The sequence below is a fragment of the Salinicoccus sp. Marseille-QA3875 genome (genome assembly GCF_054950095.1).
Genome location: NZ_CM143103.1, coordinates 1,438,425 through 1,496,095 on the forward strand (window position 1 = coordinate 1,438,425; position 57,671 = coordinate 1,496,095).

59 protein-coding genes and 2 riboswitches (2 of these 61 cut by a window edge) are annotated in these 57,671 nt (G+C 40.2%); of the genes, 33 read left to right on the forward strand and 26 right to left on the reverse strand.

Features of this window, described 5'->3' with window-relative positions:
* The 3 genes from ACY8DT_RS07305 to nrdG form a co-directional block, all read left to right on the forward strand.
* Positions 1-1,008 carry the 3' portion of a pyridoxal phosphate-dependent decarboxylase family protein gene (locus tag ACY8DT_RS07305; protein WP_462422239.1) on the forward strand. The gene continues 408 nt to the left of window position 1, outside the view, so only the last 1,008 of its 1,416 coding nucleotides appear in the window; its start codon lies beyond the left edge, outside the window; it ends in the stop codon at positions 1,006-1,008.
* A 139-nt stretch (positions 1,009-1,147) separates the two neighbouring features.
* A complete protein-coding gene (nrdD, locus tag ACY8DT_RS07310; RefSeq protein ID WP_462419677.1) occupies positions 1,148-2,998 on the forward strand; it encodes an anaerobic ribonucleoside-triphosphate reductase in 1,851 nt (616 codons plus the stop codon).
* Positions 2,995-3,525 (forward strand): anaerobic ribonucleoside-triphosphate reductase activating protein, encoded by a 531-nt coding sequence (nrdG, locus tag ACY8DT_RS07315; protein WP_462419678.1) that lies wholly within the window; start codon positions 2,995-2,997, stop codon positions 3,523-3,525. Before nrdD ends, nrdG begins: the two co-directional genes overlap by 4 nt.
* A gap of 66 nt (positions 3,526-3,591) precedes the next feature.
* Here nrdG and ACY8DT_RS07320 read toward each other — a convergent pair whose 3' ends face one another.
* From ACY8DT_RS07320 to ric, 3 genes are all read right to left on the reverse strand, one after another.
* Positions 3,592-4,275, reverse strand: a complete 684-nt coding sequence (locus tag ACY8DT_RS07320) for a helical membrane plugin domain-containing protein (protein WP_462419679.1) — start codon at positions 4,273-4,275, stop codon at positions 3,592-3,594.
* Positions 4,275-7,238 (reverse strand): formate dehydrogenase subunit alpha, encoded by a 2,964-nt coding sequence (gene fdhF, locus ACY8DT_RS07325; protein ID WP_462419680.1) that lies wholly within the window; start codon positions 7,236-7,238, stop codon positions 4,275-4,277. Before fdhF ends, ACY8DT_RS07320 begins: the two co-directional genes overlap by 1 nt.
* Positions 7,239-7,391: 153 nt before the next feature.
* On the reverse strand, positions 7,392-8,105 hold the full coding sequence (gene ric, locus ACY8DT_RS07330; RefSeq protein ID WP_462419681.1) for an iron-sulfur cluster repair di-iron protein: 714 nt from the start codon (positions 8,103-8,105) through the stop codon (positions 7,392-7,394).
* 198 nt (positions 8,106-8,303) lie between these two features.
* Between ric and ACY8DT_RS07335 the strand changes: the two genes are divergently transcribed.
* The 5 genes from ACY8DT_RS07335 to ACY8DT_RS07355 all read left to right on the forward strand — a co-directional run bounded on the left by ACY8DT_RS07335 (position 8,304) and on the right by ACY8DT_RS07355 (position 12,826).
* On the forward strand, positions 8,304-9,260 hold the full coding sequence (locus ACY8DT_RS07335; RefSeq protein WP_462419682.1) for an ABC transporter ATP-binding protein: 957 nt from the start codon (positions 8,304-8,306) through the stop codon (positions 9,258-9,260).
* Positions 9,257-10,777, forward strand: a complete 1,521-nt coding sequence (locus tag ACY8DT_RS07340; RefSeq protein ID WP_462419683.1) for an ABC transporter permease/substrate-binding protein — start codon at positions 9,257-9,259, stop codon at positions 10,775-10,777. Before ACY8DT_RS07335 ends, ACY8DT_RS07340 begins: the two co-directional genes overlap by 4 nt.
* 128 nt (positions 10,778-10,905) lie before the next feature.
* On the forward strand, positions 10,906-11,295 hold the full coding sequence (locus ACY8DT_RS07345) for a GntR family transcriptional regulator (protein ID WP_462419684.1): 390 nt from the start codon (positions 10,906-10,908) through the stop codon (positions 11,293-11,295).
* Positions 11,276-12,139, forward strand: a complete 864-nt coding sequence (locus tag ACY8DT_RS07350) for an ATP-binding cassette domain-containing protein (protein WP_462419685.1) — start codon at positions 11,276-11,278, stop codon at positions 12,137-12,139. Before ACY8DT_RS07345 ends, ACY8DT_RS07350 begins: the two co-directional genes overlap by 20 nt.
* Positions 12,140-12,157: 18 nt before the next feature.
* Entirely contained in the window at positions 12,158-12,826 is a 669-nt protein-coding gene (locus tag ACY8DT_RS07355; protein ID WP_462419686.1) for a hypothetical protein, read from the forward strand.
* A 42-nt stretch (positions 12,827-12,868) separates the two neighbouring features.
* Here the strand turns inward: ACY8DT_RS07355 and ACY8DT_RS07360 are convergent, their stop codons facing one another.
* The 6 genes from ACY8DT_RS07360 to ACY8DT_RS07385 form a co-directional block, all read right to left on the reverse strand.
* Complete coding sequence (locus ACY8DT_RS07360) at positions 12,869-13,483, reverse strand: FMN-binding negative transcriptional regulator (protein ID WP_462419687.1); 615 nt, start codon at positions 13,481-13,483, stop codon at positions 12,869-12,871.
* A 29-nt stretch (positions 13,484-13,512) separates the two neighbouring features.
* Positions 13,513-14,001: a CHAP domain-containing protein gene (locus tag ACY8DT_RS07365; protein ID WP_462419688.1), complete on the reverse strand. Its 489-nt coding sequence runs from the start codon at positions 13,999-14,001 to the stop codon at positions 13,513-13,515.
* A gap of 83 nt (positions 14,002-14,084) precedes the next feature.
* Positions 14,085-14,639 carry a DUF4256 domain-containing protein gene (locus ACY8DT_RS07370; RefSeq protein ID WP_462419689.1) on the reverse strand — a complete coding sequence of 185 codons (555 nt, stop codon included), beginning with the start codon at positions 14,637-14,639 and terminating at the stop codon, positions 14,085-14,087.
* Positions 14,640-14,720: 81 nt separating this feature from the next.
* Complete coding sequence (locus ACY8DT_RS07375) at positions 14,721-16,349, reverse strand: BCCT family transporter (protein WP_462422240.1); 1,629 nt, start codon at positions 16,347-16,349, stop codon at positions 14,721-14,723.
* A 193-nt stretch (positions 16,350-16,542) separates the two neighbouring features.
* Positions 16,543-17,193 carry a Crp/Fnr family transcriptional regulator gene (locus tag ACY8DT_RS07380; RefSeq protein WP_462419690.1) on the reverse strand — a complete coding sequence of 217 codons (651 nt, stop codon included), beginning with the start codon at positions 17,191-17,193 and terminating at the stop codon, positions 16,543-16,545.
* Positions 17,194-17,319: 126 nt separating this feature from the next.
* Positions 17,320-18,591, reverse strand: coding sequence for an amidohydrolase (locus tag ACY8DT_RS07385; protein WP_462419691.1), 1,272 nt, complete (start codon positions 18,589-18,591; stop codon positions 17,320-17,322).
* A 117-nt stretch (positions 18,592-18,708) separates the two neighbouring features.
* On the opposite strand from ACY8DT_RS07385, the gene ACY8DT_RS07390 reads away from it, so the two are divergent.
* Positions 18,709-19,266: a sugar O-acetyltransferase gene (locus ACY8DT_RS07390; RefSeq protein WP_462419692.1), complete on the forward strand. Its 558-nt coding sequence runs from the start codon at positions 18,709-18,711 to the stop codon at positions 19,264-19,266.
* 203 nt (positions 19,267-19,469) lie between these two features.
* On the opposite strand, the gene dhaM is transcribed toward ACY8DT_RS07390, so the two are convergent.
* The 3 genes from dhaM to dhaK are packed head-to-tail and all read right to left on the reverse strand — an operon-like array spanning position 19,470 to position 21,387.
* Positions 19,470-19,832, reverse strand: coding sequence for a dihydroxyacetone kinase phosphoryl donor subunit DhaM (gene dhaM, locus ACY8DT_RS07395; RefSeq protein WP_462419693.1), 363 nt, complete (start codon positions 19,830-19,832; stop codon positions 19,470-19,472).
* 3 nt (positions 19,833-19,835) lie between these two features.
* Positions 19,836-20,414, reverse strand: coding sequence for a dihydroxyacetone kinase subunit DhaL (dhaL, locus tag ACY8DT_RS07400; RefSeq protein WP_462419694.1), 579 nt, complete (start codon positions 20,412-20,414; stop codon positions 19,836-19,838).
* A gap of 10 nt (positions 20,415-20,424) precedes the next feature.
* Entirely contained in the window at positions 20,425-21,387 is a 963-nt protein-coding gene (gene dhaK / locus ACY8DT_RS07405; protein ID WP_462419695.1) for a dihydroxyacetone kinase subunit DhaK, read from the reverse strand.
* Between the two features lie 169 nt (positions 21,388-21,556).
* Here dhaK and ACY8DT_RS07410 point away from each other — a divergent pair, with 169 nt between their 5' ends.
* The 9 genes from ACY8DT_RS07410 to ACY8DT_RS07450 all read left to right on the forward strand — a co-directional run bounded on the left by ACY8DT_RS07410 (position 21,557) and on the right by ACY8DT_RS07450 (position 28,797).
* Entirely contained in the window at positions 21,557-22,372 is an 816-nt protein-coding gene (locus ACY8DT_RS07410; RefSeq protein ID WP_462419696.1) for a putative phosphoesterase, read from the forward strand.
* 23 nt (positions 22,373-22,395) lie between these two features.
* Positions 22,396-22,764: an iron chaperone gene (locus ACY8DT_RS07415; RefSeq protein WP_462419697.1), complete on the forward strand. Its 369-nt coding sequence runs from the start codon at positions 22,396-22,398 to the stop codon at positions 22,762-22,764.
* 50 nt (positions 22,765-22,814) lie between these two features.
* Complete coding sequence (locus tag ACY8DT_RS07420; RefSeq protein ID WP_462419698.1) at positions 22,815-23,387, forward strand: thymidine kinase; 573 nt, start codon at positions 22,815-22,817, stop codon at positions 23,385-23,387.
* 176 nt (positions 23,388-23,563) lie between these two features.
* Positions 23,564-24,241 carry a response regulator transcription factor gene (locus tag ACY8DT_RS07425; RefSeq protein WP_462419699.1) on the forward strand — a complete coding sequence of 226 codons (678 nt, stop codon included), beginning with the start codon at positions 23,564-23,566 and terminating at the stop codon, positions 24,239-24,241.
* A gap of 6 nt (positions 24,242-24,247) precedes the next feature.
* Entirely contained in the window at positions 24,248-25,624 is a 1,377-nt protein-coding gene (locus tag ACY8DT_RS07430; protein ID WP_462419700.1) for a sensor histidine kinase, read from the forward strand.
* On the forward strand, positions 25,611-26,366 hold the full coding sequence (locus ACY8DT_RS07435; protein ID WP_462419701.1) for a hypothetical protein: 756 nt from the start codon (positions 25,611-25,613) through the stop codon (positions 26,364-26,366). Before ACY8DT_RS07430 ends, ACY8DT_RS07435 begins: the two co-directional genes overlap by 14 nt.
* A gap of 128 nt (positions 26,367-26,494) precedes the next feature.
* Entirely contained in the window at positions 26,495-27,232 is a 738-nt protein-coding gene (locus ACY8DT_RS07440; protein WP_462419702.1) for a methionine ABC transporter ATP-binding protein, read from the forward strand.
* Positions 27,225-27,911 (forward strand): methionine ABC transporter permease, encoded by a 687-nt coding sequence (locus ACY8DT_RS07445; protein WP_462419703.1) that lies wholly within the window; start codon positions 27,225-27,227, stop codon positions 27,909-27,911. Before ACY8DT_RS07440 ends, ACY8DT_RS07445 begins: the two co-directional genes overlap by 8 nt.
* A gap of 82 nt (positions 27,912-27,993) precedes the next feature.
* Positions 27,994-28,797, forward strand: a complete 804-nt coding sequence (locus tag ACY8DT_RS07450) for a MetQ/NlpA family ABC transporter substrate-binding protein (RefSeq protein ID WP_510177641.1) — start codon at positions 27,994-27,996, stop codon at positions 28,795-28,797.
* Between the two features lie 40 nt (positions 28,798-28,837).
* On the opposite strand, the gene ACY8DT_RS07455 is transcribed toward ACY8DT_RS07450, so the two are convergent.
* The 3 genes from ACY8DT_RS07455 to ACY8DT_RS07465 all read right to left on the reverse strand — a co-directional run bounded on the left by ACY8DT_RS07455 (position 28,838) and on the right by ACY8DT_RS07465 (position 31,300).
* Complete coding sequence (locus ACY8DT_RS07455; protein WP_462419705.1) at positions 28,838-29,308, reverse strand: hypothetical protein; 471 nt, start codon at positions 29,306-29,308, stop codon at positions 28,838-28,840.
* 76 nt (positions 29,309-29,384) lie between these two features.
* Positions 29,385-30,812, reverse strand: a complete 1,428-nt coding sequence (locus ACY8DT_RS07460) for an aldehyde dehydrogenase family protein (RefSeq protein WP_462419706.1) — start codon at positions 30,810-30,812, stop codon at positions 29,385-29,387.
* Positions 30,813-30,952: 140 nt separating this feature from the next.
* Positions 30,953-31,300: a hypothetical protein gene (locus ACY8DT_RS07465; protein ID WP_462419707.1), complete on the reverse strand. Its 348-nt coding sequence runs from the start codon at positions 31,298-31,300 to the stop codon at positions 30,953-30,955.
* A 518-nt stretch (positions 31,301-31,818) separates the two neighbouring features.
* On the opposite strand from ACY8DT_RS07465, the gene ACY8DT_RS07470 reads away from it, so the two are divergent.
* Positions 31,819-32,871 carry a PTS sugar transporter subunit IIC gene (locus ACY8DT_RS07470; RefSeq protein WP_462422241.1) on the forward strand — a complete coding sequence of 351 codons (1,053 nt, stop codon included), beginning with the start codon at positions 31,819-31,821 and terminating at the stop codon, positions 32,869-32,871.
* Between the two features lie 144 nt (positions 32,872-33,015).
* The gene (locus tag ACY8DT_RS07475; protein WP_462419708.1) at positions 33,016-33,510 is read left to right on the forward strand and encodes a glutathione peroxidase; all 495 of its coding nucleotides are present in this window, start codon (positions 33,016-33,018) and stop codon (positions 33,508-33,510) included.
* A 115-nt stretch (positions 33,511-33,625) separates the two neighbouring features.
* Here the strand turns inward: ACY8DT_RS07475 and ACY8DT_RS07480 are convergent, their stop codons facing one another.
* On the reverse strand, positions 33,626-34,066 hold the full coding sequence (locus tag ACY8DT_RS07480) for a YtoQ family protein (RefSeq protein WP_462419709.1): 441 nt from the start codon (positions 34,064-34,066) through the stop codon (positions 33,626-33,628).
* A 99-nt stretch (positions 34,067-34,165) separates the two neighbouring features.
* On the opposite strand from ACY8DT_RS07480, the gene ACY8DT_RS07485 reads away from it, so the two are divergent.
* The 3 genes from ACY8DT_RS07485 (at position 34,166) to ACY8DT_RS07495 (ending at position 36,884) form a co-directional block, all read left to right on the forward strand.
* Positions 34,166-34,834 carry an HAD family hydrolase gene (locus ACY8DT_RS07485; protein ID WP_462419710.1) on the forward strand — a complete coding sequence of 223 codons (669 nt, stop codon included), beginning with the start codon at positions 34,166-34,168 and terminating at the stop codon, positions 34,832-34,834.
* 13 nt (positions 34,835-34,847) lie between these two features.
* On the forward strand, positions 34,848-35,183 hold the full coding sequence (locus tag ACY8DT_RS07490; RefSeq protein WP_462419711.1) for a PH domain-containing protein: 336 nt from the start codon (positions 34,848-34,850) through the stop codon (positions 35,181-35,183).
* A 192-nt stretch (positions 35,184-35,375) separates the two neighbouring features.
* Positions 35,376-36,884, forward strand: coding sequence for a malate:quinone oxidoreductase (locus ACY8DT_RS07495; RefSeq protein ID WP_462419712.1), 1,509 nt, complete (start codon positions 35,376-35,378; stop codon positions 36,882-36,884).
* Positions 36,885-36,923: 39 nt separating this feature from the next.
* Here ACY8DT_RS07495 and ACY8DT_RS07500 read toward each other — a convergent pair whose 3' ends face one another.
* Positions 36,924-38,015, reverse strand: a complete 1,092-nt coding sequence (locus ACY8DT_RS07500) for a PLP-dependent transferase (protein WP_462419713.1) — start codon at positions 38,013-38,015, stop codon at positions 36,924-36,926.
* Between the two features lie 350 nt (positions 38,016-38,365).
* On the opposite strand from ACY8DT_RS07500, the gene ACY8DT_RS07505 reads away from it, so the two are divergent.
* The gene (locus ACY8DT_RS07505; RefSeq protein WP_462419714.1) at positions 38,366-39,211 is read left to right on the forward strand and encodes a hypothetical protein; all 846 of its coding nucleotides are present in this window, start codon (positions 38,366-38,368) and stop codon (positions 39,209-39,211) included.
* Positions 39,212-39,321: 110 nt separating this feature from the next.
* On the opposite strand, the gene argF is transcribed toward ACY8DT_RS07505, so the two are convergent.
* Positions 39,322-40,326, reverse strand: a complete 1,005-nt coding sequence (gene argF / locus ACY8DT_RS07510) for an ornithine carbamoyltransferase (RefSeq protein WP_462422242.1) — start codon at positions 40,324-40,326, stop codon at positions 39,322-39,324.
* 184 nt (positions 40,327-40,510) lie between these two features.
* Positions 40,511-41,371, reverse strand: coding sequence for a prephenate dehydrogenase (locus ACY8DT_RS07515; protein ID WP_462419715.1), 861 nt, complete (start codon positions 41,369-41,371; stop codon positions 40,511-40,513).
* 416 nt (positions 41,372-41,787) lie between these two features.
* Here ACY8DT_RS07515 and aroF point away from each other — a divergent pair, with 416 nt between their 5' ends.
* Complete coding sequence (gene aroF, locus ACY8DT_RS07520; protein WP_462419716.1) at positions 41,788-42,825, forward strand: 3-deoxy-7-phosphoheptulonate synthase; 1,038 nt, start codon at positions 41,788-41,790, stop codon at positions 42,823-42,825.
* Between the two features lie 18 nt (positions 42,826-42,843).
* Positions 42,844-43,137 (forward strand): chorismate mutase, encoded by a 294-nt coding sequence (locus ACY8DT_RS07525; RefSeq protein ID WP_462419717.1) that lies wholly within the window; start codon positions 42,844-42,846, stop codon positions 43,135-43,137.
* 31 nt (positions 43,138-43,168) lie between these two features.
* On the opposite strand, the gene ACY8DT_RS07530 is transcribed toward ACY8DT_RS07525, so the two are convergent.
* From ACY8DT_RS07530 to ACY8DT_RS07540, 3 genes are all read right to left on the reverse strand, one after another.
* Positions 43,169-44,086 carry a homoserine O-succinyltransferase gene (locus ACY8DT_RS07530; RefSeq protein WP_462419718.1) on the reverse strand — a complete coding sequence of 306 codons (918 nt, stop codon included), beginning with the start codon at positions 44,084-44,086 and terminating at the stop codon, positions 43,169-43,171.
* Positions 44,086-45,363, reverse strand: a complete 1,278-nt coding sequence (locus ACY8DT_RS07535) for an O-acetylhomoserine aminocarboxypropyltransferase/cysteine synthase family protein (RefSeq protein ID WP_462419719.1) — start codon at positions 45,361-45,363, stop codon at positions 44,086-44,088. The genes ACY8DT_RS07530 and ACY8DT_RS07535 overlap by 1 nt, the downstream gene beginning before the upstream one ends.
* A gap of 55 nt (positions 45,364-45,418) precedes the next feature.
* Positions 45,419-45,515, reverse strand: a riboswitch (SAM riboswitch).
* A gap of 124 nt (positions 45,516-45,639) precedes the next feature.
* Positions 45,640-46,998 (reverse strand): aldehyde dehydrogenase, encoded by a 1,359-nt coding sequence (locus tag ACY8DT_RS07540; RefSeq protein ID WP_462419720.1) that lies wholly within the window; start codon positions 46,996-46,998, stop codon positions 45,640-45,642.
* 119 nt (positions 46,999-47,117) lie between these two features.
* Here ACY8DT_RS07540 and ACY8DT_RS07545 point away from each other — a divergent pair, with 119 nt between their 5' ends.
* From ACY8DT_RS07545 to ACY8DT_RS07560, 4 genes are all read left to right on the forward strand, one after another.
* Positions 47,118-47,306, forward strand: a complete 189-nt coding sequence (locus ACY8DT_RS07545) for a hypothetical protein (protein WP_462419721.1) — start codon at positions 47,118-47,120, stop codon at positions 47,304-47,306.
* 92 nt (positions 47,307-47,398) lie between these two features.
* Positions 47,399-47,581 (forward strand): hypothetical protein, encoded by a 183-nt coding sequence (locus tag ACY8DT_RS07550; RefSeq protein ID WP_462419722.1) that lies wholly within the window; start codon positions 47,399-47,401, stop codon positions 47,579-47,581.
* A 103-nt stretch (positions 47,582-47,684) separates the two neighbouring features.
* Positions 47,685-48,227 (forward strand): NADPH-dependent FMN reductase, encoded by a 543-nt coding sequence (locus ACY8DT_RS07555; RefSeq protein ID WP_462419723.1) that lies wholly within the window; start codon positions 47,685-47,687, stop codon positions 48,225-48,227.
* Positions 48,228-48,288: 61 nt separating this feature from the next.
* Positions 48,289-49,071, forward strand: a complete 783-nt coding sequence (locus ACY8DT_RS07560) for an N-acetylglucosaminidase (RefSeq protein ID WP_462419724.1) — start codon at positions 48,289-48,291, stop codon at positions 49,069-49,071.
* A gap of 39 nt (positions 49,072-49,110) precedes the next feature.
* On the opposite strand, the gene thiE is transcribed toward ACY8DT_RS07560, so the two are convergent.
* The 4 genes from thiE to fdhD form a co-directional block, all read right to left on the reverse strand.
* On the reverse strand, positions 49,111-49,734 hold the full coding sequence (thiE, locus tag ACY8DT_RS07565) for a thiamine phosphate synthase (RefSeq protein WP_462419725.1): 624 nt from the start codon (positions 49,732-49,734) through the stop codon (positions 49,111-49,113).
* Positions 49,727-50,509, reverse strand: a complete 783-nt coding sequence (thiM, locus tag ACY8DT_RS07570; protein ID WP_462419726.1) for a hydroxyethylthiazole kinase — start codon at positions 50,507-50,509, stop codon at positions 49,727-49,729. Before thiM ends, thiE begins: the two co-directional genes overlap by 8 nt.
* Before the next feature lie 4 nt (positions 50,510-50,513).
* Positions 50,514-51,314: a bifunctional hydroxymethylpyrimidine kinase/phosphomethylpyrimidine kinase gene (thiD, locus tag ACY8DT_RS07575; protein WP_462419727.1), complete on the reverse strand. Its 801-nt coding sequence runs from the start codon at positions 51,312-51,314 to the stop codon at positions 50,514-50,516.
* 147 nt (positions 51,315-51,461) lie between these two features.
* Positions 51,462-51,582: riboswitch (TPP riboswitch) on the reverse strand.
* A gap of 69 nt (positions 51,583-51,651) precedes the next feature.
* Complete coding sequence (fdhD, locus tag ACY8DT_RS07580; protein ID WP_462419728.1) at positions 51,652-52,440, reverse strand: formate dehydrogenase accessory sulfurtransferase FdhD; 789 nt, start codon at positions 52,438-52,440, stop codon at positions 51,652-51,654.
* A 160-nt stretch (positions 52,441-52,600) separates the two neighbouring features.
* Between fdhD and ACY8DT_RS07585 the strand changes: the two genes are divergently transcribed.
* The 3 genes from ACY8DT_RS07585 to ACY8DT_RS07595 form a co-directional block, all read left to right on the forward strand.
* Positions 52,601-53,890 (forward strand): L-lactate MFS transporter, encoded by a 1,290-nt coding sequence (locus tag ACY8DT_RS07585; RefSeq protein ID WP_462419729.1) that lies wholly within the window; start codon positions 52,601-52,603, stop codon positions 53,888-53,890.
* Between the two features lie 66 nt (positions 53,891-53,956).
* Positions 53,957-56,314: an FdhF/YdeP family oxidoreductase gene (locus tag ACY8DT_RS07590; protein WP_462419730.1), complete on the forward strand. Its 2,358-nt coding sequence runs from the start codon at positions 53,957-53,959 to the stop codon at positions 56,312-56,314.
* Positions 56,315-56,448: 134 nt separating this feature from the next.
* Positions 56,449-57,671, forward strand: the 5' portion of a protein-coding gene (locus ACY8DT_RS07595) for a sodium-dependent transporter (protein ID WP_462419731.1). 124 nt of this gene lie beyond the right edge of the window; only the first 1,223 of its 1,347 coding nucleotides appear in the window; its start codon is at positions 56,449-56,451; the stop codon falls past the right edge of the window.

The following is a 57,671-nucleotide window of genomic DNA, read 5'->3' on the forward strand; positions in this document are numbered from 1 at the left end:
GGTGTGTTCGTCTCCGGGGGCTCTATGGCAAATCTGACTGCGGTTGTCACTGCACGTGATGAAAAAATCGCGACTAAAGAACTGTACAAAGCGACAGTCTACATATCGGACCAGGTCCACCATTCATTGAGCAAGGCTTTTCATACAGCTGGAATCCCAAAGGAGAATGTGAGAAGGATTTCTGTCGATGATGATTTTAAAATGAATGTAGATGAATTATCAACAGTGGTAAATAAAGATATTGAAGAAGGCATGAAACCGATTCTCGTTGTGGGGACTGCCGGAACAACGAATACAGGTGCTGTGGATGATATAGGAGGGATGGCTGATATTTGTGCGGCACATGATCTATGGCTGCACATCGATGGTGCTTATGGTCTCTCCCATCTGCTTTCTACTAAAGGCAGGAAGCTGTTCCCCGGAATTGAACGTGCAGACAGTGTCAGCTGGGATGCGCATAAGCTTTTGTTCCAGACATACAGCTGTGCAATGGTCATCGTAAAAGACAAGCAGCATCTGCTGAACAGTTTCAGCGAGCAGGCGGAATATCTGGACGATATTCAAAGCGACGATGATGTCATTGATCCTGAAATGATCGGTATGGAACTCACCCGCCCTGCCCGCGCAGTAAAATTGTGGATCACATTGCAGGTATTGGGTGAAGAGCAGTTCAAGGCACGCATCGATTACGGGCAGCAGCTTGCGGAGTATACAGCAGAACGTGTCGAGGAGATGGAAAACTGGCAGATCATATCACGGCCGAGTCTGTCGATATTGAGTTTCAAATATGTCCACCCGAATCTGAATGAAGCCGAAAACAATAAAATACTTTCCAATGCAGCGCAGCGAATGGCCTCTTCCGGTTATGCGGTGACTTATACGACAGAATTGAATGATCAGAAAGTCATCCGCATGTGTACCATCAATCCCGAAACGACAAAAGAAGATATTATGGGCACGCTCACGCGTCTGGATGAGTTTGTAAAAGATGAAGTGGATGGAATATGAGCACTGATTGATGTCACAATTGACATATTTGAACGTTAGAAATGACCATTTTATGAAAAAAGGATATGCGCCTCTTTAAACACAATATATTGTGTTAGATTTATCAATAAGTCTACATATTGTGTTTAGGAGGATGTATATGCAAACATTGGAAAAGAATTTGGACAGTCTGATAACGTATAAGCCTGAAATAGTGAACGAGAACGCGAACAAAGACAGTAAAACTTTTAATACATTCAGGGATCTGACCGCCGGGGTGGTGGCAAAATCATATGCGCTTAAAAAAATGCTTCCAAAAAATGTTTCAGAAGCGCATCAAAGCGGTGATATTCATTTTCACGATTTGGACTATCATCCGTTCCAGGCGATGACGAACTGCTGTCTCATTGATATAGAAGGTATGCTCACAGAAGGTTTTCAGATGGGGAATGCGAAAGTCACGTCGCCAAAATCAGTTCAGACTGCTGCTGCACAGATTATTCAGATTATAGCGAATGTCTCCAGCAGCCAGTACGGCGGGGTGACCGTCGACCGCTTTGATAAGACTCTGGGTAAATATGCCAGACTGAATGAAGAGAAACATCGCAATATCGGTGAGGAGTTCGTGCTGCCGGAAAAATTGGAGCAGTATGTCAAAGAACGTGTGGAAAAGGATATTAAAGATGCTGTACAAAGTTTTGAGTATGAGATCAATACGCTCTATACTTCAAACGGTCAGACGCCATTTGTCACAATCGGATTCGGTCTGGGTACGGATAAATACAGCAGAATGGTGCAAAAAGCAGTACTGCAGACGAGAATGGACGGTCTGGGTGCTGAGAAATTTACAGCAATATTCCCGAAACTTGTATTTGCTTTGAAAAAAGGGGTTAACCTTGATAAAGAAGATGTGAACTACGATATTAAACAGCTTGCATTGGAGTGTTCGTCAAAACGTATGTACCCGGATGTATTGAACTATGACAAAATTGTCGAGCTTCTTGGCGATTTTAAAACTCCGATGGGCTGCCGTTCCTTCCTGCCAGAGTGGACGGATCCCGCAACTGGAGAGAGTATTAATGAAGGACGTGCCAATCTTGGGGTGGTGACACTTAATTTACCAAGAATATCAATAGAGGCAAAAGGCAGCAAAGAGAAATTCTGGAAGAATTTCCATCAGAAAATGAATCTGATGCATGATGCCCTTGTCTTCAGATTAAAACGTCTTGAGGACGTCACCAGTGACAACGGACCCATCCTCTATAAAAGTGGTGCATTCGGCAGACGTCTGGAAGCGGGTAAAAGCGTCATGGAGTTGTTCAAGGAGAAGCGCTGTACATTATCAATGGGGTATATCGGATTGTATGAAACTGCGACCTCATTTTACGGTCCTGACTGGGAAACGAATTCTGAAGCAAAGGAATTCACCTTGGATATACTAAGGGAAATGAAGAAATACCAGCTGGAGTGGACAGAGGAATACGATGTGTTCTTCAGCATATACGCAACGCCGAGTGAGTCCCTCACCGATCGTTTCTGCAGGCTGGATTATGAAAAATTTGGTGAACTGAAAGATATAACAGACAAAGGATATTACCAGAACTCGTTTCATTACGATGTCAGAAAAGATATTACACCGTTTGAAAAGATTGATTTTGAAAAGGATTATCCTCATCTCGCCGGGGGCGGTTTCATCCACTATTGCGAATATCCTAAAATGACACATAACTTGAAAGCGCTGGAAGCAGTATGGGATTATGCATATGATAAAGTGGGCTACCTCGGAACGAATACGCCGATCGACCAGTGTTTCGAATGCGGTTTCGAAGGTGATTTCGAAACAACTGATACAGGATTCAAATGTCCCAACTGTGGTAATCAGAACCCCGAAACAGTCGATGTGGTCAAGAGAACATGCGGTTATTTGGGAAACCCGGTCGTACGTCCGACAATAAAAGGCCGTCATAAGGAAATCAGTGCAAGAGTCAAACACATGGATGAATCAAAATGAACGCATTGAATATATATGAAGGGCGTTACCATATCGCCAAAGTCGAACCGAGAACCTTTGTGGATGGTGAAGGTGTCAGATGCAGTGTTTATTTATCCGGCTGTCCCTTTGACTGCCCCGGATGCTATAATCTTGCCGCTCAGAACTTCGTTTACGGAGAAGAATGCAGCGATGAATTGATAGAAGAGATCATGTCTCACTGCGAAGCCGATTATATAAGCGGTTTGAGCATTCTTGGCGGCGAGCCGTTTTGTAATTTAAAACTGGCGGAGCGGATTGTCAGCCGATTCAGAACGCGTTTCGGCAATCGGAAAACAATATGGGTCTGGAGCGGTTTTGTTTTCGAATATCTTAAAAATGATGATAAAAGAAATGATCTATTAAACGATATTGATGTTTTGGTAGATGGTCCGTTTATGCAGCAGCTATTCCAGCCCAACCTGCCATTCAGAGGCTCATTAAATCAGAGAATAATTGATGTACAGAGGTCACTTTCGAATGATAGGACGATCTATTTGAATGATTGAAAAGTTCCGAAGAAATATAAAGAAGACGATGAATTTTAAATTCATCGTCTTCTTTATTTGGTTACATTAATAACCTTTCCTTTTTCTGAATATAAACGGGAGTGCTACTGCAGCAGCACCTGCAACACTTGTTCCGGCAGCAAGGACAGCTGCTTTTGTAAGTGAGCCTGATTTTTTATTATCCACTTTTGAATCATCTTTGGATAACTGATAACCTTCAGATTCATCACTCATCGTTGAAATGGAATCTTCAACTTTATATTTCTTTTTAAGGTCATCGGCATTTGCACCGAACCCTTTAACGAATTGCGTTAAAACATTTGAACCTTCAATAAAATGCGGGTCCATTAAAACTTTGATCAATCCAAACCAGCCGCTTCCTCTGTTTTTATATTCATATTCAGAAGCAGTTTCTATACTGTTGTTCACCTTCAAAATGACAGGCTCGAGCTGTTCCATATTAACTTTGCCAAGTAACTGGCTCATTAATAATACATTTTTAATGGATTTGCTTGCACTTGAAGATTCTAATGCGGTTAAAAGGCGGTAAAGTATACTGTCGCTTTCTGCGAGGCCGCCTTTAACCATGTTCAACACTTCGTGATCTTCAAGTTTATTCAGGATGTCAAAAAGTTTCTCAAGCAGTTCCTGATTATCAACAAGCAGCTTCTCAAGTTCTTTCAAATCATGTTCGTGCTGGACTTCAGGATCGATTTTCATTTTATGGATGACTTTGGTTTCTTTTGCCATTATTTTTTCGACCTTCTTTCCTTAACGATATCACCAGGGAAGATGTAATCTTTACGTGCCCATTTCTGTTCAACGTTTACACCGATCTGCGGCTGCGGATTGCCGTATCTGTGATTGATTTTCGGTAAAGGACTCTCTCCTTTTTTCTCGAGCACTTCGAGTTTCGCAGAAACTTCTTTATATGCAGGAGTGTCTGTATCTTTATCTGCATACGAGCTGCTCAAGTAGTTTATGGCACCTTCACCGGCATCGTTCATCGGCAGATAGACCTGTTTACCGTAAACACGGTCTGTTACTACAGCTTTCAGTTTTACGCTTCCGTATGGTGATGTCAGTCTTACCATCGAACCGTCTTCTAGTCCGCGGTCTTCCGCTAATTCGTGAGATATTTCCAAGAATACTTCAGGTGTTTTTCTGGTGATTGCTTCAGATTTGTAAGTCATGTTACCTTCGTGGAAATGCTCCAGCAGACGTCCATTATTCACATGAATATCATATTCTTCTCCGAATTCAAGAGGCTTCGTCCAGTCGACAGGATAGAAACGTGCTCTGCCATCCGGGAAAGGGAACTCTTCGGTGAACAGCAGTGGAGAATCTGTACCATCTGCATCCACCGGCCATTGAAGACTGTCATAGCCTTCCAGGCGGTCATAGCTGACGCCTGCAAATAATGGTGTCAGTGATGCTGCTTCATCCATGATTTCGCTTGGGTGTTCATAATCCCAGCCTGCGTCCAGACGGTTGGCAATTTCCATGATGATCTGCCAGTCCGGCTTAGTACCTTCCAACGGGTCGAAAACTTTGTACAGACGCTGGAACCTGCGTTCAGTGTTGACGAATGTACCGTCTTTTTCGAAGCTTGGGCTTGCAGGCAATACTATATCTGCGAACTCGCATGTTTTAGAGAAGAAAATATCCTGTACAACAAAGAATTCAAGCTTCTCAAACGCTGCCTGTACGTAGTTTATGTTTGAGTCGACAATACCCATATCTTCGCCTTTCAGATAAAGCATGTCCAGTTTGCCTTCATGGATGTAATCAACCATTTCATGGTTATTCAGGCCTGGAACTTTTGAAAGTTCAGTGCCCCATCCTTCTTCGAAGCGGCCTCTGACTTCATCATCGGTGACGAACTGGTAGCCTGGGAAACGGTCCGGCATACTGCCAAAATCGCTTGCGCCCTGAACGTTGTTATGGCCGCGTAATGGATAAGCGCCGGCACCCGGCTTCATGTAGTTTCCGGTAGCAAGCAGCAGGTTGGAAATTGCAGTACTTGTATCACTGCCGCCCTGCTTCTGAGTGACGCCCATCGCCCATAAAATACAAGTGGTTTCCGCTTCATGGATCGATTCAGCGATTTCAATCAGTTCTTCCTTCGAAATGCCCGTCATTTCTGAAGTGTAGTCCATTGTATATTTTTCCAGTGTTTTATAGTACTCGTCAAAATCATTGACGTGATCAGTGATGAATCTTTCATCATGCCATCCCTGGTCAATGATATATTTAGTGACACCGGACAGCCAGATCAGGTCCGTTGTCGGGTTCGGCTGAACGAAAAGATCTGCTCTGTCTGCGAGTTCGTTTTTACGCAGGTCACTGACAATCACTTTTTGACCGTTCAATTTTTGAGCACGTTTAACACGTGTCGCAAGCACCGGGTGTGATTCTGCAGTGTTGGAACCAATCGAGATGACCAATTCAGACATGCCGATATCTGTGATGCTTCCCGAGTCGCCACCGTGTCCGACTGTTCTCCACAGCCCCATCGTTGCCGGTGACTGGCAGTATCTTGAACAGTTATCCACGTTGTTTGTGCCCACTACGCCGCGCGCGAGTTTCTGCATCAGATAAGATTCTTCATTTGTACATTTGGATGAAGAAATGAATGCCAGTTTATCCGGCCCTTTTTCTTTAATCTTATCTTTGAACTTGGATTCGATTATGTCGAGTGCTTCTTCCCATGTTGATTCTACAAAGCTGTCGCCCTTACGGATCAGAGGTTTAGTCAGTCTTTCTTCACTGTTGACGAAATCCCATCCGAATTTACCTTTTACGCAAGTTGAAACGCCATTGGCAGGTGCCTCCTCCTGAGGCTCAATCTTCAATATTTCCCGGCCTTTTGTCCATACATCGAAGGAACAGCCGACACCGCAGTAGGTACACACTGTTTTTGTCTTCTCTATGCGGTCTTCTCTCATTTCAGCCTCAACATCGGAAACGACCATCAATGAATTATATCCAGTTTCCACTTCTTTGGTTACGTTGACTGCCGGTCTGAATGAATCTTTGAGCATGCCAGTCAAGTAACCCGCTTCACCTTCCATGCCGACTTCCATCATCGCATTACATGGGCAGACTGTTGCGCAGTGTCCACAGTTTACACATGATGAATCATCAATCGTCGTATCGTTATCCCATATTACTTTTGGACGGTCCAATGTCCAGTCAATCAATAATGTTTCATTTACCTGGAGATCCTGACAGGCTTCTACGCACCTTCCGCATAGAATACACTGGTCCGGATCATAACGGTAAAAATCATTTCTCTGAATTTCATGACCTTTGGCTGTATGTGGTGATTCCTGATGATCGATCCGCATTTCTTTAACTGTATTATGTATTTCACAGTTGCCATTGTTAAAGTCACACACTGTACAATACAGTTCATGGTTCCCCATTACTCTATCCATTGCAATCAATTGTGCTTCGTGAACCTCACTGCCGACAGTTTCAACAACATCTCCATTATTCAGTTCAGTGGAACATGAACGGACAAACTCGCCGTTTACTTTAACAATACAAGTGTCGCATGTTTCCAACGCGCCGAGGCTTGGATGATAACATAAACTCGGGATGTCTATATTTTTGGACTCAAGGTATTTCAGCAGACTGCCATGTCTGGGCGCAGTAAAATTCATGCCGTTCAGTGTAATGTCCACTGTTTCGGTTCTGACTTCCGCCATATATAAGCTCCTTCCATACAGTTTGATATTCTCATTCCCATGTAGAATGATATCAAAACATTTTTTGACTATTTAGACAATTATAATGAATAAGAAAAAACTGTGTGTAAGCTAAAATTGCTTCTACACAGTTTTTGATTGTTTATATTGAGATTATGCGTGTTGTCCCATCAATTCATCTATTCTTTCAAAAAGAATATGATTTTCCATGTGCACATGCTCGAAAGTTTGCTTTTCCAGTGCTTCCAGACGCGAGTAAACCAATGTGTATGTCCCGCATGCATTTTCCGGCAACTTGTAACCGTTTGTAATTTTGCGCATGCGCTTCAGAATATCTCCAGTCGTATCATGATCGTCCACAAGTTTCCGGACGGCTTCTTTTACTTCAGGAACAGGAACATTTTCACTGTCATCAACATAGTTGGCAATCAGAGGAAAGACATTCGCATCTTCATCTGCAGTATGTGCAATCATTTCCTCTCTGAAGGTACCGAAAAGGTCATGCAGCTCGATAAGATGAGGCTGGGTCCCTCCGTGTCTTCCCGCTACTCTCTCGACAAACGGTGTCAGGTTGGCAAGTTCTTCCTTCAGATCCTTATGAAATCTGTTCTGGATATACTCAATGATGCTCGGGATTGATAAGTACTTCATATCAATATGACCGGCTTCTTCACTTGACTGATTGACCTTATCCTCTACTGCCAGAAAAATATCATCTTTGTCAAAATCACATCTCTCTACCGCTTCACTCAGTGAGATTTTACCCCCGCAGCAATAATCTATGCCTACTTTGCGGAACACATCTGCAGTTCTCGGGTATTTTCTAACGATATCAGCTACGTGTTTTTCCTGTAACTCTGTATTCAATATAATCCTCTCCCATAGTCATATTCAGTATAGGAAGTTTACGGTGCTGAAGATATTGGTGAACTCCCTACTCTTTCCTCTGATTGTACAGGGTATAAAACGGTCTTCTATGATATGAATCACACTTTAAGTATAATACTGTTTAAAAATTAAGATTTAAGAGAATAGAAAAGAGAATCATACAAAGGGGGATTCATTGTGATTGAATTTAAAAATGTCTCAAAGAAGTACGGCGATAATTCAGCAGTTGAAGATGTTAATTTCAAAGTCGAAGAAGGGGAATTCTTTGTCATCATCGGACCGTCCGGGTGCGGCAAGACCACTACATTGAAAATGATCAACCGACTGATACCACTGACTACCGGCTACATATACTTTAAAGAGAAACCGGTCAGTGATTTTCCGCTATATGAAATGCGCTGGGATATTGGCTATGTCCTGCAGCAGATTGCTCTGTTCCCGCATATGACGATCAAAGAAAATATCGCGCAGGTACCTGAGATGAAAAAATGGTCCAATAAAAACATAGATGACCGGGTGGATGAACTCTTGGAGATGGTCGGCCTGGAGCCTGAAGTGTACCGCAGCCGTATACCGGGCGAGCTGTCAGGCGGTGAGAAGCAGCGTGTCGGGGTCATACGTGCTCTTGCTGCAGACCCTCCGGTCATATTGATGGATGAGCCATTCAGTGCACTCGACCCGATCAGCAGGGAAAAATTGCAGGATGATCTGCTTGAGCTCCAGAAAAAAATAAAAAAAACGATAGTTTTTGTCACACACGATATTCGGGAAGCGCTGAAAATGGGAGACCGGATCTGTCTGCTTAACGCAGGAAGTGTCGAGCAGATCGGAACACCGGAAGAATTTTTGTCAGAACCTAAAAATGATTTTGTCAGAGACTTTATCGGCGATATTGACAGCCATCTGCTGAAGCAGGCCACAGCGGGTGATATTGTGAGTGGTGAACCTGAAATAGGTACAGAAAAAGAAGGTGATCTGCCGGAAGTCAGCCATGATGTGGACATGCACAAGTTGTTCAAATATTTCAGTGAGTACGATACATTGATCATTGTGGATGAAAATAAGCGTAAATACTTGAACCGTCAAGATTTGTTCAAGTATTTATCCAAAGATGAAGGCGGTGGTCATCAATGAGCAGCCTGCTGAGCACACTGGAGTCAAGAAGCGGTGATCTATTTACAGCACTGATAGAACATATCCAGCTTTCATTCATCGCTTTGTTAATCGCAGTAATCATAGGGATGCCGCTGGGTATCCTGCTGACAAAAACGAAGAAAATTTCTGAGGTAGTGATAAATATTGCTGCCGTAATGCAGACCATCCCGTCACTCGCACTGCTCGGTCTGATAATTCCGCTTTTTGGAATCGGGACGGTGCCGGCAATCATTGCATTGGTCATCTACGCACTGCTTCCTATTCTAAGGAATACTTATACCGGCATTGATGAAGTGGACGAATCACTCGTGGAAGCGGCTGAAGGCATAGGTATGAAGCCGGCGCGCCGTTTATTCAAAGTGGAACTGCCGCTTGCAATGCCTGTCATCATGGCCGGAATCAGAACAGCGATGGTATTGATTATCGGTACAGCGACTCTTGCCGCTTTGATCGGTGCGGGCGGCCTTGGTGATTTGATCTTACTCGGTATCGATAGAAATAACATGTCGCTCATCATTATCGGTGCGATACCGGCCGCATTACTTGCGATATTTTTTGATATCGTCCTACGTATACTTCAGCGTCTGTCGTACAAAAAGATGCTGATTACACTGGCATCGATACTACTTGTATTATTATTGATTGCTGTTGCCCCGCTGCTTTCAGGGCGCGGGGAGAGCATCACGATTGCTGGTAAGCTGGGGGCGGAACCTTCGATAATAACGAATATGTATAAAATATTGATTGAAGAAGAGACGGATTATATGGTTGACGTGGAGGACGGTCTCGGTAAAACGACTTTTCTTTTCAATGCACTGCAGTCCGATGATATCGACGGTTACCTGGAATTTACAGGGACTGTTCTTGGTGAGCTTACTCAGGAAGAGCTCGAGTCGAAGGAGGAAGAAGCGGTCTATGAACAGGCCAAATCCAGTCTGGAAGAAGAGTTTGAGATGACATTGCTTGAACCGATGGCGTTCAATAATACCTATACATTGGCTGTTAAAGAAGATTTTGCTGAAGAACATGGATTGGAACAGGTAAGCGATCTTGAAAATATGGACGATGATATCAGTGCCGGGTTCACTTTAGAGTTCAATGACCGTGAAGAAGATGGCTATCCTGCCATTCAGCGTGCATATGATTTGGAGTTCGGGAACGTCAGTACAATGGAACCTGCGCTTAGATATCAGGCGATTGAAGCGGGAGACATTAATCTTCTGGATGCCTACTCAACGGATGCAGAGCTTGAGCAGTTTGATATGGTTGCGTTGGAAGACGATCAGAATGTATTCCCGCCGTATAATGGTGCACCGATGTTCAAAATCGAGTTTTTGGAAGAATATCCTGAAATCGTCGATCCTTTAAATAAACTGTCCGGTCAAATTACTGATGAAGAAATGCAGCAGATGAATTATGAGGTCAGTGCAGAAGATGCAGATCCATACGAAGTCGCAGAAGAATACCTGATGGAATCAGGATTGATAGAAGAATAGCGTTTACGAAAAAAACCTTCATGAGTGAAGGTTTTTTTATTTTGTTTTAAAACTATATTTACAAAGTACCCGTAATGATATATAGTTGTATGCATAGGTATATAACTATAGTTCGAGGAGGGAATAAATTGAATGGAAAATTAAATGAGAGGAAACCGATTTTTGAGCAGATCAAAGATTGGATTAGCGACCAGATCATAGATCAAACACTGGCTGATCACGATAAAATCCCTTCCACCAATGAAATTGTCGAGTTTTTCAAAGTGAATCACCTGACGGTTGCAAAAGGGGTCAACCAGCTTGTGGATCAGGACGTCATTTATAAGAAGAGAGGTGTCGGTATGTTTGTGGCTGAGAATGCCAGAAATACATTGTTGGTTGAGCGTAAAGATAAATTCAAGGATGAGTACGTCAAACCGATGATAGAAGAAATGTCTAAACTGGGATTGACGGAAAAAGATTTAAATCAGCTGATTGAACTTGTAAAGGAGGATGACCATGGTAAACGTAGAATTTAAAAATGTCGATTTAAAAATAAAGAAGAATGATATTTTAAGCGCTGTCAATTTAAAGTTCGAACCGGGAAAAATATATGGATTGCTTGGCAGAAACGGCGCAGGTAAGACGACCTTGCTTTCATTGATTGCAACATACAGAAAAGTGACAAGAGGGACTTTGACGGTGGACGGGCAGGATCCGTATGAAAACGCGGAAATCATGCCGCTTGTAGATTTTCTGCATCAGGAAGACTACAGTGAGGAATCAGAATCGGTGGATGATTATTTAAAAATGGCCAAGACTTACAAGCCGTCATTTGATATGGACTATGCCCTTGAACTTCTTGAGGAGTACAGCATCAATTTAAAGAAAAAAATGATGGAATTATCACAGGGCCAGCAGGCTGCAGTAGATGCAGCCATGGGACTTGCAACAATGTCACCGGTCGTTTTGTTTGATGAAGTGACGAATGGCATGGATGCACCGTCCAGAGAGAAGTTTTACCGCCAGGTACTCAACACAAAAAACAGAGAGAACAGGGTCATCGTCCTTTCAACGCATATCGTATCTGAGATGGATTATCTGTTTGATGAAGTAGTTGTCATTCATCACGGTAAAGTACTGATTGATGAACCGGTGGATGAATTTTTAGGAAGGGGCTACCAGGTTACAGGCAGCGCAACAGATGTTGACGAATTCACTAAGGATAAAAAAGTGATGCAGACAAGGACCCTCGGACCGACAAAAGCTGTCACAGTATCAGGCAGTCTATCCAGCGGAGATGAAGAATTTTTTGACAGTGGAAAGCTCTCATATTCAGCTATGAGAATGCAGGACTTATTTATAAGTATGACGGAAGATTGATCGAGAAAGGAGAAAACTATGAACAATAATAGAGTGAGGCACGGCACAAGAGATCTATCAATTATCAGTATATTTGGCGCGATGTGGTACATCCCGATTTTCACAGTAATATATCTTGCCCTGTTTTTAATATTTGGTTCAGGTGAACTGGACAACATGTCCTACTTTTCAATGGGTATGAACTCCAACAGGATCTTTATGCTTGTGATGGGCATCATCATCGGCAGTAGCTTTATCAAGTGGGCAATCGGACTCGGGATGACAAGGAGGCAGTTTTATAAGGCCAATCTATATTCAGGGGCGGTTATGGCAGTTGTATTAATGGTAGCGATGATTATCATCAGTCTGTTTGTCGGCTTGCTGCCATTCGCAGGTACTGAAAATATAAACCCTGCGCTTGATATGCATCCACTCATGAATCTCATTACTCTGACGCTGATGGTATACCTTGCATACTTGGGGGGAACACTGATAGGGACAGGATTCTACAGGAATGGATGGTTTGGTGCTCTTGGCATCATCATTACGATACTTGGCAGTTTCATTCCAGAAACATTTGATTCTGTAATAGTGAATTCATTTGGACTGACAGAAGGTGAGGGTGCACTGATTACAGTAATCATCCTGATTATTGCATTGATTGCGGTGAACTACTACTTTATAAAAGACATCGTAATAAAAATATGATGAACAATAAAAGCAGGAGAATATTCAATGATTCCCCTGCTTTTATTGTTCTTTTATTCTTTTCATTTCCCGGGAAATCTTTTGATCATCACCCCTATTCCTCGTATCAAGTGCCTCTGTGATATTACTATGATCCGTTTCATTTCTGTTCTGGCTCATTTTATATGCGGCCTGCACTTCCTGTACTTTCACTTTAAATCCGGCAATGCCTTTAATTTGAGCCTGTGAATCTTCTGACAGGTTCTCCCATGTTGCACCGTTCTTACTTTTGCCTTCATGTTTTTCGAGCAGATTGACGAGGTCTTTCTGCAGTTCTTCTTCATTTAATAGAGAACATTTACCGTACAGATGGACTGACTGGTAGTTCCATGTTGGTACATTTTCACCTTCGTACCATGTAGAGGATATATATGCATCAGGCCCTTTAAATATAACCAGTGTATCTTCATGACCGTCAAAAGTTTTCCATTGTTCGTTACCTTTGGAGATATGACCTGTAATCGTCCACTCCCCATCTTCTTCGTTCAAGATTACCGGTGTATGAGTCGCTGCCGGCCTGCCGTCTTTTACAGTGATAATCGTGGCAAAGTCATACTGATTGATGAATGATTTTACTTCTTCTATATCCTCAACTTTAAAATGTTTAGGAATGTACATATATCTGCTCCTTAATATGCGGTTCCCTGCTAACTCACCGTGTCTTTAGGTCTCGGATTCTCTTCAGGGTGGATGTAGTTGTAATTCTCAATATTTTCGGCATCGATCGTTCTCTCTGTAACTTCATACGGTTCATAGAAATTCATTTCTGTAATTTCAATAGAGCGGTCATCATTGACGTTTGCTACATAAGCCACATGGCCGATATCCCCTCTCGATGTCTGCAGCACAGAACCTGCTTCAGGTGTCTGATTCACTGTATAACCATCAGTTTCGGCCCGTTCCGCCCAGTGTTCAGCATCTCCCCAACGGCTCTCAATCATGTTTAAATCATCCTTCACAAGATCAAAGACATAATAAGTGCATTCACCTTCGTCATATGTGTTGTTCGCCATAGGATCCGGCAGGATCATATATTTGATATCTTCAACCAGTCCGTCTTCCGACTGCCGGTCTGCATAAAAAAGACCCCCGGCAATCATCAGCATGACCACTGATGTTAAAACAAATTTTTTCATATTTCACCTATTTACTCAGTATTAGTATGTTTATATCACATTTTGTGAGTGAAATCTAATTATCAGACTGTTGTCAGGCTCAATCATATATTTAATTTCCCCCTGAATCCGCGTGATGCATAATATGATTCGGCACCGTTATGATAGGTGAATACTGTATCGTAACGGTAATCGCAAAACAACGCACCACCGAGTGATCTGATATTATCAGGTGTCTTAATCCATGAAGATGTCTTTTTATCGAATGAATCATGTGTCTGCAAATATCTGTAGTCTTCTTCAGTCAGCATTTCAATGCCCATCTTTTCAGCAATTGTTATGGCAGCACTTTCCGGCTTATGTTTTTTTCTTGACTCGAGTGCCGCATGGTCGTAACACAGGCTCCGTCTTCCTTTAGGACTTTCTTTTGAACAATCCATGAATATGAATGAATCATTTTCCTGACCGACGACATCCGGTTCACCTTCAGTCTGTTCCATTTCATTCAATGTCCATAACTTTTCAGGATTATCGACCAGCTTATCTTCAACTTCCTGCCATGCAATACCAATGTGTCTGTGTTCATTAGCTTCAAATCGATTTTTTAAAGTATCGAGTAAATCATCTGCATCCTGTTGAGCTAACTTTTTATCTGACATTTATACCACCCCTTATAATAATACTTTTATTTTATTACAAAAAAGCCGGTACACCAAATATGCACCGGCCTGTTGAATAAATCAGATTCCAGGGGAATCATCTTTCAATCTTTCTTTATACTCTTCCAGTTCTTCCTCATATTCCTCAGAGGAACCTCTAACATAATTTTCATAACGCTTTTTATTCGGACTGATCGTCAGTTCGAAATATTTACGCTCGGCATTGGCATCTTTATAAAATGCAACCGCCATCAGTATAACGACGATACTGAATGGAAGAGCCGATATAATTGCTGCGGACTGTAGTGCGTTCAGTCCGGTTTCCCCTCCGGCAAGAAGAAGGATGTAGGCAATTGATGCAAGTGCCAAACCCCAAACAATTTTAACTATTGCAGAAGGTGTAAGTGAACCGAATGATGTCTGCATACCGAGAACGAATGTTGCCGAGTCAGCAGATGTTATGAAGAATGATGCGACGAGCATCACTGTAAACAGTGACAGTATCATGCCCATCGGCAGTTCGTCAAAGACGGCAAAGAGCTGGATCTCAGGTGCCATCTCGAAGATTTCAGGAACGCTTTGTGCGACGGATACACCTGTCATACCGAAAGTACTGAACCAGATGATACCGATCAATGTCGGTACGAATAAAACCGCCATGACGAACTCACGAATAGTACGGCCGCGTGATACACGGGCGATAAATATACCGACAAAGGGGCTCCAGCTCATCCACCATCCCCAGTAGTAGACTGTCCAAGTATTCATCCATTCGCTTTTTTGCTCATTTAAAGGAGCTATGTCAAGACTCTGGGTGAGGAAAGTGCCTAAGTACTGTCCGGTGCCTGCAGTCATCATGTTAAGTATCAGCATAGTCGGACCGACTATTATGATGACGACAAAGAGCAGGCCCGCCAAAACCATATTCAGATTACTTAAGTATTGAATTCCTTTGCTCAAACCTGACCATGCACTCATCAAGAATAATACCGTTACGACAGCGATGATGATCCCCTGCACAAAGTTGTTTACAGGAACATCGAATAAGTAATTCAAACCGCCGTTGATCTGCATCGCGCCGATACCAAGTGATACAGCGACACCGATGACAGTAGCAAAAACTGCGAGTACGTCCACTACAACACCGAGCGGTCCGTCAACTTTATCTCCGAATAAAGGACGAAGGACTTTGGACAGTAATCCGACCTCACCTTTCCTAAACTGTGAATAAGCAAGTGCGAGTGCTACAACACCGTACATTGCCCATGCATGGAAGCCATAATGCAAAAATGTGGAACGCATTGATTCCATCATTGCTTCACGGGTTTCGGGTTCAGCTGTCGGCGGCGCGACATAGTGTGACATCGGCTCTGAAGCACCGTAGAATACCAGTCCGATACCCATACCGGCACTGAATAACATGGCTAACCAGGATACTGTGTTGAATTCCGGCTTTTCATCCGGTTTGCCCAATTTTAATTTTCCAATTGGACTAAGTAATAAAAAGACACAGAAAAATACAAGTAATGTTGTCAGTATCATATAATACCAACCGAAGTAGTCAGTGATCCAGGCTGATATAGCTCCGGAAATTTCTCCGAAGCTGTCCGGGAACAAAGCACCTAATATAACAACTACACCGATAATGATTACCCCATAGATAAACACATTTGATATTTTTCGATTCGGCTGTTTACTTTCCAATGAAATTTCCCCCTCTGTTATAATTTATATTGCATACAAATTATCTAAAATAACAATAACGTTATTGATGCTACCAATGTTTTCTTTCATTTTCAACAGCAGTAACTATTCAATTCCCTATGTAATCGTTTTATACTCGCATAACTTAAAAAAAAGATAAAATAAAAACACTCATCATTGAGTGTTTTATTATTGAAGACTATATATCTATGATTTCATAAGTTTTATTGTTAATCTTTTTGATTAATTCTTCATCTTCCAATTTTTTAAAGTTGCGGGTCAGAGTCTCCGGCTGCATGCTCAAGTACGATGCCAGATCTTTCTTGGTCATATTTAAATTTAAAATGCCATCTTCAGTGTGTGTTCTTATATATTCCTGAAGTCTCTCATTGCTGCTGAGTAATGAAATGTTTGTGGTCAGTAATTCTGATTGATTGAGACGTTCAGCGAAACTCTCTATGATTTTTATACTGATATTGGGGTATTTTTGCATAAGGTCATAAATATCCTGCTGGTTGATTGTACAGACCTGGGCATCTTCCATAACTTCTGCATAGGATTCATGTGTATTATCATCATTGAACAGTGAAGTTTCGCCAGTGAAGTCGGCATGCCCAAGCACTCTGACAAGCTGCTCTTTGCCTTCTGCATTCAGCCTGTAGATTCTCACTTTGCCAGCGTGCAATACTGATAAAGATTCGTTTTGATCACCTGCCATGTACAAATAATCACCTTTACTCAAGTGCTTATGATTAATTTTACTGAACACTTCCTGTAACTCATTATCGTTTAAGTGGCTGAAAATAGGCACTTTACTGACACAGAGCTGGTGGCCCTGTAACTTTGCCATTGATAATCCTCCTTCCAAATATCAATTAAAAATTATTGCTTTCAGCTGGTGCTCATCAAATCCCATTATAGTCATGCATAATAGAAAAGAACAAAAAGCATCTCAGACATTCCTTGAAAGAGTTTTTTACTCATAAGTCAATGCTTTTGCAGTCTCGAATAATACTTGAACCGAGGGCATCATACTGTCCTCATGGATATCAAATTCCTCATTATGATGACCCGCAGCAAGGACAGTGCCAAAGACGCAATATGTGGCATAACCGCCCTGTTTTTGGACAGCTTCCATAAAAAAGGTCGCATCTTCTGATCCAGCAGCTGAATTGTCCTCCAGTTCACTCGTTAAACCGACACTTCCTGCTGTTTTATGCAGGACTTCAGCAAGTTCAGGTGAACCTTCAGCACTGATGGCTTCACCGACAAGATTAATTTCATAATCCACCTGGTGCATCAAAGCGGCGCCTTTAATCACTTCTTCAGCATAATTTTTCACGTATTCATTTAGCTCAGTCGTGGCACCGCGTACTTCAACTTTTAATTCAGCACTGTCAGGTACGATATTCCTGCCGCTGCCCGCATGAAGTTCACCTACATTAATTCGGGTTGCTCCGTCTGCATGTCTCGGAATAGAGTGTAAATTCAAAATTGCAGAAGCTGCAGCAAGCATTGCATTCTTTCCTTCTTCAGGGTGCCCCCCTGCATGGGAAGCAACGCCTTTAAATTTCACATCAAATTTTGAAGATGCCAGAAAACCATTATTTGATGCGACAAAGTGATTGAAAGGGACATTCAAGCCGATATGTGAAGCGATAAAATAATCCACATCCTCCACAACACCTGCTTCGACCATCGATTTCGCACCTCTGCCGCCTTCTTCGGCAGGCTGAAAAATCAGCTTTATTTTACCTCTCAGTTTATCTTTGTTTTCACTGAGCAGTGCTGCAAGTCCCAGACCTATAGTCGTATGTGCATCGTGACCGCAGGCGTGCATATTGTTATTTGAGGAACGGAAATTCTCGTAGTTTGGTATGTGGGATTCAATATTGCTTTCGTAAATTGGCAATGCGTCCATATCCACTCTGAATGCAACCGTCGGCCCCGGAGCGTGAGTGTCCAATATTCCAACGACCCCTGTATAGCCTTCTTTGAAGTAATCTAAGTATTTTTCTACAACGCCATTTTCTTTTGCCCATTCAAGATGTGCTGCGGTCTCTTCTATTCCCGGTTTTCCCATGCAGGAATCAGGGTCCATGACTTCTTTACCTAAAAGAATATCAAAACCAAGCTGCTCTAACTTATCAGCGACAATGGATGCGGTTCTCATCTCTAAAAATCCGAGTTCGGGGAACTTATGAAAATCCCTGCGCCAGGCGACTAATTGATTTTGAAGCTGTTCCATCATCTCACCTCTTATATAATTTTTATTATAATCAAGTATATCATTTTAGTTTTATGTATGAGACTCTGTGTTTATAAGCTTTAGATGTAAATCATACAAAGTATGGAGGGGTTGGTTATGAGTGAAAAAGATAAAATGCTTTCCAACGAATGGTATGATGCAAATTTCGATGAAACTTTGCTAAATGAGCGGTTAAAAGCTCAGGATTTATGTCATGATTTAAATCAGACAAAACCGAGTGATGAGAAAAGACGACAGGAAATCATTGTTGAACTGCTTGGATATATACCTAAAAATGCAGATATCGCAAGTCCATTCATGGTGGATTACGGCTACAATGTCAAGCTGGGTAAAAACATCTCTATAAATATGAACAATTACTTTATGGATGGTGCGGAAATCACTTTAGGGGACCGTGTGTTCGTCGGGCCGTCCTGCGGTTTTTATACTGCCAGTCACCCCCTTGATGCGCAAGACCGCAATAAAGGAATAGAAAAAGCTTCCCCCATTTCAATCGGAAATAATGTCTGGTTAGGAGGAAATGTAAGTGTAATGCCCGGCGTTACAATTGGTGATGGGTGTGTTATTGGTGCAGGTAGTGTCGTTACAAAAGATATTCCTGATAACGTTTTGGCAGCGGGTGTACCTTGTAAGGTCATCAGAGATATAGATTAAAAATGCATTCAGGATTTTAAAATACCGGGCGCTCTGTGAAGCGACATTCTGTTACGAAATTTTGTATATTAGATGATATTTGAATTATCCATTAGTCCAGGTAATCATCGCTGAAATGTAAAATAACGCCATGCATTACACTATAATGATGCATGGCATTATTTTAAAATGTTCAAAAAATATAAATGCTTTGATATCAACGTTTATTTAACCATCTCACTTAATTTATCCATAATCTCATCGATATTGGTACCGATACTTATTTCTACAGCCGCTAAAAAACTGCCTTCCACAACAGGAGCATTGGCAATTTGGATATTGTGTTCACCCTCATACATTTCGACAGCCATTTCAAGATTCATCAGACTGGAACCTATATCAAAGAAACAGATTGTATCACCTTTCACTTCGGACAGCATATGATCAATCTGTCCGATATTGGTGCCGATTCCATCATTAACGCCGCCGGAGGCATGGACTGTAACACCATCAGCCATCTGTTCAATCAATTCTTTAGTGCCTGAAGCAATATCTTTGCTGTGGCTGATGATTAATATTTCTGTCATCGATTATTCCTCCTCTGTAGTAAATGCATTCAAAATATACACTGCACTCTGTGCCCCGGGATCGATCGCACCTCTCGACTTTTCTCCGAAGTATGCTGCACGTCCTTTGGTGGCAATCATATCTTTAGTTTCATCAGCGAGTTTTTGCAAATCTTCCAGTTTAAGGCCGCCGCTTTCTTGAAGAACATTTTTAGCATTTGAAATGACATCGTACATTGTCTTCTCTCCGCCTGTCACTTTCCCTTTTGAACTGACGGTCTGATCGAAGACATCGATTAATTGTTTCAAATTCTCTGCGTCAATTTCATCTTTGGCAACTTCACTCATTTTAACAAAGCTGAAACCATACAACGGGCCGCTTGCACCACCGATGGAACTCATCAGAGTCATTCCTGTCTGTTTAAGTATTTCCTGGGTGCTGCCTTCTGTGACCTGTTCTTTCACTGCATCAAATCCGCGTTTCATATTAACGCCGTGGTCACCGTCACCTATTTCACGGTCAAGTGCAGTAAGTTCGGATTCCTTTTCCACAAAGACTTCCTGTAATTTATGAAGCGCATCCAAAAGTTTTATATTATCCATAGTTACCTCCTTAAAAGTGTGCGGATTCAGTTGGAGCATTTAATGCACTGACTATTTGATCGTCATGATTTAAAACAGTGAGGGAAAAGCCTTGCATATCCAGAGCCGTCATATAATCACCGACAAATAATTTTGTTATTTTAATTCCTTTTTCTTCTAATGCTTCCAGAACATTTTTAGTAACGATATATAGTTCGCTGAGAGGCGTGGCACCCATGCCGTTAATCATTAAAATCAGTTCTTTATTATCGTTGTACTTGAAGAGTTCGGTTAAAAGTCTGTCAGTGATTTTATCAACAGTTTCAATTTTTTCGCGATAAATCCCTTTCTCACCATGTATGCCTATTCCGATTTCCATCTCTTCTTCATCCAGATCGAAACCATATTCTCCAGTTGTCGGTACCATGCAGGGCTGGACGGCCATGCCGATTGAAAATAATGAGGTCATCATTTCTTCAACTTCATCTTTGATTTGAGTCAAGCTGTGCTTGTTATCTGATAAATATCCGGCATACTTATGAACGAGCACCGTACCGGCAACACCGCGGCGCAGTTCAGGGTCTTCTATTGCAACATCATCGCTTACGACGACAGTTTCAACTTTATGACCTTCTGCTTCCGCCATCTCTTTAGCCATATCAAAGTTCATCACATCACCTGCATAGTTTTTAACAATGAGCAGTACGCCATCACCATTATCCACGTGTTTAATGGCTTCCAGTACCTTATCTGGAGTTGGTGATGTAAAAACTTCACCGCAGACTGCCGCATCCAGCATTCCTTCAGCAACATACCCTGCGTGAGCCGGCTCGTGTCCACTTCCGCCCCCGGATACCAAAGCGACGCCGGACTCTTTTTTATGCTTCCTCACAACGACATTATCAGCAATAAGATCTATCTTCAGGTCGGTATATTTTAATCCTGTCAGCATATCACTGACAAATTGTTCACGGTCATTAATAAGTTTTTTCATATTAAGCTCCCCCTTATACTATTATTATACTCATTACCTATTTTGATTAAAAATAAAATGTATAGTGAAAGTAAGATTAGAGTGCCAAAAGTAAACATTGGACAAATGATATAAATAGTTGGAAAATGATATTAAAGAATGGTGAGTCTAAGAAGATGGAGTTTTGACAATGAGGATAGGCATTATTTCAGATTTACATATTGATCGTTATAATAATAGTGTGGAAAATATCCCTTTATTTGAACGTGCTCTAGTAGATGAGATAAAAAACAGAAATATAGAAATGCTATTAATCGCAGGCGATATATCCAATAACTTTGAACTTACAATGGATTTTATACATACGGCTTCAAGGGAGGGTGGAATCGAAATTAAGTTTGTTCCCGGAAATCATGATCTGTGGCAGTCAGACTTGACAGAAAGTACTGAAAAAATATTGCAGCGTTATGCTGACCAGCCTGAATGTTTAATTAAACGGCCGTATATCATCAATGAAGAATGGGCGGTAGTCGGACATACAGGGTGGTATGATTACAGCTATGCATCGGACCGCTTTTCTTATGACAGGCTGTCCAGGCGTGCGTATTACGGCGGTACCTGGCAGGATAAAAACCATATTTCCTGGAGATACGATGATGACATGATGTCCGGACGGTTTGCAGATACTGTAAGAAATGACCTGGAAAGCCTGAAAGATAAGAAGATCATATTAGTAACGCACATCGTTACCAACAAACGGTACAGAGTGCCTATGCCGCACCGCCTGTTCGATTATTACAATGCATTTATCGGCACCAGTGATTTTGATGAAATATATGAGGATTATGACATAAGATACAGTGTTATGGGACATGTTCATTTCAGGCATTCACTCACAGAAGGAAATATCACTTATATTTGTCCCTGTCTAGGGTATAAACGTGAATGGAGAACAGATGATATTAACACAGAAATAGGTAATTCAATGTATGTCATTGAAGTATAAGTTGATTTCAAGGAGGGCTTAAATTGGAAACAATTCAAGATTATATTGAAACAATTGATGATATGACCCACCGCAGACAATTTGAAGAAGTCATTGAATGGATCGATAAAAATTACTCGGAACTGGACGAGGTCATCAAGTGGAATACGCCGATGTATACACTGGGCAATACATTTATTTTAGGAATTGACAGTGCAAAAAAGCATATGTCGATTTCACCTGAAGAGAAAACTATGGATATTTATAAAGATGATATTGAAAAAGCCGGTTACTCACAAACACGGGGTTTGTTCAGAATTAAATACTCTGAAAAAGTTGATTATGACCTGCTGAAAAAACTTATTGATTTTAATATTAAAGATAAAAAGGGTTATGATAAATTCTGGCGATGATATAACCCCGGAAACAACAACCTTTGGATTACCGATGAAAGGATTAAACTATGGCAAAGTTATATTATCGTTTTGGTACGATGCAGAGCAATAAAAGCAATCAGATCATAACAACGCATTATCAGTATACGACCCAGGGGAAAAAATGTCTGGCTTACTCCACTCCTATTGATACAAGAAGTGGATTTAAAAAGATTGAATCGCGTATCGGGCTTCACCTTGATGCCGAGTATGTAACGGATAAAATATTTGAACAAGTGGAAACACAGCATAAAAAAGAAAAAATTTATGCCGTGCTTGTGGACGAAGCTCAGTTTTTAAAGAAATCCGAAGTCCATCATTTAAGCGATATAGCTGATAAGTTGGATATACCGGTGATTGCATTCGGTTTAAAGACGGATTTCCGTAATCAGCTCTTTGAAGGCAGTAAAGCCCTTTTGGAATTGGCGGATGCAATCGATGAATTAAAAACAGTCTGTCAATACTGCAACAAAAAAGCAACGTTAAATATGAGGATGTTAGACGGCAAACCAGTTAATGTAGGAGAAACAATCCAAATTGGTGATGAGGAGTATGTGCCCGTTTGCCGTAAATGTTATAAAAAGCATCTGGATTTAGTCTAAATAGACGGTTCATGTGAGTTCTTACGAGTTCATATGAACTTTTTTTATTGTATAATTAAACTGATCAGGATTTTAATGAGATTTTAAGAAACCTCTAATAATATTCAAAAGGTCCGCATATATAATAAAGATAATTACTTAATACTGTCTAAAGCTATCTCTTAGGAGGAAAATTTATGCATAAGATTTTAGTTGTTGAAGATGATGAAAAAATAGCCCGTGTGATTCAGCTTGAATTGGAATTTGAATCCTATGAGGTCAGCAATGCGTATACTGGTAAGGAAGCATTGGATAAATATGAAGAAGAGGACTTTGATTTAATATTGCTGGATGTAATGATACCGGAGCTGAATGGCTTGGAAGTTTTAAGAAGGATAAGACAAAAAGATGAAGCCGTTCGAATCATTATGCTCACAGCACGGGATGCGGTAATGGATAAAGTCAGCGGCCTGGACTCGGGCGCCAATGATTATATGACCAAGCCGTTTGAAATAGAAGAGCTTTTAGCCAGAATACGTGCACAGCTTAAACAAAATGAGATTGGTCAAAATTCCAAGCAGGAAGAAATGATATTTAAAAATATAAAACTGCAGCCCTCTTCAAGAGAAGTCTTTATTGATGGTGAAGATGTGTACTTGACCCAAAAAGAATATGATCTATTTTATTATTTACTGTCAAATAAAAACCAGGTGCTATCAAGAGAACAAATCATTGAATCCGTCTGGGGTTACGATTATTTCGGGGATACCAACACCGTCGATGTCTATGTAAGGTATTTACGTAAAAAAATAGATCAGGAATCTCCATCGATTATTTCTAGTGTCAGAGGCATTGGTTATATGATAAAGGATTAGTTGTTTATGAAATTAGGGACTAAAATTCAGCTCTATATCACTGTAATGTCTGCCATTGTCGTTATTCTGATCAACACTTTTGTCTACTTCAGTTATAAGAACTTCTCACTGGATGCAGAAATGAGCCAGCTGGAAGGGCGCGGCATAAATATAATGCAGGAACTTCAAAATGCCATCGGAAGTGATGCGAATACCCGGGCAGTGCTGCAGTCACATCTGTTATCCGACGGTTTTATCACGCTTCTTAATGAGACAGGAGAACAGGAGCTCAGAATTACAACAAGTGCAAGCTACCCGGAAGATTTTGAGGAATATAATACAGGTCAGTACAGGGATGTCGTTACATATAATGATATCCATTTCGTTATGGTCTCACTTCCGATCATCTGGGAGAACGGAGAAGTTTATAATTTACAGATATATGAAAATATAGAGTTTTTATATGATACTTTCAACATACTTCAATGGATATTAATCATTTCTACGCTGATAATTCTTGTAGTAATCTACTTTTTAAACCGTATTATAACCAATATCATTATTAAACCTGTAAACAAATTGATCGATAAGATGAAAGAGACAGAAAACACCAGCGGGTATACAATGCTTGAAGTGAATAACAATGACACTAAGGAACTGAAAGACCTGTCCCAATCATTCAATGAAATGATGCTGGATCTTAAAGAGAATGACGAGCAGCAGCAGGCGTTCATAATGAATGCTTCCCACGAACTGAAAACACCAATTACAGTCATTGATTCATACAGTCAGATGTTGAAGCGTTTTGGCAAAACTCGTGAAGATATTCTAGATGAGAGTATTTATGCTATATCTGACGAAGCAAAACGCATGAAGTACTTAACAGAACAACTGCTAAGTTTCAGTAAGGCAGCTCAGGCAAGCGAAAACTACCATCCTGAAAAACTTAATATAGTGCGGATGATATCAGATATTAAAATCAGACTGGAGCCGGTATACAACAGAAATATTGATGTCCATTACGAATCGGATTTCATGTTTGTGACAGCTGATGCAGACAGTCTGGACCAGCTGCTGAAAATCTTTCTTGATAATGCATATAAGTACAGTTCTGATGATATCAGCATAGATATTACAAAGAATAACGGCGATATAAAGGTGGATATTATAGATAAGGGCATCGGTATACCGGAAGAAGATATCGATAAAATTTTCAACCGCTTTTATCGTGTAGATAAAGCACGTGCGAGAAAATCCGGCGGTTCTGGTCTTGGATTGTCCATTGCCGAAGAACTTGCAAAGTTAAATAATGTTTTACTCAGTGTTGAGAGCACATTTAATGAAGGGACAACATTTACGCTGAAATTTGAGCATGGAAAGGAGAGAGAAGATGAAAACCAGTAAAATATTAATCGCTGCAGGGGCGGTAATTCTGGGCGTTATAATCGGCGTTGTATATATGAATTTCATGGAAGCTGATTACATCAATGAAGATGAGGTCAGAGCCATAGTCACAGACCGTTACCAGGGCGATATAAGCAATATTTCCCTCTCTGATAATGATGACTATTTTCAAGTCACTGTCGATGATGAGCAATATTTATATGAAATAACAATAAACAGATCAGAGGGTACTGTTAAGGATATAAAATCTTCTGAAAATCCTGATTATGTCGAGGAAACGGAAGTGGAATCTGAAGGTGATAATACTGAAGAAGCAGATTCGGCGGAAGGGAGTTCTGAAGAAGGCAGTGCTGCTGAAGAAGAGCAAACTTCTAATGATACAGAATCGAACGGTTCAGAAGATATCATATCTGTAGAAGAAGCGCGTGAGATAGCGATGAATGAAGTAGGCGGATTATTCCTGCATTCGACTTTGAATGAAGAAGTCAGCCCGAGTGAATATTTAATAGCAAATTTAATTGATGGGGATGACGAAGGAGCAATTGTTTCAATCAATGCGCTTAACGGCACCATTAATAAGGTGATCTTCCTGGATATTGAATTTGATGAGATTGGCGACTTGGAGTCATTCATGCGGCAGGTGGCTTCATATAATGCCCAAAGCCAGCACTACTACATTGAATATGACGATGACTGGGATGACGACGATGATTGGGATGATGACGACTGGGACGATGATTAATATACAAAAGGCTGATTCGGTGATCAGTCTTTTTTTTAATGAAGAAAAAAAGAGAATTTCTTTATTTACAGAACGTCTTTTGGTATATTCAATGAGTGATGACAGAGAGGTACGGGGGAGCGTTTAAAGTGATAGATATCCGTAACGTAACAAAAACATATCAGGGGAAAGATGGTCCATTCAATGCTGTGGATAATGTCTCTTTGAATATTGATGAAAATGAAATATTTGGTCTTATAGGAGAAAGCGGAGCAGGTAAATCTACATTACTCCGTTTTATAAATGCGCTTGAAACGCCCACTGAAGGTCATGTAACGGTCGATGATACCGATGTCTTCAGCCTGTCCGGGAAGAAGTTGAGACAGCATCAAAAAGGGATAGGCATGATATTCCAGCAATTTAACCTTTTGAACAATAAGTCTGTCAGAGAAAATACCCATCTTCCTCTGGAGTTACATAAATACGAGAATCCTTTGACCATAGAAGAAGTCCTGCAATTTGTCGGCCTGTCTGATAAGGCTGATAATTATCCCAGCCAGTTATCGGGCGGTGAAAAACAACGGGTGGGTATTGCACGTGCACTGATTACACGTCCGAAAATCTTACTCTGTGATGAACCGACTTCTGCACTTGATGAAAGCACCACAGAAGAAATTGTGGATGTGTTAAAACGTGCACATGAAGCATTTGATATGACAATACTTGTCGTCACACATGAGTTGAATGTGATTAAAAGTATGTGTCAAAGATGTGCTGTGCTGGAAAAAGGTCAGTTGATCGATGTCATAGATATTGCTCCCGAAACTCTTAAAAAAGGTTATAAATCATATCATGAACGTGTTTTGAAGGTGCTTAAAAATGTCTGATGCAGTCAGAGAGTATATCTCACGTGTAATAGAGTTTTGGCCTGCATTATTTGAGAGTTTGTGGGAAACGGGCATTATGATGGGTTTTGCCATGGTGGCTGCGATTCTGCTTGGTCTGCCGCTGGGCACACTTTTATATTTAACGGCTAAAGGAAAACCGATGGAGAATATTTATATATATCAGCTGACAAATATATTCGTAAACATTGTCAGATCATTTCCGTTCCTGCTGCTTGTTGTGGCGATGCAGCCATTTATAAGAGCGGTTTATGGAAGGGCTACCGGAGACCCTGTAGCAGCATCATTTCCTATGATGCTTATAGCCATTGCACTTTATGCACGGTTTGTACAGCAGTCGTTGCTGGATGTACCGCGTGGCGTTACAGAAACTGCCCAATCGATGGGGGCATCCATTTCACAGCTTGTATGGAAGTTTCTTTTTGTAGAATCCAGGAGCTCATTAATCATCGGTTTCACAACGGCATTTGTGAGTTTCATATCCTATTCGACGATTATGGGCGTTGTGGGAGGCGGAGGCATCGGTGACTTTGCCATACGTTACGGTTATCAAAGATACGAAACAGATATCATGTATACAGCAATCATTGTTATTATCATCATTGTGCAGATAATGCAGTGGCTTGGGCTGAGGATTGCTAAAAAACTGGATAAAAGATGATCAAATATATAAATTATAAGGAGAGAAAGTAATGTTCAAACGTAATTTGATGTTAGTAGTGCTTAGCGTTATAGTGTTTATAATGGCAGCGTGCGGTAACGAAGGTGAAGAAAGCGGTGGAGAGACATCTGATAATGCAGAAACAGAAGAGAATACTGAATTGAAAGTGGCTTCACAGACAATTCCCATGACAGATGTAGTTGAATTGGCGGCTGAAGCTATCGAAGAGCCTTATACGGTCGAAATGGTGGAAGTGGCTGATAACATTCAGTATAACGAAGCGTTATTAAATGAAGAAGTGGATGCAAACTTTGCACAGCATGAACCATTTATGGAAATGTTCAATGATGAAAGAGATGGCAATCTAGTGGCGATACAACCGATTTATAATGCAATAGTAGGATTCTATTCCCCGGTATATGATTCAATCGAAGATATTGAAGATGGTGCTGAAGTGGCAATTCCAAGTGACGCGACAAACGAAGCAAGAGCATTGATGATTCTGGAGCAGCATGATCTGATTACTATATCTGATGATGTGACTTATGAGGCTACTGTTGATGATATTGAAGAGAACCCGCACGATTTCACATTTACTCATGTGGATCTGTTAAATTTAACATCTTCATATGAAGATGGTGTCGAATTGGTGTTCAACTACCCTACGTACATTGACAGCATCGGGTTAACGCCTGATGATGCAGTATTTCTGGAAGAAGATGAAGATAATACGTTCGCAATAACGCTGGTGGCGAGAGAAGATAATCAGGACTCTGAAGCGGTACAGGCTCTTCAAGAAGCTTTTACTTCAGATGAAGTCTATGAATTTTTATCCGGGCTTGAAGAAGAGGGCCACCTGGAGCCGGCTTTTGAACAGGATGAATAGTAAAAAAGATGCAATGCTCGTTTAGAGCATTGCATCTTTTTTATATCTTTAGTTCATATTCTTGAGCGAGCTGGGCTTTAAACAGCTTAGTATAGATATCTGTCACGACAGCTTCAAGACGCGCATTATGGATGTTATCCATATCATGCATACGGATTACAGTTAATTTGACATTAGAGGATTCCAACAGTTGTTTGAAGCCCTCATCTTTTTTGAAGTCGGTTTTCAGCTGTTTGAAGATATTATCTCTGCTGTTACCGACGATAAAGAGATCTCCGTCTTTGAAAAGTAGATAAATCCCTTTTAAATCGTGCATGAACTGTAAGTTATATTTGCTTTTAAAATCGCTTTTAAGCTTATTAAAATCAATTGAACGTTTTTTATTTTTGTTAATAATTGTGAGTTTGAAATTCTCCATATGACTGTTTTCCCAGATTTTACCCAGATCACAAGCATATTTCGTAATAATGGATTTCATCAATTTTTTATCTTCCAAATATTCTTTAACCATACTATCACCTCGTTCATAACACTGTACTTTAATTCAACAGAAAAGTCATCAAATAAAATTCAGGACGATGTGAGGTTTATGCGAAATAACCTTTAATGGTCTTAACTTCTAAAAACTCCTCAATGCCGAAGTCACCCCATTCACGGCCGAGACCGGACTGTTTATAACCGCCAAATGGCAAGTCAGACTGCCCTGGTACATCGTTTATGCCTACTGTACCGGCTTCAATAGAACGTGCAATTTTTTTCAAGGACTCCTTGTCGTTGCCCATGACGTAACCAGCAAGACCGTACTTGGTGTCATTGGCAATCTCAATCGCCTCGTCCAGATTTTTATAAGTGAGTACAGACATGACAGGACCGAAGATTTCTTCCTGTGCAATCTGCATTTTATTATCGACTTCAGTGAATATGGTCGGCTTTGCAAAATAACCTTTATCCAGGCCGTCAGGTTTTCCTGTGCCGCCATGATATAAATTTGCACCTTCTTTTGCACCAATTTCTATATAATTCTGTACCTGATCAAATTGCTTTTTACTGATGATCGGTCCCATTGTTGTACTTTCATCTTTGGGGTCGCCGACAACCACTTCATCCATATAATGTTTTGCTTTCTCTATAAACTCATCTTTGATGGACTCAGGTACAAGCGTTCTTGTTCCTGCAGTACAGACCTGTCCTGTATTGTTCACTACTTTCTGAACTGCCGATTTGGCTGCTTCGTCTATATCCACATCGTCCAAAATGATATATGGAGATTTGCCGCCTAACTCCAGCGCAACGCGTTTGAAGTCACGGCTCGCTTTCTCCATTATTTTTGATCCGGTCGATCCGGACCCCGTAAAGGACATCATACGGACTTTAGGGTGACTGGACAAAGGTGTTCCTACCCCTTCCCCGTCACCATTCACGAGGTTGAACACGCCTTTTGGCACATCTGCTGAATCAAAAATTTCAGCGAGAATTACTGCGGCAAACGGTGTTTCTTCGGATGGCTTCAATACAACTGGGGAGCCGGCTGCCATAGCAGCGGATAATTTTAATGAAGTCTGGTTTGTTGGGAAATTCCATGGCGTAATCAGGCCTGAAACTCCAATCGCTTCTTTTAATACAAGAGCATCTCCCCGCCTCTCTTCAAACTGGAAGTTATCCAAAGCGTCCCTCGCAGCTTTGAAATGGCTCAAGCCCATTTCGTAATGGACTTTATCCGACTTGCTCTTAGGAGAACCGAGTTCGGAAGTAATCGCCTCAATGATATCATCTTTTCTTTTTTCATACTCTGTCACAATTCTGTCCAGCATACTTTTTCTGTCTTCAACCGGCATATTTCTAAATTTAAGATAAACGGCATCTGCCGCTTCTACTGCTTTGTCCACATCTTCTGCGTTCCCTTTTGCAATCTTTCCATAAACTTCTTCTGTTGCCGGATTGATAACATCAATAACTTCACCGCTCATGCTGTCGATCCATTCTCCATTGATGTACTGTTTAATGTGATTTTTCATTACCAAATCTCCTCATAGTTATGTTATATGTATCTTATCCCATTAATAGCACAGATAAACTTTTGATGGCACCTTAAAGGTTTCAAATGTGTTAACTGAAAAATAAAAACCATTGTGACTGTTCACAATGGTTTAAACGATTATTTACGGAAGGTTTCAAAAAAGCTCAATGTATTCAATCCGAAGAATTTAATAGCACCCTTTGTTTCTTCAAAACCGTCACCCGATTTATAATGCTTGAATATCGCCGTGCCCAATACAAGGTTCATCATTATGATACCGATTCTTACGAGTGTCTTACTGAACAGAGTAAAGAAAAGAAGTGCGCCGCCGATTGCTTCAAAATAGCCTGCGAGTTTCATCTGTCTGCTGTCCACATCGAATTTTTCTTCAAAACCTTCACCGAGTTGCCCGTCGTTTTGAACTTTTTGAAGTCCCCCTTCAAACATATTTTTACCTACATAAAAGTTGACTAAATGACGTAACATATAACATCCTCCTAATTTATTGATATTAATTATATATACCCAAGATTTAAAGTGATAATTTATAATAGCATGATATAATCGAAATTACTTATTATCAACCTGAAAATAAGGTCAAAATTATGAGTGGCAACTCTCATCAATTGAAATTACAAAGCTTTGGATACATGCCTGGTCTGGATAGCTTAAGGGCTCCAGCGGTCATAGCGATTCTGAACGGGAGGCACAAGAGGAAGATAGGAACAAGTGTTTTTCAGCTTATGGAGTACATCTTTTACCAGAAGGTATAGACAGTATGACAAATCTCATCATTGACTCAATCAGACAAAATAAAGAAAGATAGATTTTACATGTTTAAAATAATATTATGTCAGAAGTGTTAAAACTCACTTAATAGTACAATGTTCCATCAAATTATGAGGAGAAATACCATATTCTGGTTTGTGATTTTTAGAACAAATCATTATAATGGGAATATTGAAAGCCTTTTTATAGGAATAAAAATATTGGAGGGACTTAAAATCGATCAGTTAATAGGTATAGGACTTTTATTATTAATCCTCGTATTTTTCAGTTTATTTACATACTATGCGCCATACGGAAGTGAAGTAATGAGCGCTCTCGCAGCAGCAGCCATCGCAACATTTTTAGTAGAGGCACTGCAGGGTTATGTAATTGGTGATATTTTTGCTCTGGATTTCTTTAAGGAAACCGGAACAGTCGCAGGTACACTTGCCGGCGTCATCGTAGCAATGCTAGTCGGTTTGAAAATGGGTGTAAACCCACAAAACTCGGCGATTCTTGCAGTTGCCTTTGGAGAAATCGGCTTAATTCCTGCAATGTTTGCAGCTTATATTGTGGCATTTTTGATTAAATTTTTCCAAAATAAAGTCGGCCTTGGATTGGACTTTATATTAGTTATTTTAATCGCTGTGCCGATAGCAAGATGGTTTGGTCTATTAATTACTCCATTAGTTGATGGATCGTTGCTCAGAATCGGTGCGATCATCGAAGTTGCTATGGATGCAAGCCCGTTGGTGATGGGGCTGATGCTTGGCGGTATCGTCACAGTAGTCGGTACTGCACCACTGAGTTCCATGGCCTTGACGGCGATGCTTGGATTAACCGGCGCACCTATGGCAGTTGCAGCGCTATCAGCATTCGGTTCGGCGTTTATGAACAGTACGCTGCTGCATAAGCTTAAAATCGGGAAGATCAAATCTGTAATATCCATTGCAATTGAACCATTATCCAAAGCGGATCTGGTGACTGCAAACCCGATTCCAATCTATACAACAAACTTTGTCGGGGGAGCATTAAGTGGTATTGTCATTGCATATTCAGGTATGATCAATGATGCACCAGGTACGGCAGCGCCTACACCCGGACTACTTGTAATGTTTGGATTCAACCCGGCGGGACAAGTATTATTATATGCAGCAATTTGTGCTGTCATCTGTTTCATTGTCGGTTGGGCAGGAAGCTATGTATTCAGGAACTTCCCTATTAAAAACAGCGAAGTATTGCCTGAGGACCAAACATTTGCAAGTGCTAAATCAACGAAAAAGTATTAGTCTTTAATGTAATGTGAAAAATAGAAGGGAAGCTTATGCCAAATTTTGGCATAGGCTTTCCTTTTTGTTGATAGACCATTTTTCAAACTGATTATTATCAGATTGAATGAAGAGTTGTTATACTATTTTTGAGGAGTGGTATGAATGTCAATTTATGATATTGAAGTTGCACAAACAGACGGGACTAAGTATCCGTTGAGGGAGTATGAAGGACGTCCAATGCTGATTGTCAATACAGCGAGCAAATGTGGTTTTGCGACTCAATTTGATGGTTTGGAAAATCTTTATCAAAATCACAAGGATGAAGGTCTGATCGTTTTAGGGTTTCCATGCAATCAGTTTGGAGGTCAGGAACCGGGAACATCTGAAGAGGCAGAAGAGAACTGTAAGCTCAATTATGGAGTGACTTTTCCTATGCATGAGAAAATTGATGTAAATGGAGAGGATCAGCACCCTTTATATGAATTTTTGAAGTCATCCAAAAAAGGTTTGTTCAATGATAAAATTAAGTGGAACTTTACCAAGTTTTTAGTGGATAAGAATGGTGAAGTGGTAGAGAGATATGCACCTAAGGATAAACCTGAAAATATTAACAGTGATATAGAAAAAACTTATAACGGCATGCATTATGGAATATAAATGCATGATATCAATGGTTCTGAAGTGAAAAAACATTTGAAATAATGCGTTTGTAATGTACTTGGAAGAAAAGATGACCAGGAATGTTTCACGGGAAACATTCCTGGTTATCTTTTTATTTATAAATGTATTTGATAATTTCCACTGCCTGATCAACAGTCTCAACAGTCACATTAGCTTTGTTGGATAATTCTTTAAGTGCGTGAATTGCACTCTCTGGTCTGATAATGATTAAAGGTTTGCCAAGGTTGACTGCTGTAGTCGCATCCATCGTTGTATTCCATTGTTTATACTTCTCGCCGTACAATGCAATCACAAAATCAGCTTTGTTCATAAGTACTGAAGTTCTGAAATTATTGATGCTGGAAGCAGCATCATCTCTGAAGTAATCATTTGGCTGTTTTCCTAAAACATTCTCACCGATATCATCTGATAAGTCATGATCTGTCTGTGGACCTACAAAATTCAGCTTCAGACCACTTTCTTCTGCTTTTTTCTCAACCTCTCCACGCCAATCATCATGAATCTGGCCGGCTAGATATACTGTAAACTCCATTTACTAATATCCTCCTTGTAAAACATAAGTTATATATACTCTACTATAATTATGATAATATAGAAATTGAAATGATTAACACTGTAAGGATGTGGCTAGATGAAGGTTGCGTTATTCGATTTTGACGGCACTTTGTATCCTCATGAAACATTTGAGATATTAATAGAAAAAATAAAAAAACATCCTGATTATAAAAAAGTCTACAATAAATTCATCAGGAGTTTCGGACCAATCTATATCGGTTATAAGTTGAAACTGGTATCTAAGTTGAACATGCAGAATAAAGCACTTGAAAAGTATATTCATTCTTTCAAAGGAAGGAACAAAGAGGACATTGAAAGCTTCTTTCGTGAGATAGCTGACAAAATGGCTGATGATATGCGCCCTACTCTGGTTGAGCAGCTGCGTAAACTGAAAGAAGACAATTATTATATAGTATTAGTTTCCGGTGCTTTCATGCCGTTGCTTGAAGCAATATTTAAGACAGACACTGTGGATTATATCTTTGGTTCTGTCATTCACTATGATGAGGGAAAACTGGATCACAAAAAAAAGTTCAATAGACTGCATTCCGGGATGAAAGTTAAACTGTTGAAAGAACATTTTAACAACACGGGTGTATCAGTCGACTGGGAAAACAGTCTGGCTTTCAGTGACAGCTATTCGGATATTCAGATGCTGGAATTAGTAGGGAATCCCGTAGCTGTGCAACCTGATGAAAAACTGTTGAAAATAGCGACCGAAAAAAATTGGAAAATATATGAATAAGGAGTTAATGACATTGGATTTAACAGTAATAGATGAGTATGAACTTTACCCGACAGAAAAGATAGGCCCGGCTGTTCAGGGCACTTTGCTTTATAAAGTGGGAAATCAGACAGAATTTGAAGGCGCTTATATCACCACCACTGAAAGAATGATCATGAATGTAGACATGAACGGTGAATCATATAAACGTGTTTTCAGCTATCAGGATATTGTAAAAGCCTATGTGGAAAAAGAAGTACTTATTCTTGAGTTTCCTGAAGGTATGGGTAAGATAGCGATGGTCAATATAAATAAAGGAAGCAGTGAAGAATTCGTAGAGTTTGTAAGCTCAAAATTGCAGACTGATTAAAGGGTCCTTAACAGGACTCTTTTTTATTAGTATGACATAATTGAATTATTGTATAACACAATTAATTAAAAACCTTTAATCATTATATTAAAAGGAGTATAATGGATAGTAATAAAACATCTAAAAAACTAAACCTTCTTGTTTTCAATTTAAGAAGGTTCTAAATGTGTAAAAGGAGCGCTTTAAGAGACTATGAGTCATTTAAAAGATAAAAAAGACATTATTTTAATAGGCAGCGGCGTCATGAGCGCCACTTTGGGAACTATTATGACACAACTCAATCCTGAGTGGAATATCAAAGTTTTTGAGAAATTGGAGAGTTCCGGACAGGAGAGTTCTGACGCATGGAATAATGCCGGAACAGGGCACTCGGCGTTATGTGAATTGAATTATACACCTGAACAGGCTGACGGCTCGCTGGACATCAGCAAGGCAGTAAAGATCAATGAACAGTTTCAGATGAGTAAACAGTTCTGGGCTTATCTCGTTGAGCAGGGGATGCTCGAAACACCTGAGAAGTTTATTAGACAAGTCCCCCACTTAAGTTTTGTAGAAGGCCAAAAGAATGTGGAGTTCTTAAATAAACGTATCAACTCCCTCACGGAAAATCCATTATTTAAAGGTATGGAATTCGCAGATGATTATGAGACATTGAAAGAATGGATACCGTTGATGATGGAAGGGCGTGAACCCGGCGAAGACATCGCAGCCACTAAAATTGATACAGGCACAGATGTCAATTTCGGAGCTTTATCACGAAAACTGTTTTCTCTTCTTGAAGAACAGAATGTAGACATGAATTACAACCACAGCGTCGAAGATTTCAAGCAGTTGGACAACAAAAAATGGCAAGTTACTGTAAAGAATCATAATACAGGTAAAACAGAGTACCATATGAGTGATTTTGTATTTATAGGTGCCGGAGGTAACAGTCTTCCATTGTTACAGAAAACAGGGATTGAAGAATCTAAAAATGTCGGTGGTTTCCCGGTCAGCGGAATGTTCCTTGCATGCACAGATGAAGAGATCATAAACAAGCATAATGCCAAAGTATACGGAAAAGCTAAAGTGGGAGCGCCCCCTATGTCTGTGCCCCACCTTGATACACGCTATATCGATGGTAAAAGGAGTTTATTATTCGGTCCGTTTGCAGGCTTTTCTCCAAAGTTTTTAAAAACCGGTTCTTATATGGATCTTATAAATTCAGTAAAGCCTTATAACGTGCTTACAATGCTCTCAGCAGGTGCAAAAGAACTTGGTCTTACCAAGTATCTGATTCAGCAGGTACTTCTCTCGAACGAAGAGCGTATGAATGATTTAAGAGAGTTTATACCGAATGCCAAAAGTGAAGATTGGGAATTGGTTGTAGCAGGACAGCGTGTGCAGGTCATCAAAGATACTGATGATAAAGGTAAAGGAACGTTACAGTTCGGTACTGAAGTTATAACGTCATCAGATGGCAGTATAGCAGCACTTTTAGGTGCATCACCAGGCGCTTCCGTAGCGGTAGAAGTAATGCTTGACATATTACAGCGATGTTTCCCTGAGGAATATACTCAGTGGGAGGATAATATAAAAGAAATGGTGCCTTCATACGGTATCAAACTATCAGAGAATCCGGAAATATTTGAGGAAATTCATGAAAGTACATCTAAATCACTAAGGTTATCGACTGGTGAGGACAGTGTACTGTTAAGTTAATAAAAAAGACGCGATTCGAATCGCGTCTTTTTTATTGGTTCATTTTGTATAACTGTTGATTAAGGCCTGATCCAAATCATTTTTAATATCTTCATATGATTCTGTCCCTACTGACAGTCGTATCAGCTGCTTATCGATACCTCTTGCTTCCAGTTCTTCTTCAGGCATGTCCGCATGGGTCTGGGTATAAGGAAAAGTAATGAAAGTCTCTGTACCGCCCAAACTTTCCGCAAATGTGCACAGTTTAACACTTTCAAGCAGTTGAGCCACACTGTACCCTTCTTTCAATCTTAGACTTAACATACCGGTCTGTCCCGAATATAAGACATCGTTGATTGCGGTGTGATCAGTAAAGTACTCTGCGAGTTTACTGGCATTTTCCTGTGCTCTGTCTATTCTGAGATGTAATGTCTTTAAACCTCTTATTAATAAGTAGCTGTCAATGGGAGACAGTGTTGCACCTATCATATTATGATATTCGGCAAGCTTATTACCCAGTTCTTCATCATTTACCGTTACAACGCCACCCAATACATCATTATGTCCACCGATATACTTAGTAGCAGAATGAATGACTATATCAGCTCCCTGTTTAAGTGGTTGAGATAAATATGGTGTCAGGAAAGTATTATCTATAATGGTAGTAATATCGTTATACTTAGCGATATTTATTAATGAGTCCAAAGGGGCTTTTGTCATTGAAGGATTTGTGATTGGTTCTATGAAAAAGGCTTTTGTGCTGCTCGTCATCTGTTTTTTTACAGCTTCGACATCAGTAAAATCAACATATTTAAAATTGATGTTGTACTGCCTTGTATAGAAATCGAATAATCTGAATGTACCGCCATAAAGATCGAAGCTTACCAGAATTTCATCCTGGGGTTTGAATAGATTGCATACAAGCTGTATAGCTGCCATACCACTTGAAGTACCGAGAGAGGACGTGCCGCCTTCCAGCTCTGCGAATGCTTGTTCAAATTGAGATCTCGTCGGATTTTTGGTTCTCGTATAATCAAATCCTGTCGATTCGCCTAATTTGGGATGTTGGTAGGCAGTAGCTAAATAGATAGGATTTGATGTGGCTCCTGTGTGGTCGTTCACTAATGATAATTGGGAAAGTTGTGTGTCCATTTAATACCTCCAAGTGTGATAGGATTCGATAATAGGATTAATATACAAATGATTCTTATCAAAGTCAATATGGATAAATGATAATCAATTTAATTATCCGAAGAATTATAGTATAATTAACGGTATGGATATAAATAGATAAATGTTTTAGTCATTATTGCAACGATATCCATATTTTTGATTAAATAACGATAGTAAACCTACAGTATAGAGCTTGAAATAATATAATAACGACGGTCGCACTGTCGTTATTATAACGCTACCGCTATATTTTAAAAGCTTTTTACACTGGTTATTTAATTGTAATGCCGTTATAATACATATTAATGATCAAGCCGGAGGTATTAATGATGAAAGAACTTAATCAGGCAGTTTACTACACAACAGCACAAGTAACAGAATTGGTCGATTTATCTGATCAAAACGTCAGGAAGTATGTAAGGTTACTTGAAGATAGAAAGTATGAAGTGGCTAAGGATGAACATAATAGAAGGTTATTCTCAGCTAATGATGTACTTATACTGAGGGAGTTAATTAAAAAAGCAAAGAAACCAGGCTATACATTGGAGTCTGCCGCAGATGAGATAGTTAATGAAATAGGAGAGATAATCTCAACTTCAGGTCATGCTGTTTCAACAGGGTCAAATGAGGATGACATTAAAGAAATGTTTGCGCATGTGATAGAAAGATTAGACGCCATACAGGACGAAAATAAGGATTTGAAAGATAATATACGTAATCTGGTCAATCGCTTGGAGCAGTATGATCAATATAACTCACAACGGTATCTGGAAACTTCAGTCACTGAAGAATACAACGTTGATGATAAAGTTTCAAAAAGTGGTGAAAACCTTGAGGATGATCACCTTGACAAAGATATCGCACCTGATGATGATAACGTTAAAAATGATGATGACAACAACGGAAATGAAGAAATTGATAACGTTATTGGTGATGATGCAGAATTATCTTCAAATATTGAAGAAGCCAAATCAACAGAGTCAATTGAAGAGGCACCATCGGTCAGTGAAAATTCAGAAGGAAATAATATTGATATGAGTGAATACAACGAAGAAGAAAATGAATCGAAAACGAAACAGAATGATGCTATTCAACAGGAAGACAGTCATTCAAGCAGTCAGAATGATGAAAAAGAGGGTTTTTTCAGTGGACTGTTTAAAATGTTTAAGAGATAGCTTTTAATCTTAAGTTGCAATGGAAGTGTCTTGACAGATGAGAGATACTCTCGGAAAGTAGAAGTTCCCGGTTATACATCAGTATAACCGGGAACTTCTATTTTGTATGATTAATGTACATTGCCGCAAGTTACTGCAATCAATGCTTTAATTGTATGCATTCTGTTTTCAGCCTGGTCAAAAACCTTGGAAGCAGGACTTCTGAAGACTTCATCGGTAACTTCGAGCCCGTCAACCTTGAATTTTTCATAGGCAAGTTTACCGATATCAGTAGATTTATCGTGAATAGCAGGCAGACAGTGTAAGAAGATTGTATCTTCTTTTCCTGTCATGTCCATTAATTCCTGATTGACTTGATACTCTGACAATAATTTGACTCTCTCTTCGAGGGCTTCCTCTTCCCCCATTGAACACCATACATCTGTATACACTGCATCACTGTCGGCCATACCTTTTTTTATGTCCGACGTTATCAATATTTTGCTGCCAGAGCTCTTAGCAATGTCATATGCAATCTTTTGAACAGGCATAGACGGCTGAAGCGATTCTGGTGCAAGAATATTTATATTGGCACCCAAGATAGCTCCGGTTACCAAAAGTGAATGAGCAACATTGTTTCTTCCATCGCCCACAAAAGTGATTGTTTTGCCTTTGTACGTGCCTAAATGTTCCTTAATAGTCAAAAAGTCTGCGAGCATCTGTGTCGGATGCCATTCATTGGTCAGTGCGTTCCAAATAGGGATGTTTGCATGTTCACCAAGGGATTCTACAGTTTTCTGATGATCTCCTCGGTATGCAATGCCGTCAAACATGGCACCGAGTACTTTTGCCGTGTCTTCGACAGATTCCTTTGAACCCAGCTGAATATCGTTTTTGTTCAAGTATTCTACATTTGCGCCTAATTTGGTAGCTGCTACCGTAAATGCAGAACGTGTACGTGTTGACTGCTTTTCAAAGATCAATGCAATATGTTTTCCACTCATGAATCGCTGAGGGATGCCATGCTTTTCTTTCTTTTTTAAATCCGCTGCAAAGTTTATCAAAGTTTCCAAATCATCTTTGGAAAAATCGATTTCCTTTAAAAAGCTTTTTCCATAAAATTTATTAAGTTCTATTTGCTTTGCCGCCCCATGTAACCATCTCCTAAATTCTTAATAAATAATATTATACATAGATAGGGCTTAAAAGTAAATAAATACTTAGTATTATGTATAAAAATACTATTAATGTTTCGTAATCGTGATAAACGCCGTTATATATACATAGTAAAAAGCAAAACCTATTAACAGGTTTTGCTTTTTATTCTTCTGGCATTTCAAGACTATGCAAATCATGATATCTTTTTCGGGATTCGACCATCATCTCTTCCATAGTGCTGACATCCTCATCTTCAATGGCTGTCGAAAGCTTTTCGAGTTGAAGTTTAAACTCTTCAATATGTTTTTGCAGATAATCCTTATTCATAATAAATAATTCCGGCCAAAGTTTATCATTGATGTTGGTGATTCTTGTCAGGTCTCGGTAACTGTCGCCGGTATATTGTTTTGTATTACGGTTGATATCATCACTGTTGATCAAAGAAATTGCTATAACGTGAGCAAGCTGGCTCGTAAACCCGATGACTTCATCATGGAACTCCGGTGAGACTTCTGTAATATTCTTGAAGCCGATCTGACTCAAAAAGTCTTTTAGAAGTTTTATGTTTTCCGGTTTATTTCGTTTTGTGGGTGTGATCAAATAGTTTGCACCGATAAAAACTTCACTGCTGGCATATTTTAATCCACGATTTTCTCGGCCAGCCATAGGATGTCCAAATATGAAATCAACTTTTGGAGGCAGTTTATCTTCTATCTCTGCAATGACTTTCCTCTTAACACCAGTGACATCATTAATGATGGTGTTTTCCTGGAAAAGTGAATAGTACTGATCGATAATATTTACTATAACTTTGGGATAGACAGCAAAAAGAATAAAGTTTGCTTTAGGGATAATTTCTTTGGGATCAGTATATCCTTTCTTAATCAAGCCTTGTTTTTCGGCTGTCCGGAGAGTTTCCTCATCAACGTCTATGGCAAATACATCATGTCCTTCGGTATGCTTTTGTATAGCCTGTGCAAATGAGCCTCCGATATTTCCAAGACCTATGATGACTATATTCATGTAATTCCTCCAATATGGTTATACTTTTGAGTATATAACTAAAGTAAATAAACGACAAGATTTTTAAAAGTCTGAACATTTTAATATTTTGGGTTGACAAAGAAATGATTAGTGAATATAATTGCAATCAACCACATTACAAATTGGAGCGATTACTATGTTGAACATATTGACAAAACAACAAGTTAATAATCGATTTTACTTTAGCTATTTTTGATGCCGTTTGTACTCATCATTGCGTACAAACGTAAAACTAATCAAAGTTTGTATCAATGATGGCTAAAGCATTTTGTAATGTCTAGCCATTTAAAATAAGTGGCTGGAGAATCGGACTTCTATATTGTTTCAACAACTGCCACTTATTTATATATTAAGTGGCAGTTTTATTTTTCAAAAATTATGGGAGGTTTTTTATTATGATTATCCATGTTACACATGATGCCAAAGAAACTGAAATTGAAACGTTAATTTCCAATATTGAGGAAGCGGGTTTTCGTGTACACCGTTCTGACGGAGAAAGAAGGACAATAATTGGACTTATTGGAGATACTTCTCGTGTAGATGAGAATGATTTCAAAAAATACAGAATAGTGAAGGCAGTATTCAGAATTCAATCACCGTATAAGAAAGCGAACCGAAGGTTCCATGAAGATGACAGTGTCATTGATATAGATGGAGTGAAGGTAGGGGGCAGCCATTTCATGGTTTGCGCCGGTCCCTGCTCAGTAGAGAACGAAGAAGATACTGTTGCTCTTGCAAAAGCGCTTAAAGACGGTGGTGCAAATACGTTAAGAGGCGGAGCGTTCAAACCACGTACTTCTCCATACAGTTTCCAGGGGCTGGGTATTGAAGGTTTACGCATATTGAATACAGCTAAACAGGAAACAGGTCTGCCGATCGTATCTGAACTGATGGGTACTGAATACATTGATGAATTCGTAGACATGGTCGATGTCATCCAGGTAGGTGCACGTAATATGTCAAACTTCGATCTGCTTAAAGCACTTGGTCAGACGAACAAGCCCGTTTTACTTAAACGCGGTATGTCCGCGACTATTCAGGAATGGTTAATGTCTGCAGAATACATCATGGCTGGCGGTAATGACAACGTGATTTTCTGTGAGAGAGGTATCCGTACTTTTGAAACAGCGACTCGTAACACTCTTGATCTTCAGGCTGTACCGGTGATTCAAAAAGAATCACACTTGCCGATAGTGATTGATCCATCTCACGCTGCAGGAACGAGATACGTCATTCCTTCCATGGCTAAATCAGCTGTTGTATCCGGTGCGAACGGACTTCAGATAGAAGTGCACCAGGATCCGGAAAATGCATGGAGTGATGGCCAGCAGTGTCTGACACCTGCGGAGTTCAAGGATTTAATGCAGCACATCAATATCCTTGCTGAAATGGAAGGTAAAACAATTACGAACGACACTATCGTTCAAAAATAATGATAAGGAGGAGTCCCTATGACGAAACATGATATGTTGCGTAAAGAAATTGATGAAATTGACCAGGAGTTAATGCGTTTATTTGAAAGAAGAATGCAGATATCAGAGGAGATAGCACAATATAAATATTCCCGGGATATTGCTGTTTTTGATTCATCACGCGAAAAAGAAGTGATAGATAAAAATGTAGCTCTAATAGAAAATCCGAGTTTGAAACTCTATGGTGAATTATTTGTTAAAAATCTTATGGGGCTCTCCAGAAAGCATCAAAATGATAGTATTAATCATATGAAAGTTTCCCACAAATCATAAAAAAAGCTCAGGTCCGCCGGACCTGAGCTTTTTATTTCTCTAAATCGTTTAAATCATAATATGTGTTCTGATAAGTTTCATTCAGCCAGTTATTGAATAACAGGTGGCCGTGTGATTTCCAGTTGAAGAATGGTTCGTTATTAGAGTCATCATCAGGGAAGTAATTGTGAGGTATACCTATGTCGGCACCTCTTTCTACATCTCTGAGATACTCATTCTGCAAAGTGTTCCGTTCATACTCCAAGTGTCCGAAGATATAAAGATCTCTGCTGTCCTCGGTACTTAATATGTCTGGTCCGAAATCAGGGTGGACAGATAAGACCTTCAACTCAGAGTGTTTGTCCAAATTGGAGAAGTCCATTCTGGTATGCCTTGAATGTGGCACTTCAAATTGATCATCGAAGCCTCTCATTAAAGGGTGTGTCGGCATAATGTTCTTAAACTTGAATACACCGAATAATTTACTGGATAATGTGATCTTATCAAATTGATAGTAATAATTCAGAGCATGCTGGGCGCCCCAGCATATGAAAAATCTGGAGAACACGTGCGTTTCCGACCACTTTAAGATAGCTTCCAACTCATTAATATAATCCACCTGGTTAAAGTCCAGTTTTTCGACCGGAGCGCCGGTGACAATCATGCCATCAAAGCGTTCGTCCTTAATTTCGTCGAATGTTCTGTAGTATTTATGAAGATGGCTGGTCGGTGTGTTTTTACTTTTGTGTGTCTCAGTATATAAAAATTCAATGTCTATCTGCAGTGGTGTATTGCCAAGAAGTCTTAACAGATGAAGCTCTGTTTCTTCTTTTTTAGGCATCAGGTTTAAAATTAAAATTCTTAAGGGACGAATGTCCTGGGTTGTTGCCCTGGAGGCATCAATTGTAAATACATTTTCCTGTTCCAACCTTTTTTTAACCGGTAATCCTTCAACTATTTTTATTGGCATTAAATCGCATCCAGACCTTTATTGATATCATCAAGTATATCATCTATATGCTCAAGACCGATAGAAAGACGCACGGTTTCCGGTTTTACTCCGCCTGCCAGCTGCTGTTCTTCGGTTAACTGTGCATGGGTAGTCGATGCCGGATGTACGACCAATGACTTTGCATCGCCCACATTCGCAAGCATGGAAAACAGTTCAAGTGATTCAATGAATTTCTTGCCTGCTTCGTAGCCGCCCTTGACTCCAAAAGTGAATATAGAACCAGCACCTTTAGGCAGATATTTTTCTTGTAACTGCTTGTAAGGACTGCTGGAGAGGCCTGCAAAATCAATCCATTCGACTTTTTCATGGTTGGCCAGATAATCAGCAACTTTAGCTGCATTCTCAACATGTCTTTCCATCCTTAAAGAAAGTGTTTCAATTCCCTGCGTGAGCAGGAATGAGTTGAATGGCGAAATCGCAGCGCCTGTATCTCTTAACAGAGTTGTTCTGATCTTGTATGCGAATGCCTGGTCACCGAAAGTGTCGGCGAAAACCAATCCGTGATAGGAATTGTCCGGTTCACTGAACCCAGGGTACTTCCCATTTTTCCAATCAAAGTTGCCGCCGTCAACAATAACACCGCCGATTGAAGTGCCGTGGCCGCCTAAAAACTTAGTAGCTGAGTGGATGACGATATTGGCGCCATGTTCTATCGGGCGGCATAAATAAGGCGTCGCAAATGTATTATCCACGATCAGAACAATATTATTATCCTGTGCGATCTTTGCCAATGCTTCCAAATCCTCAATGTTACCTTCAGGGTTTCCAATGGTTTCTACAAAAATCGCTTTTGTATTATCTTTTATTTCACGTGAAACATTACTCAGATCTTTAGTATTTACTAAGGAAACGTCAATTCCAAACTTTTTGAGAGTATGTGTAAATAACGTATGGGTGCCACCGTAAAGACTCGTTGTTGAAATGATATGGTCTCCGGCATCTGCAACGCCCTGTACAGCATAAGTGATTGCAGCCATACCTGAAGCTACAGCAAGACCCGCTGTTCCACCTTCCAGTTCAGCCACTCTTGTTTCGAGTGCAGCGGATGTAGGGTTCGTTATGCGTGTGTATATGTTGCCGGCTTCTGATAAACCGAAAAGGTTTGCCCCGTGCTCCGTGTCATCAAAAACATAAGAGGTTGTTTGATAAATTGGGAGGGCACGTGAATTTGTTTCAGAATCAACTACCTGACCTGAATGTAATTGCTTTGTTTCGAACTTGAAATCTTTTGACATAAATATTTCCTCCTTAGTAAATAAAAGAGTCTGCTAAATTTAGCAGACTCTTATCTGCTCATCTCCCGGGCATGCCCGGCTGGAATTGGCACCTTACTAAAAAGGTTGCCGGACTTCATCGGGCCAGTCCCCTCCGTCACTCTTGATAAGCTATATTTATTATTTTTTCTAATGTTACATCTGAAAAATGATTTTGTCAAACACTTTATAAGATTATAAATAATCTGAAAAGGATGAAGTTTTGAAAGTAACGCACAGCGTTATATTGATATGATGTTAGTTCCAGATGTACTTCAACAGTTTCTGAAACTTTCTAAAGGTAGGATAGCGCAACGGGATGTCGAATAGTGTCGTCTGATTCAATATGCTTTTTGTATGACTGAATGTATCGAATGAATAACGCCCGTGATAATTCCCCATTCCGCTGTTTCCACGTCCTCCGAATGGCATATGGGGTGTCGCTAAATGATACATTGTATCGTTGACGGCACCGCCTCCGAAAGGCACACTTTTAATGACATGCTGTGCTGTTTCATTTTTCTCAGTGAAAATATAAAGTGCCAAAGGATCAGGAAGGTCTCTTATATCAATCAGTGCCTTTTCCAAATTATCATAACCAAGTACCGGCAATACCGGTCCGAATATTTCCTCTTCCATGGCAGGATGACTGAAATCCACATTTTGAATAATGGTCGGTTCTATCATCCGTTTTGATTTATGACTGCGCCCGCCATAGGCGATATCTCCCTGAATATAATTATGGACCCGCTCAAAATGGTCATCGTTTATGATCTGCATATAATTCTGCTGTTCGAATGCTTTATTATAAAATTTATGAGTATAGTGTTTTAAATGTTTAATCAGCTGTTCCTTTACGCTGTTATCCACATAAACATAATCTGTAGCAACACAAGTCTGTCCAGCATTCATAAATTTACCCCAGACGATTCTTTTTGCTGCGTATTTCAAATTGGCATCCTTCGTAACGATGCTTGGGGATTTACCGCCTAATTCCAGTGTGACCGGTGTTAAATTTTTTGAAGCTGCTTCCATGACGATTTTACCAACGTGAGAACTGCCGGTATAGAATATATAATCAAAAGGCAGACTTAAAAGCTGCTGGTTGGTTTCTATACCCCCTTCAATTGAAGTGACGTATTTTTCAGGAAATGCCAGTTCAATCACTTTTGTAATGACATCCGATACGTGCGGTGTATGCTCAGATGGTTTTAGAATTGCAGTGTTGCCTGCGCTTAGTGCACCGACCAACGGTGCCACTGCCAGATTGAAAGGATAATTCCATGGAGAAATAATCAAGATGACACCGTAAGGTTCTTTGTAGATTGTTGACTTTGAACCGAAATGCGTAACAGGCGTTTTAACATTAACAGGTTTTGCCCACTCTGCTAATTTTTTGAGATGAAGGTTTATCTCACTGTAAATTATTCCTATTTCGGTTAAAAAAGTATCACTTTCATTTTTGTTGAAATCCGCCTTCATGGCGAACATCAGATCGTCTTCATAAAACTTGATGGCATCTTTCAATTGTTTTAACGCTTTTATACGCACATCCAATGATAGTGTTTCTTTAGTTTGGAAAAATTGTTTTTGTTTATGGAATATTGATTCGTACATATACTCACTCCTTATAGACTGATTACCCGAATTTAAAATAATTAATTAGATCGAAAAACATTGCATTTTATCAATAACTTTCTATAATTAGTATAACTTAAGTAAAGAAGGTGATGCCCATGGATCAGAAGATGAATATATTTAAAGGCAGTTTGACCAATTATCAGTTGAGTGAAGCTTTGGAAATGACGTTGGATGAGATCGATTCTGTATTGAATGGAGAAATTGACGTATCGGCGTTAAGTCCTGAAGTGATTGATAGAATCAGTCATCTTGAAGATGCATTGTTCGGGCATGGCAGAAAGTGATTTAAATGTATTAAGCATATAGTTGAAGTTTGTGAAGGATGTGATATAATTAGTTATTGAATCGTTTCGATACTTATGAAGAAGGTGATATTATGAACACTGAATTGAACCTTTCACTACTCGTGGAAAAATTAACTGCATACCAAATCAGTCGAGCTGTAGGTGTCGATATGGATTTAGCACAGAAAATTGTTGACGAAGAAATTAAACTCGAAGATTTACCTGAAGACACACTGGGTAAATTACAAGAATTAAATCATAAATTGATGAGCTGAGACTTTGTTAAGTCTCTTTTTTTACTTCTTTTGACGTATGTGAATCCTCGTATGGTAAATGTTATTATTGATGTACTAAATATTTTTATAAAGGAGCAAACTTATGAATCTGCTGATTATTTCCGGGAGCCCCTTTCCAGGTTCAAGCACAGCTTTCTTAGCAGAAGAAATAAAAGCTCAGATTGAACAGCCTGAAAACCATGTGGAAATAATAGAGTTGTGTGAGTGGGATATCCCATTACTCGGCCATCCTGATACGGAAGAACTTGAAAAATTCAAGCGGATTGCGAGCGAGGCGGATGCGATTATAATTGGAACGCCGAACTTCCATACTTCGTTTTCAGGAATATTGAAAAATGCTTTGGATCATTTATCATTTGATCAGTTTGAAGAAAAACCGGTTGCTCTCTACTGCACAAGTGGCGGGATGAGAAACACTGACCCGCTGGCGCAGTTAAGAATTGTCATGAGGGGGCTGCACGCATTTGCTATCCCGACACAGCTCTGTGCAAGCAGCGCTGATTATGAAAAAGATGAGAACGGTGACTACGGAAACCTCAGTAATGAGATGAAACAAAGAATCGGTAAGATGTTGGATTCATTGATATCTCTTGCGGGTATGACTAAAAGTAAGCATCAGATTTGATGCTTACTTTTTTATGGTATTACTAATTTCATATAAGTATGCGAAGGAAAAGGTATAAAACATGTTGAATAAAGATAAAAATGATTTGCCATTATTATTGCTGAGCATCATCATGGGTGTTTTTGTTATCACTTTTATCGTCTCTGAAACAATAGGAAACCGAAATTATCAATCTGAATACACTTTCGATGAAGCTGTTTCAGCCCAACTGGATAAAAACACGCAGGACGTTACCATTCAAGATGGTGAATTGACGAATGCTGATGAAAATCAGTTGAGAGAATATATGAAGACTGACCAGGACCATTATCCGCTGCAGCATATGGATCTGCGTGAAAAGGTTGAGGTGGACATTGATATATTGAATGAGATATTGAAGGACAAAGGTATCCTTGAGGGACGTGGGGAAACTTTTTTGGAAGCGCAGAATCTCTATGATATTAATGTATTATATCTAATCAGCCATACCCAGGTAGAGACAGGTAATGGTGAATCAGAGCTGGCACAAGGTGTAGAAACCGATCAGACCTACTATAATTTTTTTGGTATCGGTGCATTTGATAAACAGGCAGTTGAGGCAGGTTCAAGCTATGCAGAGCAGGAGGGCTGGACTTCACCTGAAGCGGCTATAATCGGCGGTGCAGAGTTTATAAGTAATAATTATGTCAATAATTATCAAAATACATTATATAAGATGAGATGGAACCCAGAAAAGCCGGGAACTCATCAATATGCAACAGATATCAGATGGTCGGTAATCATCGCTGATATAATGTCGTCTTATTATAAAGATTATGAATTGAATACCGCTGATTATGAATATATTGAGTATAAAAATGAATGATAAAACGTCGTCATTATTTCAATGACGACGTTTTATATTTTATTCCAGGAATTTACGGACAGAGTGGCGAATGTCCTCCGACTGGGAAATTGCCGAAATGACTGCGATGCCATCCGCACCATTTTCTAAACATTGATTATAGTTATTCAGCGTTACTCCACCGATAGCCACCATCGGTAAATTTCCTATTTTTTCACGCATCAACTTTAAGCCGGAGACACCTATAGTTTCACCTGCATCGTCTTTTGAGCTTGTTGCAAAGACTGGTCCCGTACCAATATAATCGACATTATCCAAATTGCTGGCAGCTAGTTCCATCTCATCACGAACGGACAGTCCGACAATTTTATCATCAAAATATACAGGCAACTTTTCAGGACTCATATCATCCTGGCCGATATGGATGCCATCGGCTTGTACTGCCCTCGCAAGATCGACATCGTCATTTATGATGAAGGGAACATTATATCCAGCAGTCAGTTCTTTGACCGACAGAGCAAAGTCCTGTAGCTTTTTACCAGTCAGTGCATCAGTTCCTTTCTCTCTCAATTGAAATAATGTGATGCCGCTCTGTAATGCCTGCTCTATTATGTGAAGACTGCTCTTTATATCTCCACCATTTGAACCGTATATAAAATAAAGTCTCAAGTCATTTTTATTCATGTGATTTAACAGCCTTATCTTTTAAAATAACATCATCATTCAAATACAACGCATCGATATAATCCGGTATGAAAGTACCGGGGCCTGCAGCACCGTTCTGTACTGCAGATTCGGCACACAGGTTATAGTAACTGACAGCGTCTATAACGGCGTTATTAACATCGTCACTTTTGGCGATGAATGTCAGTGTAACTGCGCCAAGAAGACATCCTGAACCCGTTATTCTCCCTTGCAGTCCGTGGCCGTTATGAAGAGTATATTTATGATCATGTGTAACGATGGCATCTGTTTCTCCTGTAACGAGTACCGGTATATTATATTTACTAAATGTATTTTCAGCTATTTCAAGTGCATCACTTTCCTCAGCAGAGTCGACACCGCGGGATATACTCTCTTCTCCTGACAATGCCAGCATTTCACTTCTGTTTCCTTTGATGAGGTCAACCTTATAATTCTCGATCAGTTCATCGATAAGGTTCTTTCTGAAAGAAGATGCGCCATAACCGACCGGGTCCAATACGACAGGGACGTTATTTTTATTCGCCTGAACGATCATTTCTGACATCAATTCTTTCTTGTGCGTGTCAGCAGTGCCGATATTGATCAACAGCCCATCCGCTGCTTTCATCAGAGATTCAGCCTCATCTTTTTCACCACTCATAATCGGTGAAGCACCCAGTGCAATAAGCCCGTTGGCGGTAAAGTTTTTCACTACGTCATTTGTTATACAGACAATAAGCGGCGGCTCTTCGCGTATACTTTGTAAAAGTGACATAAATTTACAACTCTCCTTTATATGCAAAATGGTTAACCGGTCCGTCACCTTTTCCAATTCCCGGAGTCTTCTGTATGGCCATGGTTATATACTTTTTCCCGATCCGAAAAGCTTTCTCCAATGGCTTGCCTTTGGAGAGTTCTGCTGTAATGACAGCTGAAAATGTACACCCTGTGCCGTGAGTATGATTAGTGTCCACTCTGTCTGAGGTCAATCTGACCTCATTATCCTTTTCGAACAGGTAATCCACCGCAGCACCTTTTAAATGCCCTCCCTTTATGATTACACTTTGCACTCCAATCTCTTCAATGAATACTTTTGCGGCTTTTTTTACATCTTCTTCATCTTCGATGTCCACACCTGTGAGTTTTTCCGCTTCCATGATATTGGGCGTCACTGTCAAGGCTGCAGGCAGCAGTTCATCTCTCAAATAGGCTATGGCGTCCCCGCTTATCAGATTATGCCCTGACGTTGAAATCATTACCGGATCGATGACAAGCGGCATTTCATATTTTGTGACGTAAGATTTTAAAACCCGCATCATCTCTTCGGTTGCGATCATTCCGCTTTTCATGGCATTCGGCACCTCATCTGAAAATATACTTTCAAGCTGTGCTGAGAGAAAATCTGCAGGCACGTTGAAGACATCCTGCACCCCCATCGTATTTTGTGCTGTAAGTGATGTGACAGCGGACATGCCATATACTTCTCTCGAATGAAAAGACTTGATATCTGCTAAAATACCAGCTCCGCCTGTAGGGTCAGTTCCTGCAACCGTCAGAGCAATCGGCAGACGTTCTGTCATATTTACCCCATCCTTCCCTTTACCAAAATAAAAAACCCGTTTCCGGCAATGAAATCATTGCAGAAGCGGGCTTAGTAATATAAATAACAGCACACACCAAAAGAGCATCATAGTCTATAGAAATATATTTGGTTAGCTGTTTGATATTTATGTACTAAACCACTTCCTTACGCTAGAATTACCCAGATCAAGTCGAAGGGATCAGCACTTTCTGATAAATTTATATCAGAAATCTGCTATCTCAGCTAATGCACCCCTAGTGGTACTGTTATTTACTTAGTTTTATGATAAATGTGTAAAGCATGTAAGTCAAATGACACGAGTCTAAATATAAAGATTATTCAATTTCCTTTATACGCCATGGATGGCTGTAGACATTAAATGAATTGCCGCGCACAAATCCGACTGCAGTAATGTTTAGGTCATGGGCAAGTTTTACTGCCAGATCCGTAGGAGCAGATTTGCTCAGAACGATGCCGACACCGATTTTAGCTGCCTTAGTTAAAACTTCGGATGAAATACGGCCGCTGAATACCAGAATCTTATCCCTGACTGAAATATTATTTTCAACGCAGTAGCCGTATAATTTATCAAGTGCGTTATGACGACCGATATCGCCGCGGTGGACGACAGTGCCATCAGGGCTGCCCAGACTCGCATTATGAATGCCGCCTGTTTCCTTGAAAATTGTACTCGTCGTCTGCATTTCTATCATCAGCCTGCTGATCTGTTCCGGGGTCAATGTCGTTTTACTCATTGATACTTTAGCTGTATCGACATCGTTTTGAAAGTAGAATTGACGGCTTTTGCCGCAGCACGAACCCAATATGCGTTTAGAATACTGGAAATGATCGGTAGGAATTGATTTGTTCAGCTTTATATGACAAAAGCCGCCTCTGTCATCGAGATTGATGGACAGAATATCTTTATAAGATCTGATTGCACCTTCGGACGCAAGAAAGCCGATGACCAGCTCTTCCAGGTGTTCAGGAGAGCATACAAGAGTGGCAAACTCAATATCATTGATATAAATAGTCAACGGGAACTCTTCTGCAACTACATCATCTATATCAGAAAATTGACCGTCAAAGTATCTGACAATCTTTCTGTCTGTTGTTATTTCCATTTTATAACCTCTTTAAAAATATTTTCGGAAAGATTTCACAATTCAGGAAAATGCATTGTCCAGCTATTGATAAACATATATAATACATTATAGCAAACATATACATTTTATATGATAACTATATTTAATGTAAATATTTAAGCTTATGGGGGGAAATTAAATGGAAGTAAACAAGAATCGCTGGTTGATAGCCCTTGCAGGTGTCGGTATACATATTTCAATCGGCTCCGTCTATGCATGGAGTGTTTTTACCGGTCCGCTTCAGGAATCGGTCGGCTGGTCATTGTCTGATGTGTCATTCACATTCAGCCTGGCCATTTTATTTTTAGGGCTCTCTGCAGCATTTATGGGCCACTTTGTGGAAAAGTATGGTCCGAGAGCTTCCGGTTTAGTATCGACAACATTTTTCGCTGTCGGTATGGCAATGGCGGGATATGCTGTACAAATTGAAAGTTTATGGCTTTTGTATCTGGGCTATGGTGTGTTTGGCGGTATCGGTCTCGGGATAGGTTATATTACACCGGTCTCAACGCTTGTCAAATGGTTTCCGGACAGAAGAGGGATGGCAACAGGGCTTGCAATTATGGGCTTTGGTTTTGCTGCGATGATTGCTTCGCCGGCAATGGAATTTTTAATGAATGAATTCAGTATTGCTGCAACATTTTACATACTTGCTGCCATTTATTTTGTAGTGATGCTGGCATCCAGCCTGTATCTGGAAAAGCCGCCTGAAGGCTATTTACCCGAAGGTATGAAAAATGATGATAATTCAGCTAAGGAAGTAAAACAGGATCTGGTGCAATTAACTGCGAATGAAGCAATTAAAACGAAAAGGTTCTATTTTCTGTGGTTGATGTTATTTATTAATGTCACTTGTGGAATCGCTATCTTGGCAGTAGCCAGCCCGATGGCCCAGGAAATTACAGGTATTTCAGTAGCGGCTGCAGCAATCATCGTAGGTATTATGGGTGTGTTCAACGGCGGCGGACGATTGATATGGGCATCAATTTCAGACTATATCGGCCGGCCGAATCTATATACTATTTTCTTTATAATTCAAATTGGTGTGTTCGCAATGCTGCCTCTGGTCACAAATGAATACTTATTTGCAATTTTATTGTTTATTATGATCTCCTGTTATGGCGGTGGGTTCTCTGCAATTCCAGCGTATATTGGTGATATTTTCGGTACGAAACAGCTTGGCGCCATTCATGGTTATATTTTGACGGCATGGGCTGCTGCAGGCCTCGCAGGTCCATTTATTGTTGCGGAACTTTACGAGGCGACAGCGAGCTACACGATGACACTGTATATATTTACCGCAATGTTTGTAGTTGCACTGATTATTTCATTATGGATCAGAGTGGATATTAAAAAATTGAGGGAAAGCACTTCTCAAGTGAGAGACAGTCCACAAACAATACAAGAGAAACCTCAGACATCTGAGTAAATATTCTTTTTAAACATATAAACTTAATGTATAATATATATACTATCGATAAAAGGAGTGTCATAAATGGGTAAAACTTTACACCCGGGTCCTATTAAGAAAACTAAAAAATGGGATACCAGTCTATGGGTCAGCCCTGTACCTTTTGGATTCACAAAAGTTAAACCAAGACATATTATAGATTCGGCAAAAGTTGCATGGAAAAACAAGGATAATCTGAACTATGCAAAAAATATAATTTTAAAGGGTGTTTGTGACGGATGTGCATTAGGTGTAGGCGGTCTTCAGGACCAGACATTAACAGGGCCGCACGTATGTACAACGCGTTTCAACGTCTTAAGACTGAATACAGCACCACCGATTGAACCAAGAATACTGCACCAGGACATAAATGAGCTTAGAAAGCTTGATTCATCAGAACTTAGAGAGCTGGGCCGTATCCCTTATCCGATGATCCGTCGTAAAGGCGAAAACAAATTCACGAGAATTTCATGGGATGAGGCAATGGGTACTGTTGCAGACAAGATGAAGAAACTTGATCCCAAGCAGTATGCATTCTACTTAACAAGCCGCGGCATCACGAACGAGTCATATTATGTGGCTGCAAAAACAGCGCGTTATCTTGAGACGAACAATATAGATAATGCATCAAGAATCTGTCATTCACCAAGTAAATCTGCTTTGAAACGTTCGGTGGGTGTCGGTGCTTCAACTTGTAACTATCAGGACTGGCTTGGTACAGATGTATTGGTGTTCTGGGGAAGTGTTGCTTCAAACGCAAGCCCGGTATCCACTAAATACATGATGGAAGCTAAAAAGCGCGGTACGAAAATTATCGTAATCAACCCATACAGAGAACCTGCCATGGAGAACTACTGGGTGCCTTCAGTCGTAGAATCTGCATTATTCGGCACAAAGCTTGCAGACGATTTCTATGAAGTGAACATCGGCGGAGACATTGCTTTAATGCATGGTGTCATGAAGCACTGGTTCGATATGGAAGAGGCAGTAGAAGGTTCAGCTGTCAACCATGAATTCGTACGTGAACATGTCAATAACTATGAAGAGCTCAGGGAAACAGTACAGGAGCAATCATGGGAAGAGATAGAAAAATCTTCAGGAATCAAGAAGGATAGAATCATTGAACTGAGCAACCTGCTTGCACAGTCCAAAAATGGTGTTATGGTCTGGGCGCTTGGACTTACAATGCACAAACACGCAACAGATAACATTTCACAAGTTGCAAACCTTGCGCTGCTTCGCGGCTGGCTTGGACGCAAATACAATGGTCTTATGCCGCTTCGCGGACACTCAAGTGTTCAAGGTTCAGGTGAGATGGGTGCTGATCCATTCTCATTACCGGGTGGAGACTATGATGAAGTTAACACTGAAAGAATTGAAAAAGTATGGGACTTCGAACTGCCTAAGTGGCCAGGAGACTCTGTCGGTGTAACAATTGAAAATGCGATGCTGCCTGAAGATAATGAAAAGAAATTAAAACTTTACTATATGTCGGGCGGTAACTTCCTTGAAACGATGCCGGATCCTGATTTCGTGAAAGATGCGCTGGAAAATCTGGACATTCGTGTACATCAGGATATTATTCTGAATACATCCACTCTTCTGGATGCAAAAGAAGCAGTCATCGTACTGCCTGCAAAAACCCGCTATGAACAGGATGGCGGCGGTCTGTCAACTTCAACTGAAAGAATGATTTACTTCTCACCTGAAATTGAAGGTAACCGTAACCGTATTGCAGAAGCCCGTAGTGAGTGGAAAATTTATATTGACCTTGCTAAACGGGTAAAACCTGAAAATGCACATCTGATTGATTTTAAATCCGGTCAGGAGATCCGTAATGAGATCGCTGTAGCGAACCCTCAGTACGATGGTGTCCAGTATTTGAAGAAAGCCGGCGATGTTTATCAGTACGGCGGTGCCTGGTTATGTGAAGGCGGCGTATGTCCGACACCGGACGGCCGTGGAAATCTGATCAGCATGGATATTCCGGACAACAATGCAAAAGCGGGCGAATTCAAACTTCTGATGCGCCGTGGAAAACAGTTCAACTCTATGGTTTACGGCGATACAGACGCATTCAACCATATGGGTCGTTACAGTGTCCTGATGAACAAGAATGATGCCTATAAACAAGGTCTTGAAGAAGGCGAGGCAGTTGTTCTTTACAATAGGAACGGTGTATTCCAAGGTTTCGTACAACATGCTGATATAAGAGATGGCAACGTCGGTGTTCTCTTCCCTGAAGGAAACTACCTCGTTGAAAAAGGTATTTACGAAAACTTTGTTGAAATGCCTGACTATGTGACTGATGTCAAGGTGGAGAAGGCAGACCATTTCAACGCAAATAAAGACCGTCAGTATTACGAAAGACCTATTCCGGATTTAGAAGACAATCCAAACTAAATATCATTTGAATTTCAGCCGGCCCGGGAGGGCCGGCTTTTCCTATTTAAGTTGTTTTATTTCACTATTAAAAAAAGTGTTTGTATGCTAATATATGTAAACGTTCTATATTTTTTTATTCAGGAGGGGAAGATTTGGAGAAATCGCAATGGGGTTCTAAAATTGGTTTTATACTGGCTGCAGCTGGATCAGCGATAGGGCTGGGGGCACTGTGGCGCTTTCCCTACATGACGGCTGAACATGGTGGCGGGGCATTCCTGCTTATGTTTCTGCTGTTCACATTAGTGGTCGGCCTGCCGTTATTATTATCTGAGTTCGTCATCGGACGTGCAGGCGGCAGAAACCCGATAGAAAGCTTTGAATATCTGGGCGGTAAAAGATGGTATCGTGTGTTTGGCTGGAGCGGTAATATAGCGGTTATTCTGCTGCTGTCATTTTATAGTGTCATCGGGGGCTGGATATTACTTTATCTGGTCGTTGCATTTATTAATACCATCGGTTTACTGCCGATTTCTGATTATGAAGGAATGTTTGGTCAGATTGTAACAAATCCATTGTATGTAGTAGCGGGACAAGGAGTATTTCTTCTGCTTACCGCTTTCATTGTTGCGCAGGGGGTACAAAAAGGGTTGGAACGTGCATCTAAAATAATGATGCCTTTGTTATTCATACTGTTTTTAATAATTATTATACGCTCACTAACATTGCCGAATGCAATGGAAGGTGTCTCATTCTTTTTAACGCCTTCATTTGAAAATATCGACTCCCAGGCAGTGCTTTATGCACTTGGACAGTCGTTCTTTGCACTGAGTGTCGGTGCGACCACAATGATTACTTATGCGTCTTATCTGGATAATACACATAATTTAACGAAATCTGCGCTGTATATCGTACTTATGAATATAGCTATATCTGTTATGGCCGGCCTGGCTATATTCCCTGCGATCGCATCATTTGAAATGGACAATGTCTTTGGGCCGGGACTGATCTTTATTGTTCTGCCTCAGGTGTTCAGCGAGATCGCCCTTGGCAATGTGTTTTATATACTATTTTTGATCGCATTCCTTTTTGCTACGCTGACTTCCGCAATATCAATGATTGAAATCAACGTGGCAAATGCGATTAAAGGCAATGAAAACAAGAGGAAAATCATGGCATATGTTTTTGGTCTGATTGTGTTTATCGTCGGCATCCCGTCTGCACTGTCGGAAGGTGTGCTGAATGATCTGCAGTTCTTTGCCGGAACGATATTTGATAACGTGGATTTTCTTGTTTCGAATATGATACTTCCTCTGAACGCTTTTATTTCATCAATATTTGTCGGCTATATTCTTGAACATTCGGTAATTAAAAACCA

Excerpts from the sequence above, each read along its gene's own strand:
- ACY8DT_RS07555 (WP_462419723.1), top strand. The coding sequence starts at position 47,685 with ATGAATCTGCTGATTATTTCCGGGAGCCCCTTTCCAGGTTCAAGCACA.
- dhaK (WP_462419695.1), bottom strand. The coding sequence starts at position 21,387 with ATGAAAAAACTTATTAATGACCGTGAACAATTTGTCAGTGATATGCTG.
- thiE (WP_462419725.1), bottom strand. The coding sequence starts at position 49,734 with ATGAATAAAAATGACTTGAGACTTTATTTTATATACGGTTCAAATGGT.
- ACY8DT_RS07505 (WP_462419714.1), top strand. The coding sequence starts at position 38,366 with ATGAAAGAACTTAATCAGGCAGTTTACTACACAACAGCACAAGTAACA.
- fdhD (WP_462419728.1), bottom strand. The coding sequence starts at position 52,440 with ATGGAAATAACAACAGACAGAAAGATTGTCAGATACTTTGACGGTCAA.
- ACY8DT_RS07500 (WP_462419713.1), bottom strand. The coding sequence starts at position 38,015 with ATGGACACACAACTTTCCCAATTATCATTAGTGAACGACCACACAGGA.
- ACY8DT_RS07540 (WP_462419720.1), bottom strand. The coding sequence starts at position 46,998 with ATGTACGAATCAATATTCCATAAACAAAAACAATTTTTCCAAACTAAA.
- ACY8DT_RS07410 (WP_462419696.1), top strand. The coding sequence starts at position 21,557 with ATGAGGATAGGCATTATTTCAGATTTACATATTGATCGTTATAATAAT.
- ACY8DT_RS07480 (WP_462419709.1), bottom strand. The coding sequence starts at position 34,066 with ATGGAGTTTACAGTATATCTAGCCGGCCAGATTCATGATGATTGGCGT.
- ACY8DT_RS07435 (WP_462419701.1), top strand. The coding sequence starts at position 25,611 with ATGAAAACCAGTAAAATATTAATCGCTGCAGGGGCGGTAATTCTGGGC.
- ACY8DT_RS07585 (WP_462419729.1), top strand. The coding sequence starts at position 52,601 with ATGGAAGTAAACAAGAATCGCTGGTTGATAGCCCTTGCAGGTGTCGGT.
- ACY8DT_RS07530 (WP_462419718.1), bottom strand. The coding sequence starts at position 44,086 with ATGCCAATAAAAATAGTTGAAGGATTACCGGTTAAAAAAAGGTTGGAA.
- ACY8DT_RS07475 (WP_462419708.1), top strand. The coding sequence starts at position 33,016 with ATGTCAATTTATGATATTGAAGTTGCACAAACAGACGGGACTAAGTAT.
- thiM (WP_462419726.1), bottom strand. The coding sequence starts at position 50,509 with ATGTCACTTTTACAAAGTATACGCGAAGAGCCGCCGCTTATTGTCTGT.
- ACY8DT_RS07450 (WP_510177641.1), top strand. The coding sequence starts at position 27,994 with ATGGCAGCGTGCGGTAACGAAGGTGAAGAAAGCGGTGGAGAGACATCT.
- ACY8DT_RS07465 (WP_462419707.1), bottom strand. The coding sequence starts at position 31,300 with ATGTTACGTCATTTAGTCAACTTTTATGTAGGTAAAAATATGTTTGAA.
- ACY8DT_RS07515 (WP_462419715.1), bottom strand. The coding sequence starts at position 41,371 with ATGAATATAGTCATCATAGGTCTTGGAAATATCGGAGGCTCATTTGCA.
- dhaM (WP_462419693.1), bottom strand. The coding sequence starts at position 19,832 with ATGACAGAAATATTAATCATCAGCCACAGCAAAGATATTGCTTCAGGC.
- ACY8DT_RS07365 (WP_462419688.1), bottom strand. The coding sequence starts at position 14,001 with ATGAAAAAATTTGTTTTAACATCAGTGGTCATGCTGATGATTGCCGGG.
- thiD (WP_462419727.1), bottom strand. The coding sequence starts at position 51,314 with ATGACAGAACGTCTGCCGATTGCTCTGACGGTTGCAGGAACTGACCCT.
- ACY8DT_RS07350 (WP_462419685.1), top strand. The coding sequence starts at position 11,276 with ATGGTAAACGTAGAATTTAAAAATGTCGATTTAAAAATAAAGAAGAAT.
- ACY8DT_RS07560 (WP_462419724.1), top strand. The coding sequence starts at position 48,289 with ATGTTGAATAAAGATAAAAATGATTTGCCATTATTATTGCTGAGCATC.
- ACY8DT_RS07445 (WP_462419703.1), top strand. The coding sequence starts at position 27,225 with ATGTCTGATGCAGTCAGAGAGTATATCTCACGTGTAATAGAGTTTTGG.
- fdhF (WP_462419680.1), bottom strand. The coding sequence starts at position 7,238 with ATGGCGGAAGTCAGAACCGAAACAGTGGACATTACACTGAACGGCATG.
- ACY8DT_RS07360 (WP_462419687.1), bottom strand. The coding sequence starts at position 13,483 with ATGTACATTCCTAAACATTTTAAAGTTGAGGATATAGAAGAAGTAAAA.
- ACY8DT_RS07385 (WP_462419691.1), bottom strand. The coding sequence starts at position 18,591 with ATGGAACAGCTTCAAAATCAATTAGTCGCCTGGCGCAGGGATTTTCAT.
- ACY8DT_RS07425 (WP_462419699.1), top strand. The coding sequence starts at position 23,564 with ATGCATAAGATTTTAGTTGTTGAAGATGATGAAAAAATAGCCCGTGTG.
- ACY8DT_RS07455 (WP_462419705.1), bottom strand. The coding sequence starts at position 29,308 with ATGGTTAAAGAATATTTGGAAGATAAAAAATTGATGAAATCCATTATT.
- aroF (WP_462419716.1), top strand. The coding sequence starts at position 41,788 with ATGATTATCCATGTTACACATGATGCCAAAGAAACTGAAATTGAAACG.
- ACY8DT_RS07550 (WP_462419722.1), top strand. The coding sequence starts at position 47,399 with ATGAACACTGAATTGAACCTTTCACTACTCGTGGAAAAATTAACTGCA.
- ACY8DT_RS07590 (WP_462419730.1), top strand. The coding sequence starts at position 53,957 with ATGGGTAAAACTTTACACCCGGGTCCTATTAAGAAAACTAAAAAATGG.
- ACY8DT_RS07420 (WP_462419698.1), top strand. The coding sequence starts at position 22,815 with ATGGCAAAGTTATATTATCGTTTTGGTACGATGCAGAGCAATAAAAGC.
- ACY8DT_RS07370 (WP_462419689.1), bottom strand. The coding sequence starts at position 14,639 with ATGTCAGATAAAAAGTTAGCTCAACAGGATGCAGATGATTTACTCGAT.
- dhaL (WP_462419694.1), bottom strand. The coding sequence starts at position 20,414 with ATGGATAATATAAAACTTTTGGATGCGCTTCATAAATTACAGGAAGTC.
- ACY8DT_RS07460 (WP_462419706.1), bottom strand. The coding sequence starts at position 30,812 with ATGAAAAATCACATTAAACAGTACATCAATGGAGAATGGATCGACAGC.
- ACY8DT_RS07380 (WP_462419690.1), bottom strand. The coding sequence starts at position 17,193 with ATGGCAAAGTTACAGGGCCACCAGCTCTGTGTCAGTAAAGTGCCTATT.
- ACY8DT_RS07525 (WP_462419717.1), top strand. The coding sequence starts at position 42,844 with ATGACGAAACATGATATGTTGCGTAAAGAAATTGATGAAATTGACCAG.
- ACY8DT_RS07495 (WP_462419712.1), top strand. The coding sequence starts at position 35,376 with ATGAGTCATTTAAAAGATAAAAAAGACATTATTTTAATAGGCAGCGGC.
- ACY8DT_RS07390 (WP_462419692.1), top strand. The coding sequence starts at position 18,709 with ATGAGTGAAAAAGATAAAATGCTTTCCAACGAATGGTATGATGCAAAT.
- ACY8DT_RS07430 (WP_462419700.1), top strand. The coding sequence starts at position 24,248 with ATGAAATTAGGGACTAAAATTCAGCTCTATATCACTGTAATGTCTGCC.
- ACY8DT_RS07545 (WP_462419721.1), top strand. The coding sequence starts at position 47,118 with ATGGATCAGAAGATGAATATATTTAAAGGCAGTTTGACCAATTATCAG.
- ACY8DT_RS07320 (WP_462419679.1), bottom strand. The coding sequence starts at position 4,275 with ATGGCAAAAGAAACCAAAGTCATCCATAAAATGAAAATCGATCCTGAA.
- ACY8DT_RS07355 (WP_462419686.1), top strand. The coding sequence starts at position 12,158 with ATGAACAATAATAGAGTGAGGCACGGCACAAGAGATCTATCAATTATC.
- ACY8DT_RS07485 (WP_462419710.1), top strand. The coding sequence starts at position 34,166 with ATGAAGGTTGCGTTATTCGATTTTGACGGCACTTTGTATCCTCATGAA.
- ACY8DT_RS07340 (WP_462419683.1), top strand. The coding sequence starts at position 9,257 with ATGAGCAGCCTGCTGAGCACACTGGAGTCAAGAAGCGGTGATCTATTT.
- nrdD (WP_462419677.1), top strand. The coding sequence starts at position 1,148 with ATGCAAACATTGGAAAAGAATTTGGACAGTCTGATAACGTATAAGCCT.
- ACY8DT_RS07535 (WP_462419719.1), bottom strand. The coding sequence starts at position 45,363 with ATGTCAAAAGATTTCAAGTTCGAAACAAAGCAATTACATTCAGGTCAG.
- nrdG (WP_462419678.1), top strand. The coding sequence starts at position 2,995 with ATGAACGCATTGAATATATATGAAGGGCGTTACCATATCGCCAAAGTC.